This window comes from Kitasatospora sp. NPDC059160, from assembly GCF_042755465.1.
Taxonomy (GTDB): domain Bacteria; phylum Actinomycetota; class Actinomycetes; order Streptomycetales; family Streptomycetaceae; genus Kitasatospora.
Genome location: NZ_JBHZCN010000047.1, coordinates 1 through 54,512 on the forward strand (window position 1 = coordinate 1; position 54,512 = coordinate 54,512).

Here is a 54,512-nt window from a genome sequence, read left to right on the forward strand (position 1 = left end):
AACCTCGGGTCCCCGCGCCCCCGGCCGCTGCGCCCCCGCCCCGCCCCGGGGGCCCCGCCCCCCCCCCCCCCGGCCCGTCCCCGGCAGGTCAGGTGCGGTCCGCCCCGGGGGTGTCGAGGAGGTCGGTCACCAGGCGCTGGGCGTAGGTGGCGTCGAGGCCGGACGGGCGGAAGAGGATGCGGTACATCAGGGGGGCGACGACCCGGTCCATGGTCGTCTCGACGTCGGGGGCGGGCTCGCCGCGGTCGGTGGCCCGGGTGAGGACGGCGTCGAGCTGTTCGGCCGCGTAGGCGGAGCACTGGCCGGCGTTGCTGCCGTCCGGGTCGCCGAGCAGGGCGTCGCGGGTGTAGGCGCGGCCCGAGGGGGAGGCCATCTCGTCGAGGAACTGTTCGGCCCAGGCGGTGAGGTCGGCGCGCAGGTCGCCGTGGTCGGCCGGCGCGCCGTCGGGGCGCAGACGTTCCACGGCGACGTCCGACAGCAGCTCGGCGAGGTCGCCCCAGCGGCGGTAGATCGTCGACGGGGTGACCTCGGCGCGCTGGGCAACCAGGGGGACGGTGAGCGCGTCCCGGCCCACCTCGGTTAGGAGTTCGCGGACGGCGGAGTGCACCGCGGCCTGGACCCGGGCGCTGCGCCCGCCGGGGCGGACCATCTGCTTGCGGCTCATGACTCCACTTTAAAGCACAGTTCTTGCGTTTAGCGGACGTCTCATTGGGGGCCTTGAATCGAGTGCGAGAGTTCCGGCCCGGGTGATACACGGTCTGCGTGACTGAGCAGTTCCCAATCCGCCTGGGATCGATCGGCAGGACGTCGGGCGGGCGTCGGCGGCGAGGACGAGTTCTTTGTTCGTCCTGCGGGTGGCCCGGCGGGCTGACCGGTCGGAGACCAGGCCGGCTATGGCGGCTTGGGTCTCGGCGAAGTATTCGAGGCGGCCGGTTTAGCGCTGCGCCACTGCCTTGCCGGATCGCGGCGGACAGCATGGAGCGGTCCACTCCTGACAGCGCAGCCAGGGCCGAGTGCGGAAGAGCGTGTCCCAGGTGCGCGAGCGTGGCCGGCACCCGGTCGACGCACACCGGACGATGCTTCGGGCCGGCACCAGCCTCGCGCCGCCTACGCCTGCCGCCGCTCCCACTGCTCCTTCGTGATCTCGTACCGCACACCGCCGAGCTCGGAACCCTCGACCGCCATCATGAAGTCCGGCGTGGGGATGTTCTCCGCGAGCGTCATCCCGAGCTTCTCCATGACGTTGCGCGAAGGGCGGTTCACGGTCATCGTCTCGGCCCAGACCATGCGGATGCCGAGCTCGCCGAACCCCTTCACCAGCAGCGCCTGCGAGACTTCGGTGGCGTAGCCCCGGCCCCAGGCCGCCTGGCGCAACCGATAGCCGAGTTCGGCCTCCTCGCGCGGGCCGCTGCGCCGCGGGCGCAGGCAGAACCAGCCGACGAACGCGCCGCTGTCCTTCTCGTGCGCGGCGAACAGACCGAGGTCATGATTCCAGCGCTCGTAGCCGGCGAGGATGCTGGGGATGGCGAGGTCGCGGACCTCCTCCGGCGGGGTTGGAGTGCCGCCGTTCAGGTAGCGCATCACCGCCGGGTCGCTGTCCAGCTCGATCAGCAGGTCCGCATCGGCGGCGGCGAAGGGGCGGAGGATCAGGCGCTCGGACTCGAGGTAGGTGGTCACGTGAGGATCTTGGCCGAGGCGGGTCGGGCGGTCCAGGGAGTTTTCGTCCCGAGGTTCGGAGGTCAGGTTCCGCGTCAGATCGGCGTGCCAGCCACGGCGGCCCTGCTGTCCGTCGTCGAGGTGAGGCACGGGCCTGCCCGAACGTGATCACGAGGTCCCGGGGCCCGTTTCCGGCCCCGGGACGGGATATCCGATCTGCGTCAGATCATCGTCGAGATCGGCGAGGTCGACATCCGGGTTCAGTGCGGATACGACGCTCTGGGTGAGAGGTCGCAGCGCATAGACGTGACGAACGGCCTCGATGTCGACCGCGACCTCGTAGTACTCCTCCGCGAACTGTTGATATGCCTCGGGACGGCCATCGGTCAGAACGTCGAACAACCATTCCGCGCTGCCGCCGTCCTCCACCCCCGCCGGCAGGGGCTCGATGGCCCCGGCCCTCCACGCGGAGCCTGCCTGTTCACGCCAGAAGCACACGGTTGCCCGCGGTGTCCCGTCCTCTTCGCTGAACGCAGGCTCCGCAACGTGGTGGAGAAATGCCGCCGGCACCCCGTCGAACAACCCGGGCCACGGGACCGGGGGCGTGACCCGATACGGACTCATCGGCGACTCATGATCGAAGCCACGGGCATACGCGCCCGCCGGCGAGAAGACGATCGAGTAGTCGTTACCGCACCCGTCACGCATCGAGGCCATCTCCTCGGTCGGCGACCACCGGGAGTCGAACGAGGAGAACCGGGACTCCCAGTCCGGGCTCAGGATGGCGTCCAGGACGGCCATGGCGCGGGAGCGATCCCGAACGGTAGAGATCTCCGGCAGCTGACGGGTTACTTCATGGACAGACATGTGCCTCATCCAAGCCGATCCCACTGACAGAACCCACACCGCCCACGTGACATCGTGGATTCCACAGAAACGCACCTTCGGCTGGCTCATGAACCACCGCCGCCTGGCCCGAGACCACGAAGCCCTCCCCCGCCCGTTCCGAAGCCATGGTCCACGTGGCGATGATCAACCTCATGACCCGCTGACTCACCAGCGAAGCCACCCCCACCTGGCATGGAACCTGACCTCAGAACTCGGTTCTGGCACAGATCTTGGGGAGCGGCCGCGGAAGGTGACAGGTTCGTTCGATTGCAGGGAGGGCCACGACCCTGGAGACCGTCAGCGTTCACGCATTCTGGTCCACCACCAGCGCGTCATCGCCCACTCACTGTAGTTGGGCTCCGGCAAGGTGCGGCGCTCGAATTCCTCATCGATACGCGCGATCAATCGGCCCAAGTCCCGTTTGGCTCCGGGCGGCAGGTGCAGCATCGCCCACTCCAGGTCATCACGGGCATCTCCCACCCCCGGCGAATCAAACGCGGAGGCGTCCAGGTAGCGTCCGGGCTGCTTAAGCGCCCACTCGAAACGCCAGATTGCCTTGGCGACCGCGTTGGGCCACATCTCCTGGTCCTCGACCCGGCGGATCGCAGCACGAGTCCGCGCGGAGACACCAGGGACCCTCAGGACCGGATACTGCCATCGTGGCCGCCACCGCTCTGCACGGACGGCCTTGGGACGCCTACGCGGCATCGCCCTTTCGGATCAACATGAGGTCATCCTGCCACGGCTGGGTACCTGCATGCACTGGCTATATGCCCGCCGCGGCAGGGGTTCCTGCTGTCCGGTTCTCGCGCGGCTCTTGGGGAACATCGCGAAGTGTTACTGGAGAAGGATCATCTTGCGGAGCAGCTCGAAGCCGGCGCGACCGTAGAGCTGCCGCTTGATCTTCTTGATGCGGTTGACGGCGCCCTCGATGCTGCCGGAGCTCCAGTCGAGAGTGAGCCCTGCTGTCACGGCGTCGAGGTCTCGGAGCAGGTGGAGTGCGAAGCCGGTGAGGCCCGGTAGCTGGCTGGCGTCGACTGCGTCGATCCAGGTGGGGAGTGTGGAGCCGAGGCGGTCGGTGAGGATCTCGCCGAAGTCGCGGACGTGTCCGGCGGCCTTGTCCAGTTCGGGGTAGCGGGCCAGGACCTCCTTCAGGCCGGCCCGGTCCTCCTCGTTCAGGGTCGAGGGGTGTCGGGTGAGCCAGCCGGTCACCTGCCGCACCGTCGGCGGTCGCGGCGGCGCGCCGGCCGGAGCCCCGCGGAGGGTGGTGATGCGGGAGCGGTCCATCTGGTAGGTGACGGGCGCGTTGTCGGCAACGAGTTCACTGTGGAGGTGGGTGACGCTGGTGCATCCCGCGGCGAAGCGTCGCTCCAGGTAGGGCTTGTAGGGGTCCAGTCTGCTGGGCCGGGGGCGGTGTCGCGGATGGTGTCCTGCCAGCGTGCGGCGTTCGCGTGCCGGAGGACGGTGTTGAGGCCCCAGCCCAAGTGTCGGGCGATCGCCCGGCGTGAGTGGCCTTGAGCCAGGAGCTCGTGAACCTGGGCATGTGCCGCCTTGTTTCTCTCGGCACGTCGGCCGACGGGCTCCGAGTCGTCCTGCGGTCGACCGGAAGCAAGTCCGGTGGCCTCCGGCAGCATGCTGCTGGGCGATGGGTTGCGCAGGCAGTCGCGGTGGGCGGCGACGCAGGTCTCCACGGCCCGGCCGAGGCCCTGCCACAGAGGGAACCGGTCAGCGACCTGCAGAGCGTCAGGGGTACCGCGCCGTGCGCCTTCGGCGGAGGCGCCCCCCCCGGTCCGGCAGATGATCTCCACGCCGGGGTGACGGACCAGCCACGCAGCCAGCGGCCCGGCCTCACGTGTCGGGAGCACATCGACCACGCGGTGGTCTTCGACGCTGGTCAAGACGGTGGAGTAGGTCTGGCCACGACGGATCGCGAAATCGTCCACGCCCACACGCGGCGTGCTGAACGCGGGATCGGGCAATGCCATGACCCTGCGCAACAAGGTCATCCTTCCCGCGCCGAAGCCCAGCTGGGCTGCCAGCCGGGCGCCGGCCCGACCGGCGAGCGCGAGCCCTCGCGCTCCAGGGCATGGTTGAGCCGGGTGGTGAACCGTGCGTACGGGGCAGCCAGCCGCGAGAACCGCTCAGCAAACGTCCGACGCGGACAGTCCGCCGCCCCACAGATGAAACGCCGGACCACCAACCGGATCACGAAGCCCTGCTCAGCGAGCGGAAGATCCTTCAATCTGCGGCGATATCGGTCGTGCACCGGGTCCGAGAAGCGGCCACAGTCCGGACACTCCGCCCCGGCACCCCGGCACCCCGGCACCCCGGCACCCCGGCACCCCGGCACCCCGGCACCCCGGCCCCGCGCCACCACCTCGACCGTACCGAACAAGGCGGTCACCGCCTCGACGTCCAAGTCGTCGATCCCGTCGAACACGAGCGAGTCCCAGAACGATGCAGTGGTCTGCATGACCAGCACGATCACCGCCACCGGCCGACCACGGCAGATACCACAAAGGAGGTGATGGAGCGTCACTTCCGGCTGCCGGGCAGCCAGGCGTACGCGGTCTCACGCGACCCAGCCCCTCGCAATCGAACACCAAGGTGACGTTCCGCGACCGCTCCCCAAGATCTGTGCCAGAACCCAGAAGTCAGGGACGAAACGCCCGGTCAGCGGGGCTCGCTCGGCAGGTCGGCCCGGCTCGCGAGTGCCCGGGCGGGCTGTGCCCGGTCCGGCCGCGTCCGCTCGTAGGCGTGGCCCACCCGCAGCAGGGTCCGCTCGTCGAGGGGGTGTCCGAGCAGTTGGAGGCCGATGGGCAGGCCCGCCGTGTCGTGGTCGGCCGGGACGGACAGGGCGGGCACCCCGGTGATGTTCGCCGGGGCGGAGAGGCGGACGTAGGCGTCGGAGACGCCCTCGATCGTGCCGTCGGGCCAGGTGACGGTGGCCTGGCCGACCCGGGCCGCGGTCATCGGGACGGTCGGGGCGGCGATCACGTCGACCTCCTCCAGGACGCGGGCCCACTCGCCGCGCATCAGGGTCCGGGCGCGTTGGGCGCGCAGGTAGTCGCCGGCGCCGAGCAGCTCGCCGGCCTCCAGCAGGACCCGCACGTCCGCCCCGTACAGCTCGGGGACGGTGCGCAGGGTGCGCGCGTGGTAGGCGGTGGCTTCCGGCACCATCAGGCCCCACTGGGTGGCCTGGAGGTAGCGGGTCAGCGGGATGTCGACCTCGACGGGCCGGGCGCCGAGCTCCGCCAGGTGGCCGACGGCCCGGTGGACGGCATCCGCCACCTCCGGGTCGACGTGGTCGAAGTAGTGGTTGGTCGGCACGCCGACGCGCACGCCCGTCAGGTCCGCGGCCCGGTCGAGGGCCCGCTGCGGCCGGTGGTCGACGGCGGGGGTGTCCAGCGAGGCGGGGTCGCGCGGGTCGTGCCCGGCGAGGGCGGTCAGGACGAGGGCGGCGTCCTCGACGGTGCGGGTGATCGGCCCGACGTGGTCCAGGGACCAGGACAGCGAGGTGACGCCGTGCCGGGGGACCAGGCCGTACGTCGGCTTGAGGCCGACCACGCCGTTGAGCGCGGCGGGCACCCGGATCGAGCCGCCGGTGTCGGTGCCGAGCGCGAAGGTCGCCGCCCCGGCCGCCACCGCGACGGCGGACCCGCCGCTGGAGCCGCCGGCGACCCGGGAGGCGTCCCAGGCGTTGCCGGTCTGCGGGGTGGTCAGGCCGTAGGCGAACTCGTGGGTGTGGGTCTTGCCGACCAGGACGGCGCTGGCGGCCCGCAGTCGGGCGGTGACCGTACTGTCGGCGCTCGCGCGGTGGTCGGCGCGGACCCGGGAGCTGGCCGTGGTCGGCAGGCCGGCGACGTCGATCAGGTCCTTGAGGCCGACCGGGACGCCGTGCAGCGGCCCCCGGTACCGGCCCCGGGCGATCTCCCGCTCGGCCTCGCGGGCCGCGGCGCGGGCCTGCTCCCCGGTGACCGTGACATAGGCCCCGAGCTGCGGCTCCACCCGCTCGATGCGGTCGAGGACGGAGTCGACCAGTTCGACGGGGGACAGTCGCCGCTCCCGGATCTGCTCGGCGGCCTCGGCGAGGGTCAGCTCATGCGGCTGCATCGTTCTTCTCCTTCTTCTCCTTCTCCTTCTCCTTCTTCTCCTGCTCCGGCTCCTGCTCCGGCTCCTGGTGGCCCGCGTGCTCCTGCGTCGCGCGGTAGGCGCTGCCGGGCGGGGTGTCGCCGAAGTCCAGTTCGCGCAGGACGGCGACGACGGAGCGGATGTGCTCGGCGGTGGCCGCGACCTCGGCGTGGCGGTCGTCGGGCAGCGGGAGTCCGGCCAGGGTGGCCCAGCGGGCGGCCTCGGGCGGGGTGAGGGCGGGCGAGGACATTGGAGGATCCCTCTTCCGGTTGGGCGGGAACGGCGGAGCGCCCCGCCGAGAAGCTAAAAGCTAACGGCTTGCGTTAGTGCGACTGTAGGTTCTATCGTCACTTAACGCAAACACATTGCTTTTACGGGAGGGAGTCCCATGTCCGGCCTTCTGTCAGGCCCCCTGACCGGCCGTCCGACCGGCCGTCTGACCGGCCCGGTGGCGCGCGCCTCCGCCCACCGGAGGAACCGCGCGGCGACCTTCGCCCTCGACGCGTCGGTCCTGGCGGCCCTGCTGGCCGCCTCCAGCGCCCCGACCCCGCTGTACCCCGTCTACCAGGACCGCTGGGGCCTCTCCGCGCTCGCCGTCACAGTCGTGTTCGCCGCGTACTCCCTGGCCCTGCTGTCGGCCCTGCTCACCACCGGTGCGCTCTCCGACCACCTGGGACGGCGCCCCGTACTGGCCGGCGCACTCCTCGCGGAGGCCGCCTCGATGCTGCTCCTGGCCTCGGCGGACGGCGCCGGCACCCTGACCGCGGCCCGCCTCCTGCAAGGAGCGGCGACCGGCGTGGCCACCAGCGCCGCCGGCGCGGCCCTCCTCGACCTGGCCGACCCCCGGCACCCCGGACGCTCCGCCCTGACCAACACCATCGCCCCGGTCGCCGGCATGGCGGCGGGCGTCCTCGGCTCCACCCTCCTCGTCCGCTTCGCCCCGGCCCCCACCACCACCGTCTACCTGCTGCTGGCGGCGCTGTTCGCGGCCCAGGCGATCGCCGTCGCCTTCACCGCCGAGACGGCCCGCCGCCACCCGGGCGCGCTGCGGTCGCTGCGCCCGCGACTCGCCCTCCCGCCCGCGGCGCGCCGCACCCTGCTGACCACCGGCACCGCCGTCGTCGCCGTCTGGGCCCTGGGCGGCTTCTACTCCTCCCTCGGTCCGGGCCTGGTGCGCCTGGCCGCCCCCGAGGCCCCGCAGGCGGCCCGCGGCATGGTCTTCTTCACCCTCAGCGCCACCGCGACCCTCACCGTGTGGGCCCTGCGCCGCGCCGACCCCCGCACCGCCGTCACCCTCGGCTGCCTCGCCGTCCTGCCGGCCGCGCCCCTCGCCCTGGCTGGACTGCACGGCGCCGGAGCCCCCGCCGTCCACGGCGGCGCGGCCTTGGCCGGCGCGGCCTTCGGCGCCGTCTCCCAGGGGACCCTGCGCCTGCTCCTCGCCCCGCTCGCCGAACGGGACCGCGCCGCGACCCTCGCCGCGTACTACGTGCTCAGCTACCTCTCCATGAGCCTGCCCGCCATCGCCGCGGGCGCCGCCACCCGGCAGTACGGGCTCGGGACCACCTCCCACGCCTACGCCGCCGTCGCCGCCCTGCTCGCCGTGGCCGCCCTCGCGGCCCTCGCCGGGTCACGGCGCCGGGCGGCCGCGGCCCACCCCGACCGCTGACGAACACCCACCGACGTACAGCCCACCGAACCGCAAAGGAAACGACCGACCGTGCAGACCCCCTCCGCCACCCCCGCCACCGCCACCCCCGCCACCGCCCCCTCCTGGACCGTCGGCGACCTCACCGTCCACCGCATCGACGAAGTCCCGCTGCCGCCGGCGACCGGGCCTTGGCTGCTGCCCGACGCCACCCCCGAGGTGGTGGCCGGCCACGACTGGCTGCGCCCCGACTTCGCCGGCCAGGACGGCGTCCTCCACCTCGACAGCCACAGCTTCGCGTTCGTCGTGGACGGGCTGCGGGTGCTGGTCGACACCGGCATCGGCAACGGCAAGCAGCGCGCCAACCCGGCCTGGCACGACCTGCGCACCGACTACCTGGAGCGCCTCACCGCGGCCGGGTTCGCGCCGGAGACCGTCGACCTGGTGGTCCTCACCCACCTGCACGCCGACCACGTCGGCTGGAACACCCGGTGGGAGGACGGCGCGTGGGTGCCGACCTTCCCCGCCGCCCGCTACCTCACCGCCCGCGCCGAGCGGGAGTTCTGGGCCGGGTACGACATGGACGAGGCCCGCGCGCAGATGTTCCGCGACTCCGTCCTCCCGGTCGAGCGGGCCGGACAGCTCGACCTGGTCGACGTCCCGGCCGAGGGCGTGCAGATCGTCCCGGGCCTGCGGCTGGTCCCCACCCCCGGCCACACCCCCGGGCACATCGCCGTCGAACTGGCCGACCGCGGCGAGACCGCGTTGATCACCGGCGACTGCGTGCACCACCCGGTGCAGCTCGCCCACCCCGCGATCGGCGCCTGCGTCGACATCGAGCCCGAGCGCTCCGAGGCGACCCGCCGCGCCCTGCTCGCCTCCCTGGCCGGCACCGACGCCCTGCTGCTGGGCACCCACTTCGCCCCGCCCACTGCCGGCCGGGTCGTCGCCCACGGCGACGCCTACCGGCTGCAGCCCGTCCCGGCGGCCTGACCGGCGGCCCGCTCGGCTCCCGCGCCGTGCCGCACCCGCTCGGCAGTCAGATGACTTAACAGGCCCCCGGGCCCGGAGGTCAGGCTGAATCGGCAGGGTTTCGGCGAAAGGGCGGTCAGGTGGGTTCGCAGGTGACGACCGCGTCGGTTCCGGAGGACGCGACGGCGACGCTCTGGAGTGCGGAGCTGTCACGGACACTGGTGCCGGTCGAGGTGGTCCCGCTCGCCGGGCGGCCGCTCGCGGGCCGGCTCGCGTCGCACCGGCTCGGATACGTCCGGATCTCGACGCTGGAGGCCGGCGCGGCGCGGGTCTCCCGGACGGCGGCGCTGATCGCCCGGGCCCCGCTGACGGAGCCGCAGGTCGGGGTCGGGGTGCAGGTGTCGGGGCGGGCCGTGCTGGAGCAGGACGGGCGGCGGGCGGAGGTGTCCGAGGGCGGGTTCGTGCTGTACGACACGGCGCGGCCGTACTCCGTCGACTACCCGGAGGGTTTCCGCACCCATCTCTTCCACCTGCCGCGCCGGTCGCTGGGCGTGCCGGAGCACGAGCTGCGGCAGGTGGCGGGAACGGCCGTCACCCCGGCCGAGGGGTACGGCTCCGTGCTGGTGCCCTTCCTCAACGCCCTTGCCGCGTTCGCGCACTCCTATCCGGCCCCGGTCGGTGACCGGCTGCCCGGCAGTGTCGCCGACATGCTGAGCACGCTCGTCGCCCAGCTGGCCGCCGTGCACACGGCCGAGGTGCCCGGCGCTCCGAACGAGCACCTGGTGCGCCGGGTGCGGGAGCACATCGACCGGAACCTGGCCGACACGGAACTGTCGCCCGAGACGATCGCACGGGCCCACCACATCTCCGTGCGGTACCTGCACCGGCTGTTCGAGGGCGAGGGCGTGACGGTGAGCCGGCTCATCCAACGGCGCCGGCTGGACGCGTGCGCCCGGGAGCTCGGCCGCCGGGGTCGCACCGCGCCGACGGTGTCGGCGGTCGCCCAACGCTGGGGCTTCGTCAACCCGGCGCATTTCAGCCGGGCCTTCCGGGCCGCTTACGGCGTCTCACCGCGCGAGTGGCGCGCGCTCCGGACCGCCGACACCGGCTGAGGACCTGCCCGGCGCGGCCGGGATCCGTGCACGGACAGGCCACTACGGCCGCCGCTGCGGTCGTACGGTCGGGCGGCGTGCGCGTGGCGAGGGGAGGCGCGGCCGGCACCTCGCCCGGCGGCCACCAGGTGCCCGGCACGCGACCCCGTGCCCGTCCGATCACGCCAGGAGCGAAGAGTTGTCCGACACCACCCCCGCGCACCTCCGACGACCGGTGCTCGACCGGGCGCTCCAGGAGTTTCTGGACACCTCCGCCGGACAGGCGGCGACGGAGCTCCCGGACCTCTCCCTCCTGGCCCCGGACGAGGCGCGGGACGAGGCGAGGGACGTCGGCGCGCCGGTCGGTGGGGAGGCGACGGGCGGGGATCCGGACGATCCGTACGGCACCACCACGGAACGGCTCGCCCTGCCCTGCGGACCCACCGGGCGGGTGCACGTCCAGGTGACCAGACCCGTCGGTGCCCCCGAGCCGAGCCCCGTCGTGCTGTTCCTGCCCGGCCTCGGCTGGTCGCTCGGCGACGCCGCCGCCTACGCCCGGCTGGTCCGGGAGTTCGCGCTGGGGACCGACGCCGCCGTGGTGTACGTGGACTACGCCCGGGCCCCCGGGGCCCGCTACCCGGTGGCCGTCGAGCAGTGCTACGCCGTCGCCCGCTGGATCCACGCGCACGGCCGTGAGGTCGGCCTGGCGGAAGACCGGATCGCCGCCGTCGGCGACTCCGCGGGGGGCAACCTGGTGGCGGCGCTGACGCTGCTCGCCCGGCAGCGCGGGGATGTCCGGCTGGTGCACCAGGTACTGCTGTGCCCGGTGACCGCCGCGGACTTCGACACCCCGTCCTACCGCCGGTTCGCGACGGGGTACTTCCTGCACCGCGACCACATGCGCCGGTTCTGGGACGACTACCTGCCCGAGGTGGACCGACGGCGGGAGGTCACGGCCGCGCCGCTGCGGGCCACCCCGGAGCAGCTCGCCGGGCTCCCCCCGGCGCTCGTGGTCACCGCCGAGGCCGACGTGCTGCGGGACGAGGGCGAGGCCTACGCGGCCAGGCTCCGTTCGGCGGGCGTCCCGGTGGTGGCGACGCGCTACCAGGGGGCCGTGCACGGCTTCCTCCTCCTCGACGGGCGCCATCCCACCGGCACCGCCAGGGCCGCGCTGATCCAGGCCGTCGACACCGTGCACGTGGCGTTGCACCGCCGTCCCTGAGGCCGGTGCTCCTGGTGTGGCCGGTGTTCCTGTGAGGCCGGGGTGACCGCCGGGGCGGTGATGCGCGGAGAGTCAACAGCGGATACGCGCAGAGCGCACCACGCCGTGGTGCGGCGGCTAACGTCGGCGTCCGCCGCCGGGCTGCCCGGACCAACCCCGCCGCGAGTTCGGCCGCGAGGCGGGGACCGCACTGTCGGCTCCGACGGCCGATCGATCCGGGAGGAACCCCGTGCCCACCGAACTCTCCACCACGTCCCTGTCCGCCGCCGACCGCGCGGAGTGCTGGCACGAGGCGGTGTCCCGTGCCTTCGTGCCGATGGCGGTGAACCTGCTGGAGGAGGAGCCGTCCCCCGGAACGATCGTCAGCCGCCAGCTCGGCCCGGTGCGGATCTCCCGCGTCCAGGCGGGGCCGCAGGTGGTGTCGCGCGGCAAGCACCTGATCGCCAAGGACGACCGGCGGTCCCTCATCGTCAGCCTCCAGGAGCGGGGCAGCGCGATCAAGGAGCAGGACGGCCGGGAGGCGCTGATCAGGCCGGGCGAGTTCTCCCTCACCGATTCGTCCCACCTGTTCCGCAAGAAGCTCGACGGCGGATTCGCCTTCACCTCCTTCCAGTTCCCCCGCGCCGACCTGGACGTGCCGGAGCGGGACCTGCGGGCACTGACCGCGACGGCCTTCACCGGCAGCGAGGGCATCGCCGCGCTGGTGGCGACCTATCTCGCCCAAATGGCGCGCGAGGCAGGCGGGTTGGAGGAAGCCGCCGGCCGCCGGGCGGCGGCCACCGCGCTCGACCTGGTGGCCCAGCTCGTCGACGAGCGGCTCGAACGCGCCCGGGCGCGGACTCCGCGCAACGCGGCCTCATTGGAGCGCGTCAAGGCCCACATCGTGCGGAACCTCTACGACCCGGACCTGTCACCGGCCGGGATCGCGGCGGCGAACTTCATGTCGGTCCGCTTCCTCCACAAACTGTTCCAGCCCGAGGGGGTCACGGTCGGCGGGTGGATCCGGACCCAGCGGCTGGAGCGCTGCCGCCGGGACCTGCTGCGCCCGATGGCCGGGGAGCTGGGTGTGGCGGGCGTCGCGAGGCGCTGGGGCTTCGCCAACTCCAGCCATTTCAGCCGCGCCTTCCGCGCCGCGTACGGCATGACGCCCCGCGACTGGCAGCTCGGCGGCGCCGGTCCGGCCGACCAGCACCCCGCCGCGGGCGTCTGAGGGGACGGCACCGGCCACGACCTCGGCCCCGGAGCGGCGAGGGGTGCGCGGACCGGCAGGAGGGCGTGCGCGCTCAGGACAGGCGCCCCGCTTACGTGTTCCTAGCCTGATGACCACCAGCAGCGCGCAACCGAGAGGGCCCAGGAACAGGGGCCCGGGAACAAGGACTCAGGAATGACGAATCACGACACCCCGACCGTCGTGCTGGTGCACGGCGCCTTCGCCGACGCCTCCAGCTTCGCCCGGGTCGTCCCCGAACTGCTCGCCGACGGACTGGAGGTGGTGGCACCGGCCGTGCCCAACCGCAGCCTGCTCGGCGACGCCGCCTACATCGCGTCGGTGGTCCGGGGCATCCCCGGCCCCGTTGTGCTGGTCGGACACTCCTACGGGGGCGCCGTGATCACCGTCGCCGGCGCCGAGGAGAACGTCAAGGCACTGGTGTACCTGGCCGGTTACGCCCTGGAGGAGGGGGAGAGCCTGGGCGAGCTGCAGGGCCGTTTCCCCGACTCCGAGCTCGCCTCGGCGCTGGTGTACACGCCCTTCCCGCTGGAGGGTGCGGACGGCGGGGGCACCGACGTCTCGGTCGAGGTCGACCGCTTCCCGGCGATCTTCGCCGCCGACGTCGACCCGGCACTCGCCCGGGTCCTCGCGGTCTCGCAACGCCCGCTCGCCGCCGCGGCCTTCGGCGAGGCCGCGCCGGTCGCCGCGTGGCGGAGCAAGCCGTCCTGGGGGCTCGTCTCCTCCGCCGACCGGACCATCAACCCCGAGGTCGAGCGGTTCGGCTACCGGCGGGCCGGGATGACCACCGTCGAGGTCGGCTCCTCGCACCTGGTCATGCTCGCCCACCCCGAGCCGGTCGCCGACCTGATCCGCACCGCCGTCCGCACCGTCACCCACTGACCGGGAGAACCACCGTGACCAGCCAGCCGCGCCTCCACCAGCACACCCCCGAGATCCAGGCCTTCGGCACCGTCACCCAGCTGCCGATCGCGCTCTCCCACGACGCCCGGCTCTACTCGTGCCAGCGGCTCAACCGCGTCCTCGCCGACACCCAGTTCCTGTACGCGCTGTACAAGAAGCACCACTGGGGCATGCGCGGCCCGACCTTCTACCAGCTGCACCTGCTTCTCGACAAGCACGCCCAGGAGCAGCTGGCCCTGGTCGACGAGCTGGCCGAGCGGGTGCAGAGCCTGGGCGGCGTCGCGGTGGGCGACCCCCGCCACGCCGCCGAGATCACCGGCGTACCGCGCCCGCCGGACGGCGTCGAGGACGCACCGGCGATGCTCTCGCGGCTCCTCGACGCCCACGAGGCCATCCTCGCGGAGGCCCGCGACGCGGCCACCCGCACCGCGCGGCTCGGCGACGACGGCACCCAGGACCTCCTGGTCTCGCAGGTCATCCGCACCGGCGAGGCCCAGGTCTGGTTCCTCGCCGAGCACCTCGTCGTCACCCCCGGGCCCGCGGCGTGAGCAGCGGGCGGGGCCCGTTCCCCAGGACGGGCCCCGCCCACGCCTGATTGTCCGGCCCCGCTCAGCCGCGGTAGGCCTCCAGCAGGCGCAGCCAGACCTCGCTGATGGTCGGGTAGGCGGGGACGGCGTGCCAGAGCCGACCTATCGGCACCTCCCCGGCGACGGCGACGGTCGCCGAGTGGAGCAGTTCCGCGACCCCGGACCCGACGAAGGTCGCCCCCACCACGGTCTCGCGGTCCAGGTCGACCACGACCCTGGCCTGCCCGCGGTACCCGTCGGCGTACAGCGCGGCCCCCGCGACGTCGCCGATCCGGTAGTCGACGGCCCGCACGCGCCGGCCGGCCGCGGCTGCTTCGGCGAGGGTGGGCCCGACCGAGGCGACCTCCGGGTCCGTGAAGACCACGTGGGGCACGGCCGCGTGGTCGGCGGTCGCGACGCTGCGCCCCCAGGGCAGCAGGTCGAGCCCACGCCCGGACGCCCGGTCGGCGATCACGGCGCCGAAGACCCGTCCCTGGTACTTGCCCTGATGGGTCAGCAGGGCGCGGTGGTTGACGTCGCCGGCCGCGTAGAGCCAGCCGCCGGTCACGCCCACGGCCAGTCCGGTGTCGTCCACCTCGATCCAGTCCCCGGGCTCCAGTCCGACCGTCTCCAGTCCCAGGTCGCCGGTCGCGGGCCGCCTCCCGGTGGCGAACAGCACCTCGTCGGCCCGCAGTTCACCGTGCTCGCCGAGGTCCAGGACGACCCCGCCGTCCCGGGCCAGGCCGGCCACCGACACCCCGAAGCGCAGCTCGACCCCGGACTCCCGGAGCGCCTCGGCCACCAGCCGGCCGGCGAAGGGTTCCAGTCGGGGGAGGAGGGCCCCGCCCCGGACCAGCAGGGTCACCCGGCTGCCCAGCGCACTCCAGGCCGTGGCCAGTTCCACGGCGACCGCGCCGCCGCCGACGACGGCCAGCCGGCCGGGGGCCTCGGGTGCGCTGGTCCCCTCGCGACTGGTCCACACACCCGTGTGCTCGATGCCCGGCAGGTCGGGCAGGGCGGCACCGGTGCCGGTGCAGACGGCCACGGCGTGACGTGCGGTCAGGGTGCGGCGGCCGGAGCCGGGGAGGTCCACCACCACCCGCCGTTCGCCGTCCAGCCGGCCGTGCCCGCGGACCAGGGTGATCCCGGCGGAGTCCAGCCAGGCCACCTGGCCGTCGTCCCGCCACAGCGAGGCGAAGTCGTCCCGGCGCCGCAGTACCGCGTCGGCGTCCGGCCCGCCGGTGACAGCGGCCCTCGCACCGGGCAGCCGCTGCGCCTCCCGCAGCGCGGCCGGCGGCCGGAGCAGCGCCTTGCTCGGCATGCACGCCCAGTACGAGCACTCGCCGCCCACGAGCTCGCGTTCGACGATCGCCACGCTCAGCCCGCCGGCCCGCGCGCGGTCCGCGAGGTTCTCCCCGGTCGGACCGGCGCCCAGCACCACGAGGTCGAACTCGTCGGTTCCGCTCATCTCTTCGCCCGTTCCCTCACACCATCTGATGGTCATTCGCCGGAAGCCCTGTGGTGAGCAGGTCCGGCTCCTGGACGACGCTAGGCATCCCGACCGCGTCGGCGTGTTCTCTGCGTGCTCGGCACCGTCCCCAGCAGGCACGGAGTGTCCTCGGCGTTCCGTCGTGCCCGGCGGCACCTCGGTTCGCAGTTGTCCGAGGGACGCGCTGTGCGCTGCGAGGCAACCGACGATGCGCTGCGAAGGCATCGGGGGCACCGCGGGCCGCCTAGGTTCGCCGGGAGGCAGCCGCACCCGCCCGCGGATGACCGCGCGCCCCTGCCTCCCCCGCACCCGCCCGTTCCGCGTACCCTCCGGAGACCTCATGGCCCCACCGGCCGCCGTAGACCTGTCCAGGTGGCAGTTCGCCATCACGGCGATCTTCCACATGTCCTTCCCGGCCCTCACGGTCGGCCTCTCCGTGCTGCTCGCCGTCGTGCAGACCGCCTACGTGCGCACCGGCAACCCGCTCTACCAGCAGATCTTCCGCTTCTGGAAGAAGATCTTCGCGGTCGGCTTCGGCCTCGGTGTCGTCGCGGGCACCGTGATGACCTTCGAGTTCGGCCTCAACTGGGGCGTCTTCGCCCATGCCGTCGGACCGGTCATCGGGGTCACCATCGGCATGGAGGTCATCACGGCCTTCTTCCTGGAGGCCGGCTTCATCGGCGTCATGCTCTACGGCGAAGGCCGGGTCCGCCCCCGGACGATGGCCTTCGCCTCCTGGATGGTGGCCTTCGGCACCCTGCTGTCCACCACCTGGATCATGTCCGCCAACAGCTGGATGCAGGATCCGGTCGGGTACACCGAGACGGCCGGCCAGTTCCGTCCGAGCGACTGGACCGAGATCCTGCTCAACCCGGCCTTCACCTACCGCTTCCCGCACATGCTGCTGGCCGTGCTGATCAGCGCGAGCTGGTTCGTCGGCGGCATCTCCGCCTGGTACCTGGTCAAGCAGCGCCGGGCGGCCCTGCCGTTCGCGCGCCGCTGCCTGTCCATCGCCCTCGGCGTGCTCGCCGTCCTGATGCCGGTGCAGCTGTACATCGGCGACGCCACCGCCATCTTCATGGCGCAGCACCAGCCCGCGAAACTCCAGGCTTTCGAGGGGAACTGGCGCACCGACAACAACGGGTACAACCTGGTCGTCGTCCCCGACACCGACCGGGGCACCAACGACCTGCGCGTCACCGTCCCCCACCTGGGCGCGGTGATCGGCCACGACCTCACCGGGGAGGCCCCGGTGCCCGGTCTGCTGGAGACCCCGCCCGACCAGCGGCCCAACATGTGGAGCGCCTTCTACGGCTTCCACGCCATGTACTTCACCGCCCTGGCCATGTTCGCCACCGCCCTCGCGGGACTGGTGCTGCGCCTGCGCAGGCGGCTGTTCGACTCCCGCCGCTTCCTGCGCTGGATGGTCTGGATGACACCGGCCGGCGTCATCGCCATCACCGGCGGGTGGATCACCGCCGAGACCGGGCGGCAGCCCTGGGTGGTCTACGGCAAGCTGCGCACGGCCGACGCGCTGTCGCACCTGACCACCGCGCAGGCCGCCACCACCCTGGCCGCCTTCGTGCTCCTCTACGCGGCCCTGCTGGCCGTCTGGATCCGCTACATCGTCCGCACGGTCAAGGCCGGCCCGGACCTGCCCGCGGACTCCGCCGCGGTGACCGCCCCCGGAACGGAGACCCCCGTTGCTTGAGTACGCCACCTACGCGCTCGTCCTGCTCTCGCTCGGCATGTACGTCGTCCTGGACGGCTACGACCTGGGCGTCGGCATGCTCAGCCTGTTCGCCAAGGGGAAGGACCGGCGGGAGTACGGCGAGCTGATCGCCACCGCCTGGGACGCCAACGAGAGCTGGCTCGTGCTGGCCGGCGTCGCCCTGTGGGCCGGGCTGCCCGGGGTGTACGCGACCGTGCTGCCCGGGGTCTACCTGCCGCTGATCGGCATGCTCCTGGCGATCATCCTGCGCGGCATGGGCCTGGAGTTCCAGAGCGCCGCCGCCGGCTACCGGCGCGGCTGGGCCCTCCTCTTCGGCGCCTCCTCCCTCGCCGCGACCCTCTGCCAGGGCCTGGTGCTCGGTGGTGTGCTGACCGGACTGGAGCAACGGGACGGGTCGTTCAGCGGCGGCGCCTTCGACTGGCTGACCTCCTACGGCGTGCTGTGCGCACTCGGCCTGGTGGCGCTCTACCTGGTGGCCGGCGCCGCCTGGCTGCAGGACAAGACCGAGGGCGCCGCCCGCGAGCAGGCGGGGCGGGCCGGGCGCCCGCTGCTGGCGGCCACCGCCGTGGCCGCGCTGGTCCTCGGGTTCGGCCTGGAGGCCGCCGATCCGCAGGAGTTCCGGTTCGACGAGCCGCTGCGCGCGGCGCTGTTCTGGACCGCCGTCGCCGGGGCGGCGGCCGCGGGCGCGGTGGCCTGGCACGGCTTCGGACGGCGGCCGGACTGGCGGCCCTTCGCGGGTGTGGTCACGGCCCAGGCCTGCGGCCTGCTCGCGCTGGCGGCCGCGACCGCCCCGGTGGTCGTCCCGCCCGGACTGACGCTCCACCAGGCGTCCAGCCCGGCCGACTCGCAGGCCTTCCTGGTGGTCGGCGTGGGGCTCTGCATGCCGGTGGTGCTCGCGTACAACGCGTACGCCTGGTGGGCCTTCCGCGGCAAGTTCACGCAGACCCCGGAGGAGCCCCTCGCCCCGCTACGGGTGCGGACGGGAGGGGGCCGCCCGGTCCGGCCCGAGCCGGGCGGCGTCATGGTCGTCCTCCGGCGCGTACTGCTCACCGTGCTGGGCGTCGGGCTGGCGGCCGTGTCCCAGGACGTCTTCGGCGGGGTCGCCGACTGGATCGACCCCGTCGGCATCGCCCTGCTCTCGACGGCGGCCCTGGTCGCCTGGCTGTGGGGCGACCGGCGGGACCAGCGGGACGGGGTCTTCGACCTCGACCCCGTCGACCCGGCGGCTCCGACCGGTCCGGGTGACCCGGACGCGACCCGGGCCGGCGCATGAGCGCCTCGGCCGCCCTGCTGGCCGGGCTCGGTGACGAGCGCGCGGGGAGCCGGGACGACGAGGTGTCGGCCCGCCTGCACGCCTGGTCCGGGCCCGGACGCGGGGAGTTGCGCCGGGCCGGACTGCTGCGCGGGCTGGCCCCGCTGGGCACCGTGCTCTGGGCGGCGGGCCTGGCCTGAGCCGCCCAGCGCGGGCTCACCGGCCGGCCCGGCGGGGGCGTCATGGCGGAGGTCCTGGTCGGTGCCGGGCTGGTGCCGGCCGGCCTCGCGCTCCGGTCCGTGCTGCTGTCCGCCGCCGACGCGGCCGCCGCCCGCGGCGCCCGCCGGGTGCGTACGGCCCTGCGCGAGCGGCTGCTCGCCGCGGCCCTGCCCGCGCACGGGCCCGCCCGCGCCGGTGTCGACGACGCCGCCCTCGCCGAGTCCCTGACCGGCGAGGTCGCCCGGCTCACCGAGTGGCTCACCGAATACGTCCCGGCCCGGACCACGATGCTCCTGGGCAGCGGCCTGACCCTCGCCGCCATCGCGGTCCGCAGCTGGTTCGTGGCCCTGATCCTGGTCGCCGCCACCCCGTTGCTGCCCGCCAACCTGAAGGTCATCGGCCTGGGCACGCAGGTCGCCGTGCACGCGCAGCTCACGGCGGTGCGCCGCCACGGCGCACGCCTGCTCGACCAGCTGCGCGGCCTGCCCACCCTGATCGGACTGGGCGCCCGGGACACCGCCGCGAGCACGCTGCGCGAGGACGACGAGGAGCTGGCGCGCCGCACCCAGGCGGTGCTACGGGTCGCCTTCCTCTCCACCGCCTGGATCGAACTGCTGATCACCGGCACCCTCGCCGTGGTCGCGACCTACTGCGGCCTGGCACTCCTCGACTACCTCCAACTGCCGCTGGTACCAAGCAGGATGGACCTGGACACCGCGCTCTTCGTGCTGGTCCTCACCCCCGCCTACTTCGCCCCCGCGCGCGCCCTGGCGTACGGCTACCACGCCCGCGCCGAGGCCCGGGCCGCAGCCGAGCTGATCGACGGGGTCCTCGCCGGCGGCGCTGCGGATCCGGACCCGCCCGTGCCGGCCCGCCGCACCGGCGGCGCCATCGGCGTACGGCTGGACCGTGCGACGGTCCGTCACCCCGACCGTGAAGACCCGGCACTGGACGACGTGACCCTCCACCTCGCCCCCGGCACCCTCCTCGCCGTCACCGGCCCCAGCGGCGCGGGCAAGTCGACCCTGCTCGCCGTCGCCGCAGGCCTGGCCGAGCCCACCGCCGGAACCGTCGCCCACGCGTGGGAGGGCACGCTCCACCCGCCCTCACCCGCGTCCGTCGCCTGGGTCGGCCAGCCCGCGCACCTGCTGCCCGGCACCGTCCGGGACAACCTGCTGCTCGCCCGCCCCGGGGTCACCGACGCGGAACTCGCCGACGCCTTCCGCGCGCTCGGCTTCGGCGACGTGCTCGACGACCTGCCGGGCGGACTCGACACTCCGCTCGGCGAGCGCGGCAGCGGGCTCTCCTCCGGCCAGTCCCAGCAGCTCTCGCTGGTACGGGCCCTGCTCCGGGACGCCCCGCTGCTCTGCCTCGACGAGCCCACCGCCCACCTCGACCCGGTGGCGGAGGCCCGCGTGCTGACGGCCCTGCGCACGCTGACCCGCGGCCGGACCGTACTGCTCGCCACCCACAGCCCCGCGCTGCTCCCCCTCGCGGACCGCACGATCCGCCTCGACCGGGGGAGGGCCCGATGAACGCCTGGACCCTGCTGCGCCGTGCGGTTCCCCGCCGCGACCTGGCCGTCGGCATCGCGCTGGCCGCGGCGGCCGAGGTGAGCGCGGCGGCGCTGCTGGGCCTGTCCGGCTGGTTCCTGACGACCTGTGCGCTGGTGACGCTGCTGGCCGACACCACCTGGTCGTGGATGTACCCGTCGGGAGGTGTCCGTGCCCTGGCCCTGCTGCGCACCTCGCTGCGCTACCTGGAACGGCTGGTCAGCCACCGGGTCGTCCTCGCCACGACCGTGACGCTGCGCGGCCGCCTGGTCCGGGGCGCGGGCGACCTGAGCGCGCGCGAACTCCGGGCCCGACGCGACGGGGCACTGCTGGCCCGCCTGACCACCGATGCGGAGACGGTGGCCGGGCTGCCCGCCCAGGTCGTCGCGCCACTCGCCGGCTGCGCCGTCACCGCGGTACTGGTGGAGGCGCTGCTGCTGGGGGCGAGCCCGCTGCTCGGCGCGGCCGAGCTCGCGGTGTTCGCGGGCGGCACCTGGTGGGCGGTCCGCACCGGCCGCCGGGCCCGACGCCACCTCGCGAGCGCCGCCGACGCCCGCACCGGCGCCCGGACGGACCTGATCGCCGCCAGGGCCGCCTTCAACGAACTGCGCTGCCTGGACGCGGTGCCGCAGACCCGAGGCGTCGTCGCGACGGCGCTGGAGCGCGAGGAGGCGGCCACCGCCGCCGCGGCGGCCGAGCAGCGGACGGGCCGGCTGGGCCTGCGGCTGCTGGCCGCCCTCGGCCAGGGCCTCGCCCTGCTGCTCGCCCTGCGGGCGGGCGGCTGGTCGCAGCCGGTGGCCGACGTCGTCGGCGAGGTGCTGCTGCTCACGGCGGTGTGGGACCTGCTGGACCGCTTTCCGCAGCTGCTCCAGGACCTGGCCGCCGCCCAGGACGCGGCCGCGCGCCTCGGCCCGCTCGCCGCGACCCCCGCCGACCGGCGACAGCCCACGCCCACGGGGGGCGCTCCGGTGCTCACCGTGGCAGGCCTCCCCACTGCCGACGGCGGACGGCCGCTCTCGTTCGCCGTCGAAGCCCCCCGCCTGGTCGTCGTCACCGGTCCCAACGGCAGCGGGAAGTCCACCCTCCTCGGGCAGTTGGCCGGACGGCTGCCGACCGCCTCCGGCCGGGTGCGGCTGGGCGGCGCCCCCGTCGCGGACCTGCCTGCCGAGGCCGTCGCCGATGTGCTCACCCTGGTCGAGGCCGACGACTGGCTCGCCGACACGACCGTCTCGGCCAACCTGTGCCTGGCCGCGCCCCACGCCGACCGAGGGCAACTGCGCGCCGCCCTGGCAGCGGTCGGCCTCGACGGCCTGCGCCTGGACACCCCGGTCGGCCCCGGCGGCCGCGCCCTGTCCCAAGGACAGCGGCGCCGCCTCACCGTCGCCCGCGCGATCCTGCGGCGTCCGCGCATCCTGCTGCTCGACGAACCCACCGCCGGACTCGACCGCCCGACCGCCCGGGCCCTGCTGCGCGAGCTGCGCCGCGCGCTGCCCGACTCGGCCCTGGTCCTCGCCGTGCAGGACCAGGACCTCGCCCTGCTCCCGTGGCGACCGGACACCACCGTCCCGCTGACCGGTGCGAGGGCTCCTCAGCCGGCCTGAGGAACCGACGGAATCCCGCGCGGACCCGGGGGCGTTCCGGATCGGGACGGGGGAACAGGTCGGCCGGGTTCTCAGTCGACGTGCAGGGTGAGCTGGGCGGTGTGCAGCTGCCCGGCCGCCTGGAACTGGAGGAAGACCCGCCAGTTGCCCGGCTCGGGGAGCAGGGCGTGGAACGTCAGCGTCGGCCCGCCGTGATCACCGTCGACCGCGTCGGCCGGGTGGAGGTGGGCCAGTGCCTGGTCGCCCTCGTGGAAGGCGCTGAGGTGGGCGTAGGCGTCCAGGTACGGCTGGAGGTCGGTCAGCGGTCGGCCGTCCCGGCTCACGGTCGCCGTCAACTGGTGTGCGCCGGACATCGGTCGGGCGTGCAGGGAGACGGTGTAGCCGTCGACCGTGGTGGTGTCGCTCGGGGTGGGCAGGGGCACCGGGACGGCAGGGCCGGGCACCGTGACGGTGCGGCTGAGGACGAGCTCGGCGGCGTGGGCGCCGGTGTTCGGGATGAAGTCGGCGTACAGCCGCCAGCTGCCCGGGGTGAGGGCCGCCAGGTCGGCGGTCCAGGTGCCGTCCTCGGCCATCTCCGGGTGCAGGTGCTGGAAGCCGGTGAGGTCGCTGCGGATCGCGTAGAAGTGCAGCTTCTCGGTCTGGTGGACGGCGAAGTCGGTGACCGGGGCACCGCCCGGGCCGGTGACGGTGAACCGGAAGGCCGTCGGTCGCCCGGCGGGCACGCCGCAGGTCGCGGCGGAGAGCCGGTAGCCGTCCTGCTCGGCGGCGAGACCGCGGGCAGGCCCCGGGGAGGTGGCCGCCGCCGCAACCGGCGGGGGAGCGGGGGTGGCGGCCGGGGCCGACGGGGCGGGCGAGGCCGCGGCCATCCCGAGCAGGAGCAGCACGGGCACGCAGGAGGCGAGCAGCCAGCCTCGGGAGAACGGACGAGCAGGCGGAGCGGTCATGGGCAGGCCCTTCCGGTTGCGGGCGCGTCGGAACGGACGCCGTCCGAGGCCGAAGGGATTCGGCCCCGCTGCACAGGAGAACGCTGCCGCCGCGCGCGATAACCGAAAGTCGGCGTCCGCCGTACCGCCCCGCGGCCACCGGGTGACCCCCGTCCTCGCCCGACGAGAGCCCGGGCCGACGCGAACCGGGGAGCCGAGGGGTGCGGCGTCCGTTTGTGGGCGGAGCGCCGGTGGGGCCTCGCTCGTTCATGGCTCTGACCAGGGAGGATTCGGTTGCGGGGGCCTGACAGGTTGTAGCATCGGGTGCTCGCCGGACGGGTCGGGCGGACCTGAGGGGGAGTGCGTGACGGACGGTGGGCGGGGCCGGGCCCTGGTCGGGCGGCAGCGGGAGACGGAGGTGCTCACCGCGGCGCTGGTGCAGGCGGTCGACGGCCGGAGCGGTTCCACGGTGCTGCTGCGGGGCGAGGCCGGGGTCGGCAAGAGCACGCTGCTCGGCTGGGTCGAGCGGGCGGCGCGCGAGCGCGGGTTCACCGTGCTGCGGGCGGTCGGCACGGAGGCGGAGACGGACCTCGCCTTCGGCGCGCTCCACCAGGTGTTCTGGCCGCTGCTGCGGCGGTCCGGCGCCCTCTCGGCGCACCAGCGCGAGGCGCTGGAGAGCGCGTTGGGCGTGCGGTCCGGCACGCCGACCGGATTCGCCGTCGGTGCCGCCGCGCTCACGCTGCTCGACGAGGCGGTGCGGACGGCCCCGGTGCTGCTCGTCCTGGACGACCTGCACTGGATCGACTCGTCGAGCGCGACGGTCTTCGCGTTCCTGCACCGGCGCAGCGCCGACCTGCCGCTGGTGATCGTCGGGGCCGGGCGGCCGGACGGCCCGGCCGACCGGACCTGGTCGGCCGAGACCTGGTCGGCCGAGGCCCTCGACCTGCGGGCGCTGCCTCCCGTCGACGCCGCGCTGCTGCTGGGCGCCCACCACCCCGACCTCGCGGCGACCACCCGGGAGCGGGTCCTCGCCGAGGCGGCCGGCAACGCGCTGGCGCTGGTGGAGCTGCCGCGCCAGCTGGCGTCCGCGCAGCAGCGGGGACTCGCGCCGCTGCCGGAACCGCTGCCGCTGGGGCGGAAGCTGGAGCGGCTGTTCACGGACCGGCTGGAGACGATGACGCCGGAGGTCGGACGCCTGCTGCTGCTGGGCGCGCTGGCCACCGGACCGGAGTTCGGCGGGGCCGCGTGGCTGCGCGCGGTCGCGGACGACGGCGCGCGGGAGACCCTGGCACGGATCGAGGCGGACGGTCTGGCCCGGCTCGACGAGGCCGGGCAACTGGCCTTCCGGCACCCCCTGGTGCGCGCGGCGGTGGTCTCGGCGGCCTCGGACGCCGAGCGCCGGGCGGCCCACCGCACCCTCGCCGCGGTGCTCGCGCCCGACGACCCCCGGCGGCTGAGCCACGAGGCCTCGGCCGCCTGGCTCCCGGACGAGGACCTGGCACGCCGCCTGGAACGGGCCGGGCGCGAGCTGGCCGGGCGCGGGGGCGACGCGGAGGGCGCGCTCCTGCTCGAACGCGGCGCCGGCCTCAGCCCCGGCTCCTGCGACCGCGCCCGCCGGCTCACCTGGGCCGCGGTGATGGCGGCCCGCGGTGGTCAACTGCGGCACGCCGCGGCCCTGGTGGAGGAGTTGCGGACCAGTACGGTGCCCCCGGACGTCGCCCCGCTGTTCGGGTACGCGGTGGTCTACGCCGACCAGAGCCACCACGTCGACTTCGAGTCCTCCGCCACGCTGCTGCCCGCGGCCCTCGACGCGTTGACCGAGCCGGGCGCCGACACCTTCGGCGGCCTCACGGAGCAGGTCTTCTTCAAGCTGCTGCTGGCCGCCGGCTACACCGACGACCCCCGGATCTGGCGCGCCCTGGAACGGCACCGGGACGGCGTCCCGGAGGTGGGGCGGCTCTGCCTGCGGGCCTGGACCGACCCGGGGCCGGACGCGGCCGCCGCCCTGCGGCGGGCGGCCGAGGCGATGACGGAGGAACAGGAGGCCGGTGCCGCCTGGCTCGTGCTGTGGACGGCGTCGGCGCTCGACTGCCCCGAGAGCGACCTCTGGCAGCGCGTCGCCGGGCTGCACGGCTACGCCACCCAGGGCTCGGTGGCGAAGGCCAAGGCCCACCAGGACTATCTGCTCGGGCACTGGGACCAGGCCGCCGTCAGCCTGCGCGAGGCCGAGATCGCGGACGAACTGGGCTACCACACCAATGCGTTGATGTTCCGCCAGTACCATGCCCACTTCCTGGCCGGGCGCGGCGACGAGGCCGGGCTGAGGGCGGTCGACGAGGTCGTCCGGCCCGTCGCCACCCGGGCCCGGCTGCGGTACGTCCTCGACCGGCTGACCCACCTGCGCGGGCTGGCCGCGCTCGCCCACCGGCGCTACGAGGAGGCGTACGGGCACTTCTGCGGGCTCACCCCGCCCGGACTGCTGCCCGCGGGCCCGCCCTGGTACCACGCGCTGGTCCTCGACCTGGTGACGGCGGCCGTGCACACCGGCCGGCGGGACGAGGCCCGGGCCCACCTGGCGGCGGCGCGCGCGGCCCGCTCCGCGGAGATCTCCGACCGGCACGCCTTCCTGTTCGCGGCCGCGGTCGCGCTGGCCGCCGAGGACGACGAGGCCGAGGAGGCCTACCGGACCGCGTACGCCGTGCCGGGGGCGGAGCGTTGGGCGTTCGAGCTCGCCCGGCTGCGGCTCGCCCACGGTTCGTGGCTCCGGCGGCGCCACCGGGCCGGGGCCCGGGGGGTGCTTCGGGTGGCGCAGCACGTGTTCCGGCGCCTCCGGGCCGACCCGTGGACGCGGTACTGCGAGGAGGAGCTCCGGGCCGCGGGAGACCAGGTGGCGCTGCCGCCGGGCGGCCCGGCCGCGGAGCCCGGCGGCCTCACCGGCCAGGAGCTGCGGATCGCCCGACTGGCCGCGACCGGCCTGACCAACCGGGAGATCGGGCAGCAGCTCCAGCTGTCGCCCCGGACGGTCGGGGCGCACCTCTACAAAATCTTCCCGAAGCTCGGCATCACCTCGCGGGCCGCGCTCGCGCACGCCCTCGGCAGCGGCTGAGCTCCCGAGTCGCCCGCCGCCCGCCGCCCGCCGCCCGCCGCCCGCCGCCCGCCGCCCGCCGCCCGCCGCCGGACGGCGGACGCCGCGGAACCGGCCCACTCCGTTCTGGGGTGGGCCGGTTCCGGGGAGGCGGGTCACCGGGCGGTGTGGACCTCCGCGAGGTAGCCGCCCGGGAACCGCACCATCGCGCTGTCCCGGCCGCCCGCCGTGACCGGTCCCCACAGCACCGAGGCGCCGGCCGCCTTCGCCCGGTCCAGGGTGGCGCCGAGGTCGGCGACGCCGTAGCCGGTCAGCTCGCGGCCGAACGGGTGCGGCAGGTGGCCGTCCGTCACGGTGACCGTGGTGGTGCCGAAGCCCGAGGTGAGGCGCAGCAGCCGGTACGTCGTCCCGGGCAGTCCGATCGCGGCGCCGTCGGCCCGCCGGTCGTCGGAGGTGATCCGGCCGCCGGTGAAGGCCAGGTAGCTGCGCAGGAAGGAGCCGACCGCGTCGGGGGACAGGTAGAGCCGGTTCTCCGGCACGCTCGCCAGGTCCGGGTAGGACGGCGGGGTGGTGTGCACGTAGAGCTGGGCGCTGATGCCGCCGGGGAACTGGACGACGGCGTCCCGGCCGATCGGGTCGGCGAACGGGGCGACCGTCACCGACGCCCCCTCCGACCGTGCGGCGGCGACGGCCCGGTCGAGGTCGGTGACCAGCCAGCCGGTGCGCTCGGTGCCGAACGGGTACGGGACGGGCGTGGTGTAGTCGAACACCGAGAGCGTGCCGACGGGGGAGAGCACCAGCTCCGAGAGCGTACGGCTGGGGGTCGGCGTCACCTGGGTGGCGTTGGGGCCGATCGTGGTGCCGCCGAAGGTGGCGACCCAACTGGCCACGAAGGCCTGCTCGGTGCCCGGTTCGACGTAGACGTGGGTGGAGTCGTACTGCGGGCCGACGGCGAACTGCCGGTGCGTGCCGGGTGCGCGAGCCGTGTCGCCGTAGGCCGCCGAGGCGGTGGGAACGGCTGTCAGCGCGGCGATCGCCGCCGCCAGTGGGACCAGCCGGCGGGCGAAGCCCTTCATCATGGGGAGGATCCTTCCGGTCGGGGCGTGTCGGGGTGTGTCGGGGTCAGGCCGTCGGCGGTGCCCAGTGGGCGTCCGGGGCGGAGACCCGATGGGCGGTCAGCGCGGTGGCCAGGAGGAGCAGGGCGGCCAGGGCGAGGGCCGTGGCGGGCCACCCGTGCAGGACGAGGACCGCGCCGGCGAGTCCGCCGAGCAGCATCGCGAGGGCGGAGAGGATCCGCCGCCCCGGGCGCGGGGCCGTGCCCCCGGCCGGGGCCGAGTCGGCGGCGAGGCCGGTCAGGGTGAGGGTCAGCACGGTGGTGGTCAGGTCGGGCACGCCCAGGCGCCTGGCCACGGCGTTCTGCAGGCCCATGCCGAGGCCGAGCAGGACGATCAGCGCGTAGTTCTTTTCGTCGCCCGCGCCGCCGTCGGCCAGGGCTGCGGTGACGGCGGCGGCGGCGGCCGTCAGCACCGTCTGGACTCCGGCGGCCCGGGCCAGCAGCCGCCCGCGGTGGCCCGCCAGGCGGCTGCCGAGCCGCCCGCCGGCGAGCGCGCCGGTCAGGAAGGCGGCCAGCGAGACCAGCGAGGCGGGGGCGGACAGCCCCGGGGCGCCCGCGAGCGAGAACCCCAGGAAGACCACGTTGCCGGTCATGTTCGCCACGAAGACGTGCCCGAGGCCGAGGTAGCTGACGGCGTCGACCACGCCGGTGGCCATGGTCAGCAGCAGCATCAGCGGGGGCAGCGGCCCGTGCCGGTCCGTGCGGGGCGGGGCGAGCGTCCGGCGGACGTCAGCCAGCAGTTCGCGCACCGGCCGTCACCCCCTCCGCCGTCGGCGGGCGGTGCAGGACGGCCCGGGTGAGCAGCCCGCTGGCCGGGCCGAGCGCGGCGCACGCGAGCGACAGCCACAGCGGCCAGCCGGTGAGGCCGACCGCGTGGTCGGCGGACCACCGGCCCGGCCCGGTGAGGGCGAGCGACCCGGCGGTGACGACCAGCACCAGCGGGTACTCGTAGCCGTCGTCCTGCACCCACAGTCCGTGCGGCCGCTTGACGGTGATCGCCACCGTCATCACGCCCATGGCGACCATGGCCGCCAGCGGGGTGAGCGCGCCCAGGGCCAGGAACAGGCCCGAACCGATCTGCCCGGCGCCCGCGGCGAGCGCGGTCAGCCGCCCGCCGGCGAAGCCGTCGTGCCGGAACTCCTCCGTCCCGCCCGCCAGGCCGTTGCCGCCCAGGCGGTGGCTCACCTTCTGTACCCCGTGGCCGGCGATGAGCAGGCCCACCACCACGCGGAGGATCAGCAGTCCGGTATCCGTCATGTCCTGTTCCTGGTCCCTGTGTTCCTGGTCGTTGTGTTCCGGCGTCCCCGAGGTGGGGTCAGCCGGCGGCGTGCTCGCCGATGACGGCCTGGGCGTAGACGACCCCGAGGCCGTAGGCGCCGGCGTGCTCCTTGACGATCTCCATGACGGCGCCGTAGGTCTCCGTCCGGGCCCAGTCGCGCTGGAGCTCCAGCAGCACCTGCACCCAGGTGACCGGCACGGCGCCGGCCTGGGTCATCCGCTGGATCGCGTGCTCGTGGGCCTTGGGGGAGACGCCGCCGGAGGCGTCGGTGACGACGTAGACCTCGTAGCCCTGCTCGATCATCGACAGCACGGGCAGGACCAGGCAGACCTCGGTCCACAGCCCGGCTATCACGACCTTGCCGCGCCCGGTGGCCTTGACGGCCTCGACGACCGCCTCGTCCTCCCAGGCGTTCATCGAGGTGCGGTCGAGGATCTTCGCCTCCGGGAAGACCGCGCCCAGCTGCGGCAGCAGCGGACCGGAGAAGGACTCGGCGGCGACGGTGGTGAGCACGGCCGGGACGTCGAAGGCCCGGGCGGCCTTGGCGAGGCCGACGGTGGCGTTGATGATCGCGGTGCGGTCGCCGCTGCCGGTGCCGAAGAACATCTGCGGCTGGTGGTCCACGAACAGTACGACGGCGTTGTCAGGGGTCAGCAGGTCGGGGCTCGGGGTGGCGCTGACCTGGGTCAGGTCGACCATGGTGGTGGTCCTTTCGGTGCGGGCCGGAGGAGTCCGGCGCGTTTCGGGAGGTCCTGCGCACGGTGGTCCGTGGCGGAGGTTCGGGGGGCGGTGCGGTCAGAGCACGAAGCAGGGGTCGAAGGGCTGCTGCCGTTCGGCCGTCAGGCCGCGTTCGACGCGCCAGTGGCGGTGCAGCTCCGACTCGGCGACGACCTGTCCGAGCAGTTCCGCCTGGCGGGCGCCCGCGCCGGAGGCCTGGTAGCCGCCGAAGCGGGCCACCGGGCTCCAGGCCGGGCTGACCGGCGGGAGTTCCTCGTCCAGGCCCTCGTACTCGGCCGCGGCGTGGACGATCCGGCCGCCGACGACGGTCAGCACGGACTCGATGTGCGGGATGTCCTGCTCGGGCACGGTGAAGTAGTCGTCGGTCAGGACCGCCAGGTCGCCGTAACAGCCGTGCCGCAGCACGCCCTTGACGTCCTGCTCGCCGGTGAGCGCGGCGCCCGCCGTGGTGTACATCGCGAGGGCGGTCGCGCGGTCGACCCGGTTCTGCGCCGGCCGCAGCGCCCGGCCGCCGACCGTGCGGCCGGAGACCAGCCAGTGCAGGGCGACCCACGGGTTGTACGAGGAGACCCGGGTGGCGTCCGTCCCGGCGGCCACCGTCAGGCCGCGGTCCAGCATCGCGCGGATCGGCGGGGCCTCGGCGGCGGCGCCGGGGCCGTAGCGGCGCTCGAACACCTCGCCCTGGAAGGAGAGCCGGTTCTGGACGGACAGCGAGCCGCCGAGCGCCGCGATCCGGTCGAGGCTGTCCGGGGAGACGGTCTCCGCGTGGTCGAAGAGCCACCGGTTGCCGGCGGGGAACAGCCCCTCCGCGGCGAGCTTCTCGAAGACCGCGAGGTCACGCCGGATCGTCTCGTCGTAGGTCGCGTGCAGCCGGAAGCCCCAGCCGTGTTCCATGAGCAGCCGGACGGCCTGCTCGAACTCGCCCTCGTAGTAACCGAGTTCCGGGCGCGGCTCGGCGAAGTTCTCGAAGTCGGCGGCGGCCCAGGTGAGGTTCTCGCCGGCGCCGTTCAGCCGCAGCCACGCATCGCCGTCCCCGGGCCGGACGGTCCCGATCCAGCGGGTGAGGTCGTCGAGCTCCTGGCCGGCGGTCTGCGGGAACAGGTGGTAGGCGATCCGCAGCGAGAGCTGTCCGTCCCGGGCGAGTTCGGTCACCGTGCCGTAGTTCTCGGGGAAGTTCTGGAAGCCGCCGGCGGCGTCGATCGCGGAGGTCAGCCCGAAGCGGTTCAGCTCGCGCAGGAAGTGCCGGGTGGAGGTGCGGCGGTCCTCGCCCTCCAGGGCCGGGGCCTTGGCGAGCGTCGAGTAGAGGATCAGGGCGCTCGGGGCGGCCAGCAGCATGCCGTTGGGCTCGCCGCCGCGACCCCGGACGATCTGGCCGCCCTTCGGGTCCGGGGTGCGCGCGGTGAAGCCGGCGGCCTTGAGCGCGGCGCGGTTGAGCACCGCCGACTGGTAGAGGTGCAGCACGAACACCGGGGTGTCCGGCGCGGCCTCGTTCAGCTCGGCGGGGGTCGGCAGCCGCCGCTCGGCGAACTGCTCGGCGGACCAGCCGCCCACGACGCGCACCCACTGCCCCTTCGGGGTGCGGGCGGCCTGCTCCCGGAGCATCGCGAGCGCCTGGCGCAGCGACCGCACGCCGTCCCAGCGCAGCTCCAGCACGTAGTTGAGGCCGCCCCGGATCACGTGCAGGTGCGCGTCGTTGAGGCCGGGCACCACGCGTCGGCCGAGCGCGTCGACCACGGTGGTGGACGGGCCGATGACCGGGGCGACGTCCGCGTCCTCCCCGACGACGGTGATCACGCCGTCGCGGACGGCGAGGGCGCCGGCCCGGGGGCGGCGGGCGTCGCCGGTGTGGATCCTGGCGTTGCGGACGACGACGTCGGCGGCGTCCTCGACGGAGCGGGGCGTCAGCCCGCCGACCGGCATTGCAGGCACCTCGGAGGCCTCCTGTCACAGGGGTTGGGGTGGCCGCCCTGGGGCGGGCGGCGGAGGGCGGCGGCCGGGCGGGCCGGGCGTTGGCCCGGCGTTCCCGATCACATGACAGAACGTTAGATCCGTTGCAGGGCAAGGAGTTTGCGCACAGTGCACCGCCTCCGTTCCGTCCGCGCACCGCTGTCCCCGGAACGGTTCCGTACGGGCCCCGGAACGGCCGGGGCCCCGGCCCCTCCGCCGTCCGGTGGGACGGGGAGGGACCGGGGCCCGGGGCCGGGACCGGCCGTGCGGTCACTTCGCGAGGAAGGCCAGCAGTGCCTCGTTGACCTCCTCGGCGTGGGTCCACAGCAGGCCGTGCGGAGCGCCCTCGATCTCCACGTACTCGGCGGAGGGCAGGGCGCGGTGGAACGGCCGGCCGGTGCTGTCGATCGGCAGGATGCGGTCGGCGGTGCCGTGCACGATCAGGGCCGGCACGTCGATGCGCGGGATGTCCGCGCGGAAGTCGGTGTACCAGGTGGACGGCGCGGCGGCGGAGGCGTGGGAGCCGCTGGCGGCCGCGGTGTTCCAGCTGTTGCGGACGGCCTCCTCGCTGATCCTGGTCCCGAGGTTCTCGTCCAGGTTGTAGAAGTCCCGGAAGAAGGCGGTGAAGTAGGCGTAGCGGTCGGCCTTCACGGCCGCGACGATGCCGTCGAAGAACTCCTGCGGGGCGGCGCCGTCCGGGTTGTCGGCGGTCTTGAGCAGGCACGGCTCCAGCGAGCCCAGGAACGCGACCTTGGCGATGCGCGCGGAACCGTACGCGGACACGTAGCGGGCGACCTCGCCGGTGCCCATCGAGAAGCCGACCAGGACGACCTCGCGCAGGTCGAGGGTGTCCAGCACGGTCTTGAGGTCGGCGGCGAAGGTGTCGTAGTCGTAGCCGGTCGTGGGCTGCGAGGACCGGCCGAAGCCCCGGCGGTCGTAGGTGATCACCCGGTGGCCGGCGGCGAGCAGCGCGGCGCTCTGCCGCTCCCAGGAGTGCCCGTCGAGCGGGAACCCGTGGATGAGGACGACCGGCTGCCCGGAACCGTGGTCCTCGTAGTACAGCTCGACGGGTGCGGAGTTCTCCTGGCCGACGGTGATGAACGGCATGGGCGGTGCTCACTCTCTCTTGCGTGCAGCGGGCAGCCGACGGTCGGTGCGGCTGCGGTTCACGACACGCTAGGGCCGCTCGTGCCGGGCCGGTTGCCGCTGAGCGCACCGAGTGTTGTCCGGCAGCGCCGCCTTCACCGGCCGTCGGTTCGGACCGCGGTGAGGCACTGGTCGTAGAGCTCGGCCAGGTCGAGTCGGCCCTCGTGTTCGGCCCAGAGTTCGGTCGCCGTGTCGACGCAGGCGAAGACCGTCGCGACGATCGCCCTGGCGCGCGGGTCCGGCGCCTGATCGGGGGCGGCGCCCAGCCGGGCCTGGACGGCCGGGACGAGCTGGGCCTGCCAGTTCAGCCGCTTCTCGATGGAGCGGGCGCGCAGCGACGGAGTGCGGAAGATCAGGCGGCACAGTTCGAGCGCCCGCTCGGGGGTGTGGTTGGCGGTCAGGACGGTCTGGAACCCGGCCCGCAGCGCGTCCCAGGCGTCCACCTCGGCCGGCTGCCCCTCGACGGTCTGCCGCAGGAGTTCGCCGAGCGCGTCCTGGTCCCCGCAGACCAGGTCCTCCTTGGTCCCGAAGTAGCGGAACAGGGACCGCTGGGAGATGCCCGCCTCCCGGGCGATCTGCGCGATGGTCGTCTGCTCGTAGCCCTGTTCGGCGAACAGCCGGAGCGCCGTGTCGAGGATCTCCTGGACGGCGGCCTGTCGTGAGCGGTCCCACAAGGTCGTCATGGGAGTCCAGACTACCCCGCCTCTGGACAGTGACCGCCTACCTGGCATTAACTGCCAGGTAGGCAGTGACTGCACACGAGGGAGCCTGTCATGACAGCCGTCGACTACCACGGCCGGACCGCACTGATCACCGGCGCCAGTGCCGGCCTCGGCGCCGAGTTCGCCCGCCAACTCGCCGCCCGCGGCTCCGACCTGGTCCTGGTCGCCCGTCGCCGGGACCGCCTGGAGGCCCTGGCCGCCGAACTGCGCGACCGCCACCGCGTCCGGGTCCACGTCCTGGCGGCGGACCTGGCCGACGCCCACGCCGGGCAGACGCTGGCCGACCAGGTGGACCGGCTCGGCCTGGACGTCACCAGCGTGGTCAACAACGCCGGATTCGCCACCTTCGGCCCGTTCCACGAGGCCGATCCGGCGCGGCTACGCCAGGAGATCGCCGTCGACGTGACCGCGGTGGCGGACATCAGCCGGGCGTTCATCGGGCGGTTGCGCGCGGCGGGATGCGGGGTGCTGGTCAACGTGGCCAGCATGGCCGCCTACCAGCCCAACCCGCGGATGGCGGTCTACGGCGCGACCAAGGCGTTCGTGCTGAGCCTCACCGAAGCGCTGTGGGAGGAGTCGCGCGGCACCGGGCTGCGGGTGCTGGCGCTGTCCCCCGGCGCGACCCGGACCGAGTTCTTCGAGGTCGTCGGCACCGAGCGGGCCGCCGGCGGCACGAGGCTCGCCGCGCCCGTGGACGTCGTCCGCACCGCGCTGGCCGCCCTGGACCGGGGCAACCCGCCGCCGAGCGTCATCGCCCGGGCGGATGAACCGGGTGCTGGCCGTCCTCGCCCGACTGGCGCCCCGGCGGCACGTCGTCAGGGCGGTCGGCCGGATGACCGCCGCGGGGGCGTGAAGCGCACCGGGGGCGACTCCTGCTCCGCGCGGTCGACCGGAGAGCAACAGGGAGCTCACCAGGCCGACCGGCCCGCCGCCGATGACGAGGACGTCGGTGTCGGTCACGTGTTGGATGCTGTCGTTCACCGTGCCTCCTCCCACGGCGAACGGTCGTCGCGGCCCGCGCTGTGGTCGGGCCGGGCGTCAAGGGCGGTGGACAGGGCTGAGAACGCCCGTGCCAGGTCGTCCTGGGTGGAGGGGACGGCGCGGCGCAGCAGCACGAAGGCGTGGACGTGCCCGGCGGCTTCGAGGAAGGTGGTCGGCACGCCTGCCGTGACCAGGGCTGCCGCGTAGGCGCGGCCCTCGTCGCGGACCGGGTCCTCGCCGGCGGTGACCACGACGGCGGGCGGCAGGCCGGTGAGGTCGCCGAGCAGCGGGGAGGCGCGCCGGTCGCGGCGGTCGGGGCGGTAGTGGTCGTAGTACCAGCGTCGTCCGGCTTCGGTGAGCAGCCGCCCTCCGGCGAACTCGTCCTCGGAGGGGTAGCGGCGGGTGAGGTCGGTGGCCGGGTAGACGGCCATGTGCGCCCGGACCGGCAGGCCGGCCGGGGCGTCGCGCAGCGCCATCGCCGTCACGATCGCGAGCGTCCCGCCGGCGCTGTCGCCGCAGAGCACCAGGGCGTCGGCGTGGCAGCCGAGTTCCGCGGGGCGGGTGGCGATCCAGCGGGCGGCGTCCTCGGCGTCCTCCACGGCCGCGGGGAACGGCGCTTCCGGGGCGAGCCGGTACTCGACGAGCACGACCGGCAGGTCGAGGAGCCGGGCTGCCTCGGCGGCGAACGCGCGATGCGTCTCCAGGTCACCGGTGACGAACCCGCCGCCGTGGTACCAGACGACGACCGGTCCGGCCTCGCGCGCCCCTCGCGGGTCGAGCAGGAGGCCGGCGATCGCTCCGGAGCGGGTCGGTATGGTCAGCGCCCGCTGCACGGCGATCTCGCCGACGGGCCGGTCGGCGGCCTTGACCTGCTCGCGCAGGCCGGCGCGTGCCTGCTCGGGGGTCAGCTCCTCGAGGCCGGGCGTGTCGAGGGCGGCGAGGTAGGCGAGGAGTGCCTCGACTTCGGGACGGGGCATGGCTGCCTCCCTGAGTGATGTCAGTTTCTGACATCGCGGACGCTAGCACTTGACGTCAGAATCTGTCATCACTGGCAGTGTCGAAGGATGAGCCGTTGGGAACCGGGAAGCCGTACGAGACTCCAGGGCGCCGCGCTCGACCTGTTCTCGGAGCGCGGCTGCGCCGCGACGACCACCGCGGCCATCGCCGAGCGGGCGGGCGTCACCGACCGCACGTTCTACCGGTACTTCACGGACAAGAGCGAGGTGCTGTTCGGTGACGAAGGCCGGATCGAGGGCCTGCCGGCCGAGGCGGTGACCGCGTCCGCGATCCAGGACGCCCACGACGCGGTCGGCATCAGCGTGTGATCACCCGTGGACTTCGGTGACGGCGCGCCAGGTCGGTACGGTGGCGAGCCCGGTGGGGAAGCGTACCGACTTCTGGTAGGTGAACTCGCGGAGGGTGTCGATGGCGTGCTCGCGTCCGTAGCCGCTGTGTTTGGTGCCGCCGAAGGGGGTGCCGAGCAGGCCGCGGAAGTAGTTGTTGACCAGCACCATCCCGACCTCCAGTCGCCGGGCGACCCGGAACGCGGTCGCGCTGTCGCGGCTGTAGACGCCGGCCAGCAGGCCGTAGTCCGACTCGTTGGCGATCTCGACGGCTTCGTCCTCGGAGGCGAACACGGTGACCGTGGCGACCGGGCCGAAGATCTCCTCGGTCGCGATTCGCATGGTCCGGGTGACCGCGGTGAACAGGGTCGGCGGGACGAAGAAGCCCCGCTCCAGTGCGGGGTCGGCCGGCAGGTCGCCCTGGGCCGCGATGGTGGCGCCCTCGGCCAGGCCGAGGCGGAGGTGGTCGAGTACCCGCTGCTGCTGCGCCCGCGAGACCAGGGGCCCGACGTGGGTGGCCGGGTCCGCGCCGTGCCCGGTGCGCAGCGCGCGGACGCCGGTGGCGAGGCGCTCGACGAACACGTCGTGGACGTCGCGGTGCACCAGGATCCGGGAGGCCGCCGTGCAGGCCTCGCCCTTGTTGTAGAAGGCGCCGTCGAGCGCGTCGCGGGCGGCGAGGTCCAGGTCGGCGTCGGCCAGGACGAGGAAGGCGTTCTTCCCGCCGAGCTCCAGCAGGGTCGGGGCGAGGCGTTCGGCGGCCGCGTGCGCGACCGCTCGGCCGGTGGTGGTCGAGCCGGTGAACGAGACCATCCGCACCAGCGGGTGGGCGACCAGGGCCCGCCCGGCGACCGGGCCGGTGCCCGGGACGACGTGCAGGACGTCCGCCGGCAGTACGGTGTTCAGCAGCTCCACGATCCGCAGCACCGTCAGCGGCGCCTGCTCGCCGGGCTTGAGGACGACGGTGTTGCCCGCCGCGAGGGCCGGGGCGATCTTCCCGCCGGTGTGGATCGGCGGCCAGTTGAACGGGATGATCCCCGCGACGACGCCCAGCGGCTCGCGCACCGTGGAAGTGTAGACGGGCCCGGATTCGTAGAACTCGCCCGGCAGTTTGTCGGCCAGCGACCCGAAGAACCGGAACACCCCGACCAGGAATCCGACGTCGTGCAACCGGGCGTCGGCGACGGGCTTGCCGTTCTCCCGCGACACCAGCCCGGCGAGCTCGTCGGCGTGTGCTTCCAGGACGTCGGCGCCGCGCAGCAGCAGCGCGGCGCGCTCGGCGGCGGGACGCCACCGCCAGTCCTGGGTGAAGGCGCGGTGGGCGGCCCGCACGGCGGCGTCGGTCTCGGGGACGCCTCCACCCTGGACGGTGGTGATCACGTCGCCGGTGGCGGGGTCCTCGACGGTGAACCGATCCTCGGCCCGGTCCGAGGACCAGCGGGTGGTGGTGGGGGTCATGGCAGCGGGACCACCTTTCCGTGGCTGTGAAGGGTTTCGACGAGTTCGAAGGCGCGCCGGACCTCGACCAAAGGGAACCTGGCGGCGATCGGCGGTTCGACCACTCGGTAGGCCGCCGACCCGTCGGGCAGATCGGGGCCGTAGCCGTCGAACCGCACCGCACGCATCGTCGTGCTCACCGGGAGCCTCCGGAGGCGAAGGGGGTGGCCAGGAAGTCCGTCACCCGCCGCAGCGCGGCCTCGCCCTCCTCCAGCACCGCGGCGAAGGCCTGGAAGACGTGCGGGACGCCGGGCGTGACCTCCAGGCGGACCAGGACGTCGTCCGTCGCGGCGCGTGCCGCCAGTCGGAGCGCGTCGTCGAGCAGCAGTTCGTTCGAGCCGACCTGGATCAGCAGCGGCGGGAGGCCACGGAGGTCGGCGAAGACCGGGCTGACCAGCGGATCCGACGGGTCGCCGGTTCCCACGTAGTCCCTGGCCCGCACCGCGATGGCCTCGGGTGTGAAGGACGGGTCGGCCGCCCGCTTGGTCGCCATGCTCGTCCCACTGAGCGTCAGGTCGGCGTACGGCGAGAACAGGACGCCGGCCGAGGGCATCGGCAGGTGCTGGGCGCGGGCGGCGACCAGCATGGCGACGGCCAGGCCCGCACCGGCGGACTCGCCGACCACGGCGACGACGGCCGAGTCCGCGCCCGTCTCGTCCAGCAGCGCGCGGTAGGCGGCCAGGGCGTCGTCCAGCGCGGCGGTATGGGGGTGCTCGGGCGCGAGCCGGTAGTCGACCGAGACGACCCGTCGGCCGGTTCGCCGGGCGACGTTCGAGGCCAGGGCGGCCGAGGTGCGGGCCGAGCCGAGCACGTGGAAGCCGCCGTGGAACCAGAGCAGTGTGCCGCTCGGGACGGTGCCGTCGATGGTGATCTCCAGGACGGGGACGCCGCCGAGGCTGCCAGGGGTGAGGACGACGTCCTCGGGCAGCGGGCGGGAGGTGAGCATGCGGGTGAAGACCTCGCGCTGCTCCAGGTGGTCGCCGCCGATGTCCAGCGGGCCGGTACGAAACATGGTGTCGAGCGCGTCGCGCTGTTCTCTGCTCATGCGAGAAGCCTCCTCCGACCTGGAGCTATGCGGCAATGCCATATCCCGCATACGCTCTATGCGTGCCACGCATAGAGTCGGTCGATCTGAACCTGCTGGCCCCGCTGCACGCGCTGCTCGAAGAACGGCACGTCTCCCGGGCAGCCGAGCGGCTGCACACCAGCCAGCCCTCCATGAGCCGGGCACTGCAGCGCCTGCGCGCCACCCTCGGCGACGAGTTGCTGGTGCGCGGGCCGGGCGGGTACCGGCTCACCCCGCGCGCCGAGCGCATCCGGAGCGAGTTGCAACAGGCGCTCCCGCGCCTCGAGCACGTCTTCTCCGGCGAGGCCTTCGATCCCGCGACCGCTGCCCGGGCCTTCCGGCTCGCCGGAACCGACTACACCGTCGCGGTGCTCAGCGGGGCACTGCTCGGGCGACTCCTCGAGCAGTCGCCCGGCTCGACGGTGCTCTTCTCCCGCTGGCACCACGCCGTCTTCGCCGATGCCGAACACGGCCTGGTGGACCTGCTGATCCACGGCGGTACACCGCCACCGCCGCTGCGCTCGCGCGTGCTGTTCGAGGAGGGCTACTCCTGCCTGATCTCCAGTCACCACCCGCTCGCCCAGCGCCCGGCCCTGTCGCTGGCGGACTACCTCGACTGCCTCCACACTGTCGTGGACGTCACGGACGGACGGCAGGGGCACGTCGACCGGCGCCTCGAAGCGCTGGGCCGCCCGAGACGGGCCAGCGTGACCGTTCCGTACCACGCGGCGGCCGCAGCCGCGGTCCCGGGCACCTCGCTGGTGGCGACGCTGCCGACCGAATTCGCGGTCCGGCAGGCGGTTCCGGGCGTCACCACCGTCCTGCCGGCGCCGGAGGAGATCGGCTCGATGAGCTATGCGATGTCCTGGCACCCGCGCCTGGACGACGACGCCGCGCACCGCTGGCTCCGCGACACGATCGTCTCGACGCTGGGCGCGGGCTGACCGGGCTGACCGGGCCGCCCCGCGCCCCCGGGGCCGGATCACACCCGGCCGCCGGTGGGTGCGGCGGCCGCCCGGCTCAGCGGGCCGACGGCGACGAGGCGGCGGGGAGGGGCTTGTCGAACATGGCGCAGACGGCCGCGTCGACCAGGGCCTGGTGGGCGGCGGCCGCCTGCGGGCGGGCCAGGTCGAAGACGGTCGAGGTGAGCACGGAGACCGTGCGCGTGCCGCTGTCGTCCGTGTAGGTCTCGCTGGAGTAGCCGGCCGCCTGGCCGTCGTGGCCCCACACCGTGCCGCAGGGGAGGACGACCTTGCGCAGGCCCAGGCCGTAGCCGTCTCCGTTCGGGGTGCCCGGGTCCTCGGGGACGGTGGTGCGCATCTCGGCGAGTTGGGCGGAAGGGAGCAACGTGCCCGAGAGCAGGGCCCTGTCGAAGCGGGCCCAGTCCTCGGCGGTGGAGACGATGCCGCCGGCGGCCCAGAGGGTGCTCTGGTTGACGACTGTGGTGTCCACGTCGGCGGGGCCGCGGTGCGGGCCGGCGAACGACGTCCCGGGCGGGGTGCCCTGGGGCAGCAGCGGGGCGAGGTGGGCGGCATCGGGTTCGTAGCCGTGCGCGAGGTGCGGGCCGGCCGTGTCGGTGGTGGGCAGGTAGGTGCCGTGCAGGCCGAGCGGGCGGGCGATGCGCTGCTGGATCAGGTCCCCGAGGCTCTGGCCGGTGGCCTTCTGGAGGATCAGGCCGAGGGCGATGTAGTTGGTGTTGCTGTACGAGAACCGGGTGCCGGGCGCGAACAGCGCGGGCTGGGCGCTGCCGGCGGCGAGCAGCTCCTCGGGCGTCCACCGGTGGGCGTCCTGGCCGGTGAAGGCGGCCAGGACGGCGGGGGCGTAGAGGTAGTTGGCCAGGCCGCTGGTGTGGTTGAGCAGCATCCTCACGGTGATCGCCGACCCGTGGGGGACGAGGCCGGGCAGCCACCGCTCGACCGGGTCGGTGAGGGCGAGGCGGTGTTCGGCGACCAGCTGGAGGACGAGCGTGGCGACCATGGTCTTGGTGTTGGAGCCCATCCGGAACTCGTCACCCGCCGCGAGACGGTGGTCGGCCGTGGACCAGGAGGCCTGATCGGCGATCGTGAGCGGGTGGTGGCCGTCGTCGACACGGACGATCACGCCCGGAACGCCGGCGTCGACGGCGCGCCGGGCGAGATCGGCCAGTGGGCTGCGGGTGGGCGTCGCCGTGGCAGCCGCGCAGGCGCCGAGCGTGACCCCGAGCGCGGCGGTGAGGGCCAGGGCCAGGGTGCGGTATCGGCGCGGCGTGGTCGGGTGGGCAGTCATCGCGGTGTGCTCCTCGTTCGGCGAGAGCTGTTCGGGTACGACAACGAGCCTGCTGGCAGCAGGTGCGAAGCACACGGGTGCTGGGGAGTCGTCCGGGGGTGGAGAAAACCCCACCGGGGTCGGGGGGAAACCCCCGTGTGCGGGGCGGGGATGATCGGCCAGGCTGGAGGCGAGAGAGAAGGAGGTGGCCGTGATGGCCGGATCGGGCCAGGCGCGTACGGTCGCACACCCGGGCACGGCCGGTCGCCTCGCACTGCTGGGCCACGCCCTGCTGTTGTCGCTCGCCTCGACGGTCGGCGCCGTCCTGTGCTGCCTGTGGATCGCGGCGGTGGTACTGGTCCCGTTCGGGCTCGGGCTGCCGATGACCCTGCTCTGCGCCGTCGCGGTGCGCCGGTTCGCCGACCGGCACCGGCAGTGGGCCGCCCGGCGGCTCGGGGCGCCGATCGCCCGCCCCTACCTGCCGACCCCGCCCGGGAACCGGCTGACCCAGCTGCAGGCGGTGCTGCGCGATCCCGCGAGCTGGCGCGACTGCGCCTGGCTGCTCGTCAACTCGGTGTCCTGCTGGTTCACTTCCGGATTGTCGCTGATCCTCTTCCTGGCCGGGCTGTTCTACAGCGGCTACCCGCTGCTGGTAGCGGTGACGCCGTCGGAGGTGTTCCGCGAGCCGTTCGGGTTCTTCGCCGTGCACGGGCTCGGCCAGGCACTTCTGGTCGCCCTGGCAGGGCCGCTCCTCCTTGCCGCCTGGTACCTCTCCGGCGAATGGCTGGCGAAGCTCAACGCCCACGTGGCGCACGCCCTGCTGGCCCCGACCGACAAGGCCGAACTGCTGGCACGAGTGGATGAGTTGACTGATTCCAGGGCCGATGTCGTGGACGCCGGGGCGAGCGAGCTGCGGCGGATCGAACGGGATCTGCACGACGGCGCCCAGGCCCGGCTGGTCTCCCTCGGGATGAGTCTGGGCCTGGCCGACCGCTTCGCGGACGATCCCGAGACAGTCCGCAGACTGCTCGCCGAGGCCCGCGCCTCGACCGCCGACGCGCTGGCGGAACTGCGCGACCTGGTACGCGGCATCCACCCGCCGGTGCTGGCCGACCGCGGCCTGGACGGCGCGGTCCAGGCCCTGGCGCTGGCCAATCCGGTACCCACCGAGGTCGCGATCCGGCTGCCGGGAAGACTGCCCGCCCCGGTGGAGTCGGCTGCCTACTTCGTCATCGCCGAAGCCCTGGCCAACGCGATCAAACACGCCGGGGCCAGTCGGATCCGGATCGGCGTCGAGTTCGCCCACCCGCCCGTCCGGACCACCGGCGAGCTGATGATCACGGTGGCCGACGACGGCCACGGAGGTGCGAGGATCGACGACGGCGGCGGACTGCACGGCGTCGCCCGCCGCCTCGCGGCCTTCGACGGCATCCTGACCCTCGACAGCCCCGACGGCGGCCCGACCGAAGTGAGGATGTCGCTGCCATGCGTGTGGTCATAGCCGAAGACCTCGCCCTCCTCCGGGACGGTCTGGTGCGCATCTTCCAGGCCTACGGCTGCGAAGTCCTGGAGGCTGTCCGGGACGCCCCCTCGCTGCGCCGCGCCCTGACCGAGCACCACCCGGACATCGCCGTGGTCGACGTCCGGCTGCCGCCCACCTTCACCGACGAGGGCCTGCGCGCCGCGATCGAGGCCCGCCGACGCGTCCCCGGCCTGCCCGTCCTGGTGCTGTCCCAGTACGTCGAGCAGCTCTACGCCCGGGAACTGCTCTCCGACCGGGCCGGTGCGGTCGGCTACCTGCTGAAGGACCGGGTGATGGAGGTCGACCAGTTCATCGGCGCGGTCCGCCAGGTCGCCGCCGGCGGCACCGTGATGGACCCGGACGTGGTGACCGCACTGCTCGACCACCGCTCCGCCGACCCGCCGCTCCGGGCCCTGACCCCGCGTGAGCGCGAGGTGCTCGCGCTGATGTCCGAAGGGCGCACCAACGCGGCCATCGCCGCCCGCATGTTCATCTCGGAGAAGGCCGTCAGCAAGCACAGCAACAACATCTTCACCAAACTCGGCCTGGAGCAGTCCGAGCAGGACAACCGCAGAGTGCTCGCCGTGCTCGCCTACCTCCAGGCCTGACGGGCAGCCGGATTCGCCGCTACCACGTGACCGAGCGTGCCCGGCGGACGGGCCGTCATCCCAGGAGCCGGGCGGCAGTCTCGCTCGGAAGCGGGTCGGGCCGGGTAGCTGCTCGGTCTTACCGAAGGTTTACGCCCCTGGTGGGTGCTTGACCCGTCGGCACCAGCTGGATTGACTCGGAGTCACCGACATCGTCGCGCGGGGGCCGACGCACCGCAGGTGCCGACCGGGCATCGCAGCACCGGCTCTCCGCATACCCACAGATCGGGGTGGTCACGGTCATGTCCGCCGTTCAGAACATCGAGTCCCCGCTCCGCCGCACCCGCCGGGCGGCCGCGGCGGGAGCCGTCGCGGTGGCGGCCCTCGCCGCCACGCTGGTGGCCGGCAGCCCGGCACACGCCGCCGGCTACGACGGGATCCTGCGCAGCTGGGCGCAGGGCAACTGCCTCGACATCAAGCCGGGCAGCACCAGCGTCTACACCTCGCCCTGCGTGACCGGCGACAACTGGCAGCGCTGGCGGCTCGAATCGGCCGGCGCCGACGGCGCCGTGACGGTCGTCAACGACCAGACCAGCCTGTGCCTCGACATCCCGCCGGGCAGTTGGAACGGGTCGACGGGGGCGCTCTACGTGTCGACCTGTGTGTTCGGCGACAGGTGGCAGCAGTGGCAGACGAGCTCGATGGTCCGCCCGGACGGCAACCTGGCGGTCAACTTCCGGAACCAGGCCGTCCAGGCATGCCTGGACGCCAACCAGCCGCAGAACCTGCCGTTCATCAACTCGCGCTGCTACTACGGTGGTTACCAGGACTGGAAGCCCGGGTTCTGACCGGACGACGCGGTGTCGGCCGTTTGGCCGGGGGACTCCCCGGTGCGGCCGGCGCCGACCGGCACGGCGGGCGCGTCGGTCAGTCCTCCCGGGTCAGCCCCTGCAGCAGGTAGTGCAGCCCGGCGTCGATGGCCGCCTCGCGCTCGGCGGGGGAGCGGTGCGGCTGCGGGTCGAGCAGGATCGAGGCTAGGCCGTGCACGGTGGCCCAACTGGCCATGACCGCCGCGTCGGTGTCCTCGGCGGGCAGGCGCCCGACCGCGGTGAGGCGTCGCAGTGCGGCCAGCAGCAGGGCATCGGGCTTCGGGCGGTGGTCGGCGTCGGGGTCCGGCCGGTCCTCCTCGTGGCCCGGGGTGCCGACTCCGGCGGGGTTGCCGTCCATCGCCATCCGGAACAGGCCCGGTTCGGCGAGCGCGAAGTGCACGTACGCGCGCCCGACGTCGCGCAGGTGCTTGGCGGCGGCCACCTGCCGGTCGGCGGGCTCGGTCACCCCGGCGAGTTCGGCGGTCATCGTGGCGGCCATGTCGCGCAGTGCGTGCTGGGAGACGGCGGCCTTCAGTTCGGCCAGCGTGCCGAAGTGGGTGTACACCGCGTTGGGCGACACCCCGACGATCCGGGTGACCTCCCGGAGCACCACGGCCTTCGGCCCGCCCCGGCGGGCCAGTTCGGCCCCGGCCGTGACGAGTGCGGCCCGCAGCTCACCGTGGTGGTAGGTGGAACGGGTGCGCGGTGCCCTGGTGGCCATGCCGTCGATCCTGGCACGGATGATCCGGCCGCGGCCAGCGCCCCGGGGCCTCCGTTCTCGGTTGCCGGGTGCAGCCGGGGGCTGCCGCGTCGCGGCCGGTTCCCGGTCGGGGTGGGGGTCGGTATCGGTGTGCTGATCACGTCGCGAACCTCTGTGCGGGCAGGCGGAGTTGCGCGTGGGGGCGGGGGAGTGCCGCCGGGCGGCGGCGTGGCGGACGGAGGCGCGAAAGCCCCCGCTCCCTGATCTGGACATTGTCCAGATCAGGGAGCGGGGAACTCGGGTGTCAACGTGTGAAGGGTGTTCGGGGCTTGCCCGCCTTGCTGTCTGACGAATCGTCAGTCGTCGTTCAGGGCCTCGGGATCGCCCGGGCGGGCGGCGGCACGTCAGACGGGCAGTTCGAACCCGAGGGCGCTCAGCGCCTCCTCGGCGGCCTGCTGGTCCTGCTGGTAGCTGCCGCCGGAGACCCCCAGGCCCCCGACGCACCGGCCGTCGTCGGTGATCGGGTAGCCGCCGCCGACCGCCATCAGGCGCGGGTGGCCGGCCAGCGGTGCGACCTGCGGGTCGGCCAGGTAGCCGTTCCACACGTGGGTCGGGGTGTGGAACGAGGCCGCGGTCCAGGCCTTGTCGAGGGCGACCTCGGCGGTGAGGAACGGCGCGCCGTCGGCGCGGTCGAAGGCCAGCAGGTGGCCGCCCTGGTCGGTGACGGCGACGGCCGCCGTGAAGCCGATCCGGGCGGCGGCCGCGTGCACGGCCGCGATGAGCGCGCCGGCGGCCGCCTGCGTGATTGAGCCGGTCGGGGCCGACTTCTGCAGAAGGTCAGTGGTCATGAACAGTCTCCAGGTGGTGCCGAGCGGTCGGCCAGTGGGCCGGTGGAGCGGTAGGCCGGTGGGTCGGTGGCCCGGTGATCGCGGCCCGGTCAGCGCAGCGGTGAGGCCGGGGTGGGGGTGACGCGGGTGACGACGGACTTCTCAGTGATCAGCAGGCCGTGGACCACCGGGCCGATCTCCTCCGTCCAGCGCTCGCTGCCGTACACCGCCGCGTGGGCGGCCTCGGCGTGGGCCTCGTCCTCGAAGCGCCGGATCCAGACGTAGCCGTCCTCGTCCTCGTCGTCGGTGAAGGAGGCGGTCACATCCATGCCCAGGGAGGCCTGGAACGGGATGACCACGTCCTCCATGTAGCGCACCCACTCGTCCCGGCGCCCGGGCCGGGCCTGGTAGCGGCGGATCTCGTAGTACACGGTCTCACTCCAACTTCGGTGCGGGGAAGGTCAGTCGGTGACGGTCAGGACGAGCTTGCCGCGGGTGCGGCCGGCCTCGCCGCGGGTGTGGGCCTCGGCGACACGTTCCAGCGGGTAGGTGGCCTCGACCTCGACGGTCACCTCGCCGGCGTCGATCAGCCCGGCGATCTCCGTCAGCGCGGCGCCGTCCGGCTCGACCAGGAACGGGGTGACGCGCACGCCCGCGACCTCGGCCGCGACGGCCAGCTCCGGGGAGACGCCGGCCGGGACGGTGACCAGCAGGCCGCCGGGGCGCAGGACCTTCAGGGAACGGGTGCTGCTGTCGTCGTGGGCGTCGCCCACCAGCTCGATGACGACGTCGACGTCGCCGACGACCTCCTCGAAGCGGGTGGTCGTGTAGTCGACGGTCTCGTCCGCGCCGAGCTCCTTGAGCCAGGGGTGGCGGGCGGCGCTGGCGGTGGCGATCACGTGGGCGCCCAGGTGGCGGGCGAACTGGACGGCGAAGTGGCCGACCCCGCCGGCCCCGGCGGTGACCAGGACCCGCTGTCCGGCCGTGACGCGGGCGGTGTCGACGACGGCCTGCCAGGCGGTCAGCGCGGCGAGCGGCACGGCGGCGGCGCGCACGTGGTCGATCGTGGCCGGCTTGCGGGCCCACTGGCGGGCCGGGGCGGTGACGTACTCGGAGTAGCCGTTGGCGACGCGCGGGAACCACGGCATGCCGTAGACCTCGTCGCCCACCTTCAGGGTGGTCACGCCGAAGCCGACCTCCTCCACCACGCCGGACACGTCCCAGCCGAGGGTGAACGGCGGCTCGCCGAGCAGGCCGGCCATGCCGGAGCCGGCCCGGGTCTTCCAGTCCACCGGATTGATGCCGGCGGCGTGCACCCGCACCAGCACCTCGGTGGGCAGCGGCGCTGGGCGCGGCACCCGCTCGACCCGCAGCACCTCCGGGCCACCGAAAGCGTCCTGGACCACCGTGCGCATCATGTCTGCGGACATGCGTCATCTCCTGAAAGTGCTCTCTGCGGAGGGCCGTTGGCGGCCCTCCCTCGACGTCGATGAAGCTATCCCGATGGATATAGTTACCTTCAAGGTCTACTACTTCCCGTTGGGAAGTGACCCGGTGAGGAGAGTGAGCATGACGACCACCTGCAGCAGCGGCCAGCACGCGCACCACGACGTCTACGCCGCCCAGTGCCCCTGCCGGAGCCTGCTCGACCTGTTGGCCAACAAGTGGTCCGCCCTGGCCATCGGCGCCCTCGAGGACGGCCCGCAGCGCTTCGGCGAACTCCAGCGCAAGCTCCAGGGGGTCAGCCCCAAGGTCCTCACCCAGGCGCTCCGCCGCCTGGAGGACTACGGCATCCTCGACCGCACCGTCTACCCCGCCGTACCGCTGCACGTCGAGTACTCCCTCACCCCGCTCGGCCGGAGCGCCGCGATCCCGCTCAACGCCCTCCGCGCGTGGGTCGAGGACAGCATCGACCACGCGCACCGCCCCGAGCCCGTCACGTCGTAGCGGGGCACACCTGTCAGCTGCCGTCGTTCTCGTTCGCGGAGAACTCGCCGGGGTCGCCCTCGCGGGCCGGCTTCCCCGCTGCTCGGGCGAACTCGGTCGGTGTCAGGCCGTACTGCCGCTTGAAGGCGCGGATGAAGTGGCTGCTGTCGGCGAACTGCCAGCGGGCGGCGAGTTCGGAGACAGCGGGACGGCCCTGTGGCGCGGCGAGTTCACGTCGGGCGAGTTCGAGTCGACGACGCCGGACGTACCCGGCGACGGTCTCGTCGGTCGCCCCGAAGGCGCGGTGCAGCGTCCGGACGGAGACGTTGAGTTCGCGCGCGAGCAGCGTGGGGGAGAGTTCCGGGTCGGTGAGGCGGGCGTCCGCCAGGTTCCGGGCCGCGCGGGCCAGGGCGGGTGCCAACTGGGGCTCGGCGGCATCGGCTTGCTGCCGCAGCACTGCTCCGGCCAGTTCGATCAGGGCACGGTGGGCGGACTGCGCACCGGAGGCCGTGAGGTCGGCGAGGTTCTGGCGGACCACGTCCGTGTGGGCCAGGAGCAAGCGCATCTCGGCGGAGTGGGCGGAGGCGGCGATCAGCCGGTCGCCGATCAGCGGCCCGAGGTCGTCGGCCGGAAGGATCAGCACTTTCGCCGCCGCGCTCCGCGCTGCCTCGAACGTCACCGGACCGGCGCGTTGGGCCATGAAGCCTCCTGCCGGTACGGCGATCTCACCGTCGCGTCGCCGAGCGAAGTTCCAACTGCCGTGCCGCACCACGTGCATCAGTACCAGGTCGTCGCAGTGGTCGGGAACGTCGTTGGTGCCGATCAGGGACCGGCTCTCCACCTCCGCGATCACGGAATCGTGCACCCTGACCGCGCGTGCGCTGATCCGGAAGTCACCGGTGGCGCCCGGCGTGAACCGGGGGGCCGGATACTCGGTGCCGACCTGTGCTTCCCAACCGTCCCGGAAGCGGGCGAATCCCTGGTCCGGGGCGGCCGACGTGGTCACGTCCGCGGTGAAGGCACCACTGGTCCGCGGAGCGTTCGTCGCCATCGGGGCTGCCTCGCTGGTGTCGTGGCGCCGGTGTTCCGTCGGAACGGCGCCGGGATCCAAGCGTAGGGGACAGCCCGCCCCCTGGCCCGGGCCGGCAGGCCCGGGTGTGGGTCGAGGCTGCCCACAGGTGGCCGTCGAGGCCGCGTCGCTCCGGCGGGGCTCTCCGGCACCGAGGTTCCACATGCGTGGCACGGAGGTTCAAGTCCAGGCGCCGTCGGCTCTCCTAGGCTTCCGGTAGGGGCGCGGGTCGCATCCGACGGGACGCCCGGGACGAGGGGAGAGCACGTGATCCACCGTGATTCCGGCCGGGTGGCCGTCATCACCGGTGCCGGTACGGGCATCGGAGCCGCGACCGCGGTCCGGTTCGCCGTCGACGGATACACCGTGGTGCTCGTGGGCCGCACCGAGGCGACCCTGCGCCGGACCGCCCAGCAGGGGCCGGACGGCGCCGACATGCACCCCTGGGTCGCGGACGTCCGTGACCTCGCCGCCGTCACCGCGGCCGTCAACGGCGTGGCCGAGCGGTTCGGACGCCTGGACGTGCTGGTCAACAACGCCGGCACGGCGATCCCGGGCACGGTCGACCGGACCGACCCGGAGGACTACCGGAGCATGATGCGCACCAACGTCGACGGCGCCTTCCACGCCTCGCGCGCCGCGCTGCCCCATCTGCGGACGGTGCGTGGCTGCATCGTCAACGTCGGGTCCGTGGCCGGGCTGCGCGGTGAATGGAACCAGGCCGCCTACAACATGACCAAGGCCGCGCTGGTCGGGCTGACCAACTCGATGGCGCTGGACCACGGCAGGGAGATCCGGGTCAACGCCGTCCACCCGGGTGTGACGCTGAGCAGGCCGGCCCTGCGCGACGCCCTGGCCGGGGGCAGCCCGCTGCACGGGCGGTTCGTCGACCGCGTGCCCATGGGCCGGGCGGCTGAGCCGGCCGAGGTGGCCGCCGTCGTCGCGTTCCTCGCCGGCCCCGACGCCGCGTACCTCAACGGCGTGCACATCCCCGTCGACGGAGGCCTGACCGCGTCGAACGGCCAGGCCGATCTGTACCGGACCGACGGCTGACGTCGCCGCGGACGAGCGAAGCACCGCGCACCGTCGCAGCCCGCCCCTGAAGCGGGAGGCGGAGGCCGAACTGCCGCCTCCACCTTCCTCCTCGGCATGCGCCCGCGGTCGCGCGGATCGGTGCACCCGGGCCCGGCTGGGCTCTGCCGGTTTCGGTCACCCAGCGGTGAGCGGGGCGAGGCGTCGGCTGAGGCGGTGGACGGCCTCGGCGGTGCGGGGGTCGGTGGCGGCGGGGAAGGGCGCGACCGGCTGTGCCCGGGGGCCGATGACGACGCCGGTCCGGCCGGCCAGCGAGGCGTCGGTCGCGGCGAAGATCGAAGGCTTGGCCGCCACGGAGGCCGGGCCCGAGGTCGAGCGCTCGAACTTCCGCCGGACGAGCGGCCAGAGCAGGCGCAGGCCGGGGGAGACGATCTTGGGGTCGTGCAGGGTGCCGTTGGTCATGTCGGTGGCGGCGCCGCCGGGGTCTGCGGCGAAGACCGAGACGCCCGTGCCGTCGAGTCGGCCGGCCAGGTCGAGCGTGTAGGCGAGGTTGGCGAGTTTGGCGCGGCCGTACCAGTGGAAGCCGTAGTACCCGCCGGGCGGCTCGACGGCGTCGAAGGTCCGCTTGGCGACTCCGACCGCGCCCGAGGTCACGTTCACGATCCGGCTCGGCGCGCCGGACTGCAGCGAGGGCATCAGCAGTTCGGTCAGCAGGTACGGCGAGAGGTGGTTGAGGGCGAAGCTCGCCTCGATCCCGTCGACCGAGTCCCGCCGGTCCGCGAACATCGCGCCGACGTTGTTGACCAGGACGGTCAGCGGGCCCTCGGTGGTGATCCGCTCGGCGAGTGAGCGGACCGCGTCGAGCGAGGCGAGGTCGGCGGCCACGAACCGGGCGGGATGCGCCGGTGCCGTGGCGTTGATCCGTTCCACCGCACGGGCGCCGCGCTCGGCGTTGCGGCCGACCACGGTGACCGCCAGGCCGGCCGCGGCCAGTCCCAGGGCCGTCTCCCCGCCGATGCCGGCGGTTCCCGCTGTGACCAGCGCTGTCCTCCGCATGGCACACCCCTTCCAGCTGTACGAATATGCGGATGGCTTATCCGCTTGCTTCACCGTAGCAGATGTGGATGGGCTATCCGTTTATCGATTCGGATGAGCCATCCAGTTAGACTGCTCCGATGACGACCCCACCTCTGCGCAAGGACGCCGCCCGCAACTGGGAGCAGATCGTCGCCGTGGCCCGTGATCTGGTGGACGCGGGTGTGCCCCTGCAGCTCAACGACGTCGCCCGCCGCGTCGGCATGGGCGTCGGTACCGTCTACCGGCACTTCCCGACCACCGAGGCGCTCCTGGAGACCGTCGCCACCCGCAGCCTGGAGCTGCTCGTCGCCCACGGCGAGCAGGCGCTGGACGACGACGATCCCTGGCGCGCCCTGGCCGGCTTCCTGGCCCGCACCATCGAGGCGCAGGTCACCGACGCCTCGCTGTCCGCGGTCACCGCGGCGCCCACGGACGCCTTGCCGTACACCACCGAACTGAAGCGGACCCTGTGGTCGGTCGGTGGGCGGCTGCTCGACCGGGCCCGTGCTGCGGGAGTCGTGCGGGCCGACCTGACCTCCGCCGACCTGGTCCCGCTGATGTGCGGCATCGCCTACGCCGCGACCGTCCACGGCAGCGTGGGCGATGCCGTCGCGCGCACCGACACCGCCCAGCGCTATCTGACCGCTCTCCTGGAGGGTCTCCACACCGGCTGACCCGGGGCCGAGGAGGCGGGCGAAGTGGAGCCCGTAGTAGACGGGCACCGCCCGGTACAGGTGCGGTCCCGAGGAGGTCGCGCAGCCGACCGGGGCGAGCGACGCCGGTGTGCAGTGGCTGAACTTCGGCAACAACGGGCTGGTCTACGGTCAGGACGCGCGGGGGAACCGCGTCCCCGACCGCGGATGCCGCCGTCAGCGCAGGGAGCGGACCGCCGGGCTGGTGGCGACCAGGGCGGCGCAGGCGAGGACGGCGGTGCCGGAGGTCAGGAACAGGGTGGTCGTGCCGTACGGGAGCAGGGCGCCGGCCAGGACGTAGGAGAACGGGTCGAACGCCACCGTGGCCAGGACGACGAGGCTGAGCACCCGGCCCAACAGGTGCTCGGGCACCCGCTCCTGGAGGGTGGACACCACGACCACGCCGAGGAAGCCGGAGCCGAGGCCGATGAGCGAGGCCACGGCCGTCGCGGTGAGGACCTGGGTGACGGCGGCGAGGCCGACCATGCCCGCGCCGATCGCGGCGACGCCGCCGACCACGGTCCGGCCGCGCCGGGCGGGCGGTCGCCGGCCGGCCGCCAGGGAGCCGGCCAGCGAGCCGGCGCCGAAGCCGGAGAGCACGATGCCCAGGGCGCCCGCGCCGCCGAGGCGTTGGTCGGCGAGGACGGCGCCGCCCACCAGGACGGGGCCGACGACCGCGAGGTTGATCAGGGCGATGGCCGCGAGCATGCCCCGGACCACGGGCTCGCGCCAGGCGTACCCCAGCCCGGTGGTGAGGGCGCGCAGGTTGCCGGGCTGCTCGCCGCCGTCGCCCTTGTCGTCGCGGTCGCCGGTGCGCCGGACCACCCGGGCGAGGGTGCTGAAAGCGGCGGCGGCCAGGGCGGCCATCGCCGTGATCCCGCCGAGCGTGGCGGGGAAGCCGGCCGCGGCGATGCAGCCGGCGGCCACCGCCGGGCCGACCAGGTCGCCGCCCGACTCCGCGCCCTGCACCAGCCCGTTGACCCGGGCGAGCTGCTCGGTCGGCACGACGGCGGGCAGCAGTGCCAGCGCCGCGGGGAAGTACGCGGCGTCGGCGGCGCCGAGCAGGCCGCCGAGCAGCGCGACGGTGGTCAGCGACGGCGCGGCGAAGGTGACCAGGGCGCCGAGGGTGAGCAGCACGGCGACCCGGAGCCAGGCGGCGGCGGCCACCACCCGGTCGGGGCCGAGGCGGTCGACCAGTACTCCGGCGGGCGGCAGCAGCACCGCCCGGGGCAGGGCCACGGCCACCAGGACGAACCCGGTGGCGAGGCCGGGCTGCGCCAGGTCGAGCACGTAGAGGGTCAGCCACACGATGAACAGCGCGTCGGTCACGGCCGCCAGGCCCTGGCCGACGACCAGGCACCGCAGGTGCGACCGGCCGAGCCGGCCGTGGCGCTCGCCGATCGTCACTCTCCGCTCCTCCGTGGTCGGGACGGTCAGGCGATGTGGGTACCGCCGTCGACGGTCAGGGTGGTGCCGGTGACGTAGGACGACGCGTCGGAGACGAGGAAGACCAGTGCGGCGGCGAGTTCCTCGGGCCGCCCGAGGCGGCCGGAGAGCACCCGGGGCAGCACCGCCTCCAGGTAGCCCTCGGCGTAGCCGTCGGTCATCGGGGAGGGGAACAGGCCGGGGGCGAGGGCGTTGACCCGGATGCCCCGGCCGGGGGTCCACTGCTGGGCGAGGTCGCGGGTGAGCCCGAGAAGCCCGGCCTTGGAGGCCGAGTAGGCGGCCTGCGGCAGGCCGCCGGTGACCAGGGCCAGGATGCTGGAGACGTTGACGACGGCACTGCCGGGCCGCATCACCGCGCCGGCGGCCTGGGCCATCCAGTAGGCGCCGTTGAGGTTGGTGTCGACGACCTCGCGGAACTGCTCCGGGGTCTCCTCCTCCGCAGGTCGTTCGCCGCTGATCCCGGCGTTGTTGACGAGGATGTCCAGCCGCCCGAAGGCCCGTACGGCGGCGGTCACCAGCGCGCGGCAGTCGGCCGGTTCGGTGACGTCGGTCCGTACGGCGAGGGCCCGGCGGCCGAGCCGCTCGACGGTCGCGCGCACGGCCTCCAGGCGTTCGGCGCGCCGGGCGGCGAGCACGAGGTCGGCACCGGCCTCGGCCAGCGCGGTCGCGAAGGCCACGCCCAGGCCGGAGGAGGCGCCGGTGACCACGGCGACGCGGCCGTCCAGCCGGAAGCGGTCGAGGACGCTCACCGGCGCCCGGCGACGTAGTCCACCGCGTCGCCGACTGTCCGCAGGTCCTTGACCCGGTCGTCGGGGATCTTCACCTCGAACCGGTCCTCGACCGCCACCGCGATCTCCATCATGGCCAGGGAGTCGACGTCGAGGTCGTCGGCGAAGGAGGTCTCGGCGCTCACGTCGGCGGAGTCGACGCCGAGGACCTCCTCGATGATCTCGGCGATGGCGTCCAGGATGTCGTGGTCGTTCGTCACGGGTTCCTCCGGAGGGTGACGGGGGTGCCAGGGGGCGGTCAGACGCCGAGGCGGCGGCGGTAGTCGACGAGGGTGCGCAGGAAGCCGTCCACCTGCTCCTCGGTGTGGCCCGCGTGCGGGAACAGGCGCAGCAGCGCCTGGTTGCGGGTGACCGCCGGGTAGGAGAAGACGGGCACGAGGTAGCCGTCCTCGACGAACCACTCCCGCATCTGCAGGGCGGCGGCGTCGTTCCCGATGGGCACCGAGAGCATGTACGACTCGGTGGGCGTCGTCGCCGTGCCGGCCTCGTGCATCCGGCGGCGCAGGCGGGCGGCATGGGCCAGGTAGTCGTCGACGATCCGGGGATCGGCGGCCAGGGCGGCGATCGTGCGGTCGGCCGCGTGGGCGGTCGGCGGCTGGATGGCGGCCGTGAACATCGAGGTGCCGGAGAGGAGTTCGAAGGCGTCGACGGCCGCCGCCGGACCGGCGATGGCGCCGCCCTCCAGCCCGATGGCCTTCGACAGCGACACCATGACGAAGTCGGCCCGTTCCCGGATCGCGGCCGCCTCCCGGGCGTAGGGGCGGTGCTCCGGCCCGTAGACCATGAAGCCGTTCGCGTCGTCGATCATGCTGACGGCGCCGTGCCGGTCGCACTCGTCGAGGATCTCCACGATCGGCCCCATCGTGCCGTCGGCCGAGTAGATGCTCTCGGCGATGACCACCGTCTTGCGGGCGCGGACCCGGCGCAGGATCCGGGCCAGGTCGGCGACGTCGTTGTGCCGGAAGGCGTGCACGTGGCGGCCGTAGTCGAGCCCCTGGAGGCCCTTCCAGATGCTCCAGTGGACGTCCCGGTCGACCACGAAGACGGTGTCGTGGTTGCGGACCTCGATCCCGTCGTCGAAGTGCGCGGAACTGCTCATGGCGTGGACGAACCCGATGTTGGCCAGCAGTCCGGTGGCGAAACTGATGGCGCGTTCCTTGCCGGTGTGGCGGGCGATCGTCTCTTCCAGCACCTGGTGCGGGCGGCAGATCCCCTGGGTCATCCGGGAGCCGCTGGTGCTCAGCCCGTGGGCCAGCGCCCCCTCGGCGAAGTGGCGCCGCACCGGGAGGTGGCGCTCCAGGTCGAGGAAGCTGATGCTGGCGAAGTTCACCAGCTCGCGGCCGTTGCGGACGACGGTCGGCCCGACCGGGCCGTCCACCACCGGCGGGCGGTACGCCGTGTCGTGGGTGTTGGCCTCGACGAAGGCGGCGAAGGCCCACGGGGCCAGGCGGTCCGCGGGCGGTGCGGTGCTGCGGGGCGCGGTCATGGTGAGGTCCCTCCTGCACGGTGGGCGCGGGGCGGCAGGGGTGGTGGCGGTGCTGCTGGTGTTGCTGCTGGTGCGGGCTGTGCGGGCTGTGCGGGCAGTCCGGGCGGTGCGGGCGGTGCGGGCTCCAGGGCGGCGGCGAGGTGGCCGAGCGAGGCCGTTCCGGCCAGTTCGTCCGACGCGATCCCGGTGAGGCCGGACCGGCGGAGCAGCGCCAGCAGACGGGGGACGGCGACCAGGGTGACGCCGTGGTCGGCCAGACAG

Annotated in this window: 55 protein-coding genes and 2 pseudogenes (1 of these 57 running past the window's edge); 23 read left to right on the forward strand and 34 right to left on the reverse strand. The window is 73.9% G+C overall.

The annotated features are described in order from the left end of the window. Positions 1-88: 88 nt before the first annotated feature. The 3 genes from ACFXOZ_RS20950 to ACFXOZ_RS20960 all read right to left on the reverse strand — a co-directional run bounded on the left by ACFXOZ_RS20950 (position 89) and on the right by ACFXOZ_RS20960 (position 2,457). Positions 89-664 carry a TetR/AcrR family transcriptional regulator gene (locus tag ACFXOZ_RS20950; protein ID WP_380591942.1) on the reverse strand — a complete coding sequence of 192 codons (576 nt, stop codon included), beginning with the start codon at positions 662-664 and terminating at the stop codon, positions 89-91. A gap of 443 nt (positions 665-1,107) precedes the next feature. After that, positions 1,108-1,677 carry a GNAT family N-acetyltransferase gene (locus ACFXOZ_RS20955; RefSeq protein ID WP_380521781.1) on the reverse strand — a complete coding sequence of 190 codons (570 nt, stop codon included), beginning with the start codon at positions 1,675-1,677 and terminating at the stop codon, positions 1,108-1,110. Positions 1,678-1,824: 147 nt separating this feature from the next. After that, positions 1,825-2,457: a hypothetical protein gene (locus tag ACFXOZ_RS20960; protein ID WP_380591944.1), complete on the reverse strand. Its 633-nt coding sequence runs from the start codon at positions 2,455-2,457 to the stop codon at positions 1,825-1,827. Positions 2,458-2,593: 136 nt separating this feature from the next. Between ACFXOZ_RS20960 and ACFXOZ_RS20965 the strand changes: the two are divergent. Then, a pseudogene (locus ACFXOZ_RS20965) lies at positions 2,594-2,708 on the forward strand (IS5/IS1182 family transposase); the annotation flags it as partial. A gap of 133 nt (positions 2,709-2,841) precedes the next feature. Here the strand turns inward: ACFXOZ_RS20965 and ACFXOZ_RS20970 are convergent. From ACFXOZ_RS20970 to ACFXOZ_RS20995, 6 genes are all read right to left on the reverse strand, one after another. Further along, a complete protein-coding gene (locus tag ACFXOZ_RS20970) occupies positions 2,842-3,123 on the reverse strand; it encodes a hypothetical protein (RefSeq protein ID WP_375884166.1) in 282 nt (93 codons plus the stop codon). Between the two features lie 258 nt (positions 3,124-3,381). Beyond that, the gene (locus ACFXOZ_RS20975; protein ID WP_380521785.1) at positions 3,382-3,831 is read right to left on the reverse strand and encodes a transposase; all 450 of its coding nucleotides are present in this window, start codon (positions 3,829-3,831) and stop codon (positions 3,382-3,384) included. Next, positions 3,753-4,550 (reverse strand): transposase, encoded by a 798-nt coding sequence (locus ACFXOZ_RS20980; RefSeq protein ID WP_380591946.1) that lies wholly within the window; start codon positions 4,548-4,550, stop codon positions 3,753-3,755. Before ACFXOZ_RS20980 ends, ACFXOZ_RS20975 begins: the two co-directional genes overlap by 79 nt. Continuing rightward, the gene (locus ACFXOZ_RS20985) at positions 4,547-5,038 is read right to left on the reverse strand and encodes a transposase family protein (RefSeq protein ID WP_380591948.1); all 492 of its coding nucleotides are present in this window, start codon (positions 5,036-5,038) and stop codon (positions 4,547-4,549) included. Before ACFXOZ_RS20985 ends, ACFXOZ_RS20980 begins: the two co-directional genes overlap by 4 nt. Before the next feature lie 179 nt (positions 5,039-5,217). Next, on the reverse strand, positions 5,218-6,657 hold the full coding sequence (locus tag ACFXOZ_RS20990; RefSeq protein ID WP_380591950.1) for an amidase: 1,440 nt from the start codon (positions 6,655-6,657) through the stop codon (positions 5,218-5,220). Continuing rightward, positions 6,644-6,925 (reverse strand): hypothetical protein, encoded by a 282-nt coding sequence (locus tag ACFXOZ_RS20995; RefSeq protein WP_380591952.1) that lies wholly within the window; start codon positions 6,923-6,925, stop codon positions 6,644-6,646. Before ACFXOZ_RS20995 ends, ACFXOZ_RS20990 begins: the two co-directional genes overlap by 14 nt. Before the next feature lie 138 nt (positions 6,926-7,063). On the opposite strand from ACFXOZ_RS20995, the gene ACFXOZ_RS21000 reads away from it, so the two are divergent. The 7 genes from ACFXOZ_RS21000 to ACFXOZ_RS21030 all read left to right on the forward strand — a co-directional run bounded on the left by ACFXOZ_RS21000 (position 7,064) and on the right by ACFXOZ_RS21030 (position 14,284). Continuing rightward, positions 7,064-8,341: an MFS transporter gene (locus tag ACFXOZ_RS21000; RefSeq protein ID WP_380591954.1), complete on the forward strand. Its 1,278-nt coding sequence runs from the start codon at positions 7,064-7,066 to the stop codon at positions 8,339-8,341. Positions 8,342-8,392: 51 nt separating this feature from the next. Continuing rightward, a complete protein-coding gene (locus tag ACFXOZ_RS21005) occupies positions 8,393-9,313 on the forward strand; it encodes an MBL fold metallo-hydrolase (protein ID WP_380591956.1) in 921 nt (306 codons plus the stop codon). 131 nt (positions 9,314-9,444) lie between these two features. Continuing rightward, entirely contained in the window at positions 9,445-10,404 is a 960-nt protein-coding gene (locus ACFXOZ_RS21010; RefSeq protein WP_380591958.1) for a helix-turn-helix domain-containing protein, read from the forward strand. A 178-nt stretch (positions 10,405-10,582) separates the two neighbouring features. Beyond that, a complete protein-coding gene (locus ACFXOZ_RS21015) occupies positions 10,583-11,605 on the forward strand; it encodes an alpha/beta hydrolase (protein ID WP_380591960.1) in 1,023 nt (340 codons plus the stop codon). Between the two features lie 229 nt (positions 11,606-11,834). Then, positions 11,835-12,815 carry a helix-turn-helix domain-containing protein gene (locus tag ACFXOZ_RS21020; protein ID WP_380591962.1) on the forward strand — a complete coding sequence of 327 codons (981 nt, stop codon included), beginning with the start codon at positions 11,835-11,837 and terminating at the stop codon, positions 12,813-12,815. A 174-nt stretch (positions 12,816-12,989) separates the two neighbouring features. Beyond that, on the forward strand, positions 12,990-13,715 hold the full coding sequence (locus tag ACFXOZ_RS21025) for an alpha/beta fold hydrolase (RefSeq protein WP_380591964.1): 726 nt from the start codon (positions 12,990-12,992) through the stop codon (positions 13,713-13,715). 14 nt (positions 13,716-13,729) lie between these two features. Beyond that, positions 13,730-14,284, forward strand: a complete 555-nt coding sequence (locus tag ACFXOZ_RS21030) for a Dps family protein (protein ID WP_380521801.1) — start codon at positions 13,730-13,732, stop codon at positions 14,282-14,284. 61 nt (positions 14,285-14,345) lie between these two features. On the opposite strand, the gene ACFXOZ_RS21035 is transcribed toward ACFXOZ_RS21030, so the two are convergent. Continuing rightward, the gene (locus ACFXOZ_RS21035) at positions 14,346-15,770 is read right to left on the reverse strand and encodes a dihydrolipoyl dehydrogenase family protein (protein ID WP_380591966.1); all 1,425 of its coding nucleotides are present in this window, start codon (positions 15,768-15,770) and stop codon (positions 14,346-14,348) included. A 361-nt stretch (positions 15,771-16,131) separates the two neighbouring features. Here ACFXOZ_RS21035 and ACFXOZ_RS21040 point away from each other — a divergent pair, with 361 nt between their 5' ends. The 5 genes from ACFXOZ_RS21040 to ACFXOZ_RS21060 are packed head-to-tail and all read left to right on the forward strand — an operon-like array spanning position 16,132 to position 22,148. Continuing rightward, positions 16,132-17,502, forward strand: a complete 1,371-nt coding sequence (locus ACFXOZ_RS21040) for a cytochrome ubiquinol oxidase subunit I (protein WP_380521804.1) — start codon at positions 16,132-16,134, stop codon at positions 17,500-17,502. Continuing rightward, positions 17,495-18,796 carry a cytochrome d ubiquinol oxidase subunit II gene (locus tag ACFXOZ_RS21045; protein WP_380591968.1) on the forward strand — a complete coding sequence of 434 codons (1,302 nt, stop codon included), beginning with the start codon at positions 17,495-17,497 and terminating at the stop codon, positions 18,794-18,796. The genes ACFXOZ_RS21040 and ACFXOZ_RS21045 overlap by 8 nt, the downstream gene beginning before the upstream one ends. Continuing rightward, positions 18,793-18,975, forward strand: a complete 183-nt coding sequence (locus ACFXOZ_RS21050; protein WP_380591970.1) for a hypothetical protein — start codon at positions 18,793-18,795, stop codon at positions 18,973-18,975. The genes ACFXOZ_RS21045 and ACFXOZ_RS21050 overlap by 4 nt, the downstream gene beginning before the upstream one ends. A 42-nt stretch (positions 18,976-19,017) precedes the next feature. After that, positions 19,018-20,529 (forward strand): ABC transporter ATP-binding protein/permease, encoded by a 1,512-nt coding sequence (locus tag ACFXOZ_RS21055; protein ID WP_380591972.1) that lies wholly within the window; start codon positions 19,018-19,020, stop codon positions 20,527-20,529. Continuing rightward, positions 20,526-22,148, forward strand: coding sequence for an ATP-binding cassette domain-containing protein (locus tag ACFXOZ_RS21060; protein ID WP_380521810.1), 1,623 nt, complete (start codon positions 20,526-20,528; stop codon positions 22,146-22,148). Before ACFXOZ_RS21055 ends, ACFXOZ_RS21060 begins: the two co-directional genes overlap by 4 nt. 71 nt (positions 22,149-22,219) lie before the next feature. Here the strand turns inward: ACFXOZ_RS21060 and ACFXOZ_RS21065 are convergent, their stop codons facing one another. Then, on the reverse strand, positions 22,220-23,092 hold the full coding sequence (locus tag ACFXOZ_RS21065) for a hypothetical protein (RefSeq protein WP_380591974.1): 873 nt from the start codon (positions 23,090-23,092) through the stop codon (positions 22,220-22,222). 343 nt (positions 23,093-23,435) lie between these two features. Here ACFXOZ_RS21065 and ACFXOZ_RS21070 point away from each other — a divergent pair, with 343 nt between their 5' ends. Beyond that, positions 23,436-26,177: a BREX system ATP-binding domain-containing protein gene (locus ACFXOZ_RS21070; protein WP_380521814.1), complete on the forward strand. Its 2,742-nt coding sequence runs from the start codon at positions 23,436-23,438 to the stop codon at positions 26,175-26,177. Between the two features lie 134 nt (positions 26,178-26,311). Here the strand turns inward: ACFXOZ_RS21070 and ACFXOZ_RS21075 are convergent, their stop codons facing one another. The 7 genes from ACFXOZ_RS21075 to ACFXOZ_RS21105 all read right to left on the reverse strand — a co-directional run bounded on the left by ACFXOZ_RS21075 (position 26,312) and on the right by ACFXOZ_RS21105 (position 33,063). After that, positions 26,312-27,235 (reverse strand): VOC family protein, encoded by a 924-nt coding sequence (locus ACFXOZ_RS21075; protein WP_380523291.1) that lies wholly within the window; start codon positions 27,233-27,235, stop codon positions 26,312-26,314. Positions 27,236-27,278: 43 nt separating this feature from the next. Beyond that, the gene (locus ACFXOZ_RS21080) at positions 27,279-28,019 is read right to left on the reverse strand and encodes a YoaK family protein (RefSeq protein ID WP_380591976.1); all 741 of its coding nucleotides are present in this window, start codon (positions 28,017-28,019) and stop codon (positions 27,279-27,281) included. After that, positions 28,000-28,527, reverse strand: coding sequence for a DoxX family protein (locus ACFXOZ_RS21085; protein WP_380591978.1), 528 nt, complete (start codon positions 28,525-28,527; stop codon positions 28,000-28,002). The genes ACFXOZ_RS21080 and ACFXOZ_RS21085 overlap by 20 nt, the downstream gene beginning before the upstream one ends. A gap of 58 nt (positions 28,528-28,585) precedes the next feature. Then, positions 28,586-29,248 carry a hydrolase gene (locus ACFXOZ_RS21090; protein WP_380523294.1) on the reverse strand — a complete coding sequence of 221 codons (663 nt, stop codon included), beginning with the start codon at positions 29,246-29,248 and terminating at the stop codon, positions 28,586-28,588. Positions 29,249-29,344: 96 nt separating this feature from the next. After that, complete coding sequence (locus ACFXOZ_RS21095) at positions 29,345-31,207, reverse strand: amidohydrolase (RefSeq protein ID WP_380592030.1); 1,863 nt, start codon at positions 31,205-31,207, stop codon at positions 29,345-29,347. Between the two features lie 297 nt (positions 31,208-31,504). Continuing rightward, positions 31,505-32,341 (reverse strand): alpha/beta fold hydrolase, encoded by an 837-nt coding sequence (locus ACFXOZ_RS21100; protein ID WP_375884210.1) that lies wholly within the window; start codon positions 32,339-32,341, stop codon positions 31,505-31,507. A gap of 134 nt (positions 32,342-32,475) precedes the next feature. After that, positions 32,476-33,063: a TetR/AcrR family transcriptional regulator gene (locus ACFXOZ_RS21105; RefSeq protein WP_380591980.1), complete on the reverse strand. Its 588-nt coding sequence runs from the start codon at positions 33,061-33,063 to the stop codon at positions 32,476-32,478. 90 nt (positions 33,064-33,153) lie between these two features. Here ACFXOZ_RS21105 and ACFXOZ_RS21110 point away from each other — a divergent pair. Continuing rightward, positions 33,154-33,693 (forward strand): annotated as a pseudogene (locus tag ACFXOZ_RS21110) (SDR family NAD(P)-dependent oxidoreductase); the annotation flags it as partial. Positions 33,694-34,079: 386 nt separating this feature from the next. Here the strand turns inward: ACFXOZ_RS21110 and ACFXOZ_RS21115 are convergent. Continuing rightward, positions 34,080-35,060, reverse strand: a complete 981-nt coding sequence (locus ACFXOZ_RS21115; protein WP_380591982.1) for an alpha/beta hydrolase — start codon at positions 35,058-35,060, stop codon at positions 34,080-34,082. Between the two features lie 87 nt (positions 35,061-35,147). Between ACFXOZ_RS21115 and ACFXOZ_RS21120 the strand changes: the two genes are divergently transcribed. After that, complete coding sequence (locus ACFXOZ_RS21120) at positions 35,148-35,408, forward strand: TetR family transcriptional regulator (protein ID WP_380591984.1); 261 nt, start codon at positions 35,148-35,150, stop codon at positions 35,406-35,408. Here the strand turns inward: ACFXOZ_RS21120 and ACFXOZ_RS21125 are convergent, their stop codons facing one another. The 3 genes from ACFXOZ_RS21125 to ACFXOZ_RS21135 are packed head-to-tail and all read right to left on the reverse strand — an operon-like array spanning position 35,409 to position 37,965. Beyond that, positions 35,409-36,881, reverse strand: a complete 1,473-nt coding sequence (locus tag ACFXOZ_RS21125; RefSeq protein ID WP_380591986.1) for an aldehyde dehydrogenase family protein — start codon at positions 36,879-36,881, stop codon at positions 35,409-35,411. It lies immediately after the preceding gene. Further along, positions 36,878-37,060, reverse strand: a complete 183-nt coding sequence (locus ACFXOZ_RS21130; protein ID WP_380591988.1) for a hypothetical protein — start codon at positions 37,058-37,060, stop codon at positions 36,878-36,880. The genes ACFXOZ_RS21125 and ACFXOZ_RS21130 overlap by 4 nt, the downstream gene beginning before the upstream one ends. Continuing rightward, positions 37,057-37,965, reverse strand: coding sequence for an alpha/beta hydrolase fold domain-containing protein (locus ACFXOZ_RS21135; RefSeq protein WP_380591990.1), 909 nt, complete (start codon positions 37,963-37,965; stop codon positions 37,057-37,059). Before ACFXOZ_RS21135 ends, ACFXOZ_RS21130 begins: the two co-directional genes overlap by 4 nt. 62 nt (positions 37,966-38,027) lie before the next feature. Between ACFXOZ_RS21135 and ACFXOZ_RS21140 the strand changes: the two genes are divergently transcribed. Then, complete coding sequence (locus ACFXOZ_RS21140) at positions 38,028-38,930, forward strand: LysR family transcriptional regulator (protein ID WP_380591992.1); 903 nt, start codon at positions 38,028-38,030, stop codon at positions 38,928-38,930. A 76-nt stretch (positions 38,931-39,006) separates the two neighbouring features. Here the strand turns inward: ACFXOZ_RS21140 and ACFXOZ_RS21145 are convergent, their stop codons facing one another. Further along, positions 39,007-40,251, reverse strand: a complete 1,245-nt coding sequence (locus tag ACFXOZ_RS21145; protein WP_380591994.1) for a serine hydrolase domain-containing protein — start codon at positions 40,249-40,251, stop codon at positions 39,007-39,009. Between the two features lie 193 nt (positions 40,252-40,444). Between ACFXOZ_RS21145 and ACFXOZ_RS21150 the strand changes: the two genes are divergently transcribed. From ACFXOZ_RS21150 to ACFXOZ_RS21160, 3 genes are all read left to right on the forward strand, one after another. Next, positions 40,445-41,731, forward strand: coding sequence for a sensor histidine kinase (locus ACFXOZ_RS21150; protein WP_380592032.1), 1,287 nt, complete (start codon positions 40,445-40,447; stop codon positions 41,729-41,731). After that, positions 41,716-42,360, forward strand: coding sequence for a LuxR C-terminal-related transcriptional regulator (locus tag ACFXOZ_RS21155; RefSeq protein WP_380591996.1), 645 nt, complete (start codon positions 41,716-41,718; stop codon positions 42,358-42,360). The genes ACFXOZ_RS21150 and ACFXOZ_RS21155 overlap by 16 nt, the downstream gene beginning before the upstream one ends. 281 nt (positions 42,361-42,641) lie before the next feature. Beyond that, a complete protein-coding gene (locus ACFXOZ_RS21160) occupies positions 42,642-43,187 on the forward strand; it encodes an RICIN domain-containing protein (protein WP_380591998.1) in 546 nt (181 codons plus the stop codon). Between the two features lie 79 nt (positions 43,188-43,266). On the opposite strand, the gene ACFXOZ_RS21165 is transcribed toward ACFXOZ_RS21160, so the two are convergent. The 4 genes from ACFXOZ_RS21165 to ACFXOZ_RS21180 form a co-directional block, all read right to left on the reverse strand. Beyond that, complete coding sequence (locus ACFXOZ_RS21165) at positions 43,267-43,929, reverse strand: TetR/AcrR family transcriptional regulator (RefSeq protein WP_380591999.1); 663 nt, start codon at positions 43,927-43,929, stop codon at positions 43,267-43,269. A 383-nt stretch (positions 43,930-44,312) separates the two neighbouring features. Further along, positions 44,313-44,756 carry a heme-binding protein gene (locus ACFXOZ_RS21170; protein ID WP_380592000.1) on the reverse strand — a complete coding sequence of 148 codons (444 nt, stop codon included), beginning with the start codon at positions 44,754-44,756 and terminating at the stop codon, positions 44,313-44,315. Between the two features lie 89 nt (positions 44,757-44,845). Beyond that, the gene (locus tag ACFXOZ_RS21175) at positions 44,846-45,166 is read right to left on the reverse strand and encodes an NIPSNAP family protein (RefSeq protein WP_380592002.1); all 321 of its coding nucleotides are present in this window, start codon (positions 45,164-45,166) and stop codon (positions 44,846-44,848) included. Positions 45,167-45,196: 30 nt separating this feature from the next. Then, the gene (locus ACFXOZ_RS21180) at positions 45,197-46,165 is read right to left on the reverse strand and encodes an NADP-dependent oxidoreductase (RefSeq protein ID WP_380592004.1); all 969 of its coding nucleotides are present in this window, start codon (positions 46,163-46,165) and stop codon (positions 45,197-45,199) included. Between the two features lie 139 nt (positions 46,166-46,304). On the opposite strand from ACFXOZ_RS21180, the gene ACFXOZ_RS21185 reads away from it, so the two are divergent. Beyond that, entirely contained in the window at positions 46,305-46,682 is a 378-nt protein-coding gene (locus tag ACFXOZ_RS21185) for a winged helix-turn-helix transcriptional regulator (protein ID WP_380592006.1), read from the forward strand. A 13-nt stretch (positions 46,683-46,695) separates the two neighbouring features. On the opposite strand, the gene ACFXOZ_RS21190 is transcribed toward ACFXOZ_RS21185, so the two are convergent. Further along, on the reverse strand, positions 46,696-47,712 hold the full coding sequence (locus ACFXOZ_RS21190) for a helix-turn-helix domain-containing protein (RefSeq protein WP_380592008.1): 1,017 nt from the start codon (positions 47,710-47,712) through the stop codon (positions 46,696-46,698). A gap of 285 nt (positions 47,713-47,997) precedes the next feature. Between ACFXOZ_RS21190 and ACFXOZ_RS21195 the strand changes: the two genes are divergently transcribed. Further along, complete coding sequence (locus ACFXOZ_RS21195) at positions 47,998-48,783, forward strand: SDR family NAD(P)-dependent oxidoreductase (protein ID WP_380592010.1); 786 nt, start codon at positions 47,998-48,000, stop codon at positions 48,781-48,783. A 156-nt stretch (positions 48,784-48,939) separates the two neighbouring features. Here ACFXOZ_RS21195 and ACFXOZ_RS21200 read toward each other — a convergent pair whose 3' ends face one another. After that, positions 48,940-49,818, reverse strand: coding sequence for an SDR family NAD(P)-dependent oxidoreductase (locus ACFXOZ_RS21200; protein ID WP_380592012.1), 879 nt, complete (start codon positions 49,816-49,818; stop codon positions 48,940-48,942). Between the two features lie 119 nt (positions 49,819-49,937). Here ACFXOZ_RS21200 and ACFXOZ_RS21205 point away from each other — a divergent pair, with 119 nt between their 5' ends. Then, positions 49,938-50,513, forward strand: coding sequence for a TetR/AcrR family transcriptional regulator (locus ACFXOZ_RS21205; RefSeq protein WP_380592014.1), 576 nt, complete (start codon positions 49,938-49,940; stop codon positions 50,511-50,513). A 195-nt stretch (positions 50,514-50,708) separates the two neighbouring features. Here the strand turns inward: ACFXOZ_RS21205 and ACFXOZ_RS21210 are convergent, their stop codons facing one another. The 5 genes in view from ACFXOZ_RS21210 to ACFXOZ_RS21230 are tightly spaced (at most 38 nt apart) and all read right to left on the reverse strand, a layout consistent with a single transcriptional unit that may run on beyond the window. After that, positions 50,709-51,938 (reverse strand): MFS transporter, encoded by a 1,230-nt coding sequence (locus ACFXOZ_RS21210; protein ID WP_380592016.1) that lies wholly within the window; start codon positions 51,936-51,938, stop codon positions 50,709-50,711. A 26-nt stretch (positions 51,939-51,964) separates the two neighbouring features. Continuing rightward, a complete protein-coding gene (locus ACFXOZ_RS21215) occupies positions 51,965-52,726 on the reverse strand; it encodes an SDR family NAD(P)-dependent oxidoreductase (RefSeq protein ID WP_380592018.1) in 762 nt (253 codons plus the stop codon). Then, a complete protein-coding gene (locus tag ACFXOZ_RS21220; protein ID WP_380523299.1) occupies positions 52,723-52,965 on the reverse strand; it encodes an acyl carrier protein in 243 nt (80 codons plus the stop codon). Before ACFXOZ_RS21220 ends, ACFXOZ_RS21215 begins: the two co-directional genes overlap by 4 nt. 38 nt (positions 52,966-53,003) lie before the next feature. Then, the gene (locus tag ACFXOZ_RS21225) at positions 53,004-54,251 is read right to left on the reverse strand and encodes an aminotransferase class I/II-fold pyridoxal phosphate-dependent enzyme (protein ID WP_380592020.1); all 1,248 of its coding nucleotides are present in this window, start codon (positions 54,249-54,251) and stop codon (positions 53,004-53,006) included. After that, positions 54,248-54,512, reverse strand: partial view of a condensation domain-containing protein gene (locus ACFXOZ_RS21230; RefSeq protein WP_380592022.1) — the end only. The gene runs 1,850 nt beyond the window's last position; the window shows 265 of its 2,115 coding nt (coding positions 1,851-2,115); its start codon lies beyond the right edge, outside the window; it ends in the stop codon at positions 54,248-54,250. The genes ACFXOZ_RS21225 and ACFXOZ_RS21230 overlap by 4 nt, the downstream gene beginning before the upstream one ends.

Bases quoted from the DNA above. Each gene is read 5' to 3' on its own strand.
- ACFXOZ_RS20950 (WP_380591942.1), bottom strand. From the start codon at position 664: ATGAGCCGCAAGCAGATGGTCCGCCCCGGCGGGCGCAGCGCCCGGGTC.
- ACFXOZ_RS20960 (WP_380591944.1), bottom strand. From the start codon at position 2,457: ATGGCCGTCCTGGACGCCATCCTGAGCCCGGACTGGGAGTCCCGGTTC.
- ACFXOZ_RS20970 (WP_375884166.1), bottom strand. From the start codon at position 3,123: ATGTGGCCCAACGCGGTCGCCAAGGCAATCTGGCGTTTCGAGTGGGCG.
- ACFXOZ_RS20975 (WP_380521785.1), bottom strand. From the start codon at position 3,831: ATGGACCGCTCCCGCATCACCACCCTCCGCGGGGCTCCGGCCGGCGCG.
- ACFXOZ_RS20980 (WP_380591946.1), bottom strand. From the start codon at position 4,550: ATGACCTTGTTGCGCAGGGTCATGGCATTGCCCGATCCCGCGTTCAGC.
- ACFXOZ_RS20990 (WP_380591950.1), bottom strand. From the start codon at position 6,657: ATGCAGCCGCATGAGCTGACCCTCGCCGAGGCCGCCGAGCAGATCCGG.
- ACFXOZ_RS20995 (WP_380591952.1), bottom strand. From the start codon at position 6,925: ATGTCCTCGCCCGCCCTCACCCCGCCCGAGGCCGCCCGCTGGGCCACC.
- ACFXOZ_RS21000 (WP_380591954.1), top strand. From the start codon at position 7,064: ATGTCCGGCCTTCTGTCAGGCCCCCTGACCGGCCGTCCGACCGGCCGT.
- ACFXOZ_RS21025 (WP_380591964.1), top strand. From the start codon at position 12,990: ATGACGAATCACGACACCCCGACCGTCGTGCTGGTGCACGGCGCCTTC.
- ACFXOZ_RS21035 (WP_380591966.1), bottom strand. From the start codon at position 15,770: ATGAGCGGAACCGACGAGTTCGACCTCGTGGTGCTGGGCGCCGGTCCG.
- ACFXOZ_RS21040 (WP_380521804.1), top strand. From the start codon at position 16,132: ATGGCCCCACCGGCCGCCGTAGACCTGTCCAGGTGGCAGTTCGCCATC.
- ACFXOZ_RS21050 (WP_380591970.1), top strand. From the start codon at position 18,793: ATGAGCGCCTCGGCCGCCCTGCTGGCCGGGCTCGGTGACGAGCGCGCG.
- ACFXOZ_RS21055 (WP_380591972.1), top strand. From the start codon at position 19,018: ATGGCGGAGGTCCTGGTCGGTGCCGGGCTGGTGCCGGCCGGCCTCGCG.
- ACFXOZ_RS21060 (WP_380521810.1), top strand. From the start codon at position 20,526: ATGAACGCCTGGACCCTGCTGCGCCGTGCGGTTCCCCGCCGCGACCTG.
- ACFXOZ_RS21065 (WP_380591974.1), bottom strand. From the start codon at position 23,092: ATGACCGCTCCGCCTGCTCGTCCGTTCTCCCGAGGCTGGCTGCTCGCC.
- ACFXOZ_RS21075 (WP_380523291.1), bottom strand. From the start codon at position 27,235: ATGATGAAGGGCTTCGCCCGCCGGCTGGTCCCACTGGCGGCGGCGATC.
- ACFXOZ_RS21085 (WP_380591978.1), bottom strand. From the start codon at position 28,527: ATGACGGATACCGGACTGCTGATCCTCCGCGTGGTGGTGGGCCTGCTC.
- ACFXOZ_RS21090 (WP_380523294.1), bottom strand. From the start codon at position 29,248: ATGGTCGACCTGACCCAGGTCAGCGCCACCCCGAGCCCCGACCTGCTG.
- ACFXOZ_RS21095 (WP_380592030.1), bottom strand. From the start codon at position 31,207: ATGCCGGTCGGCGGGCTGACGCCCCGCTCCGTCGAGGACGCCGCCGAC.
- ACFXOZ_RS21100 (WP_375884210.1), bottom strand. From the start codon at position 32,341: ATGCCGTTCATCACCGTCGGCCAGGAGAACTCCGCACCCGTCGAGCTG.
- ACFXOZ_RS21105 (WP_380591980.1), bottom strand. From the start codon at position 33,063: ATGACGACCTTGTGGGACCGCTCACGACAGGCCGCCGTCCAGGAGATC.
- ACFXOZ_RS21115 (WP_380591982.1), bottom strand. From the start codon at position 35,060: ATGCCCCGTCCCGAAGTCGAGGCACTCCTCGCCTACCTCGCCGCCCTC.
- ACFXOZ_RS21120 (WP_380591984.1), top strand. From the start codon at position 35,148: ATGAGCCGTTGGGAACCGGGAAGCCGTACGAGACTCCAGGGCGCCGCG.
- ACFXOZ_RS21125 (WP_380591986.1), bottom strand. From the start codon at position 36,881: ATGACCCCCACCACCACCCGCTGGTCCTCGGACCGGGCCGAGGATCGG.
- ACFXOZ_RS21135 (WP_380591990.1), bottom strand. From the start codon at position 37,965: ATGAGCAGAGAACAGCGCGACGCGCTCGACACCATGTTTCGTACCGGC.
- ACFXOZ_RS21145 (WP_380591994.1), bottom strand. From the start codon at position 40,251: ATGACTGCCCACCCGACCACGCCGCGCCGATACCGCACCCTGGCCCTG.
- ACFXOZ_RS21150 (WP_380592032.1), top strand. From the start codon at position 40,445: ATGGCCGGATCGGGCCAGGCGCGTACGGTCGCACACCCGGGCACGGCC.
- ACFXOZ_RS21155 (WP_380591996.1), top strand. From the start codon at position 41,716: ATGCGTGTGGTCATAGCCGAAGACCTCGCCCTCCTCCGGGACGGTCTG.
- ACFXOZ_RS21160 (WP_380591998.1), top strand. From the start codon at position 42,642: ATGTCCGCCGTTCAGAACATCGAGTCCCCGCTCCGCCGCACCCGCCGG.
- ACFXOZ_RS21165 (WP_380591999.1), bottom strand. From the start codon at position 43,929: ATGGCCACCAGGGCACCGCGCACCCGTTCCACCTACCACCACGGTGAG.
- ACFXOZ_RS21170 (WP_380592000.1), bottom strand. From the start codon at position 44,756: ATGACCACTGACCTTCTGCAGAAGTCGGCCCCGACCGGCTCAATCACG.
- ACFXOZ_RS21180 (WP_380592004.1), bottom strand. From the start codon at position 46,165: ATGTCCGCAGACATGATGCGCACGGTGGTCCAGGACGCTTTCGGTGGC.
- ACFXOZ_RS21185 (WP_380592006.1), top strand. From the start codon at position 46,305: ATGACGACCACCTGCAGCAGCGGCCAGCACGCGCACCACGACGTCTAC.
- ACFXOZ_RS21190 (WP_380592008.1), bottom strand. From the start codon at position 47,712: ATGGCGACGAACGCTCCGCGGACCAGTGGTGCCTTCACCGCGGACGTG.
- ACFXOZ_RS21200 (WP_380592012.1), bottom strand. From the start codon at position 49,818: ATGCGGAGGACAGCGCTGGTCACAGCGGGAACCGCCGGCATCGGCGGG.
- ACFXOZ_RS21205 (WP_380592014.1), top strand. From the start codon at position 49,938: ATGACGACCCCACCTCTGCGCAAGGACGCCGCCCGCAACTGGGAGCAG.
- ACFXOZ_RS21225 (WP_380592020.1), bottom strand. From the start codon at position 54,251: ATGACCGCGCCCCGCAGCACCGCACCGCCCGCGGACCGCCTGGCCCCG.